The sequence below is a fragment of the Pseudarthrobacter sp. S9 genome (assembly GCF_050156545.1).
Classification (GTDB): domain Bacteria; phylum Actinomycetota; class Actinomycetes; order Actinomycetales; family Micrococcaceae; genus Arthrobacter.
Window position 1 is genome coordinate 2,038,599 of the sequence record NZ_CP189576.1, and the last position, 57,115, is coordinate 2,095,713.

Annotated in this window: 50 protein-coding genes and 5 pseudogenes (2 of these 55 only partly in view); 24 read left to right on the forward strand and 31 right to left on the reverse strand. The window is 64.5% G+C overall.

The features are described 5' to 3' along the window. The 7 genes and pseudogenes from ACQCSY_RS09690 to ACQCSY_RS09720 form a co-directional block, all read left to right on the forward strand. Positions 1–512: the 3' portion of an NtaA/DmoA family FMN-dependent monooxygenase gene (locus ACQCSY_RS09690; RefSeq protein ID WP_427135189.1), read on the forward strand. The gene continues 877 nt to the left of window position 1, outside the view; only the last 512 of its 1,389 coding nucleotides appear in the window; its start codon lies beyond the left edge, outside the window; its stop codon occupies positions 510–512. Further along, positions 509–1,024, forward strand: a complete 516-nt coding sequence (locus ACQCSY_RS09695) for a flavin reductase family protein (protein ID WP_427135191.1) — start codon at positions 509–511, stop codon at positions 1,022–1,024. Before ACQCSY_RS09690 ends, ACQCSY_RS09695 begins: the two co-directional genes overlap by 4 nt. Before the next feature lie 22 nt (positions 1,025–1,046). Continuing rightward, a pseudogene (locus ACQCSY_RS09700) lies at positions 1,047–1,936 on the forward strand (SDR family NAD(P)-dependent oxidoreductase). Positions 1,937–2,322: 386 nt separating this feature from the next. Further along, complete coding sequence (locus ACQCSY_RS09705) at positions 2,323–3,249, forward strand: LysR family transcriptional regulator (protein ID WP_427135193.1); 927 nt, start codon at positions 2,323–2,325, stop codon at positions 3,247–3,249. 112 nt (positions 3,250–3,361) lie between these two features. Continuing rightward, positions 3,362–4,459, forward strand: coding sequence for a tartrate dehydrogenase (locus ACQCSY_RS09710; RefSeq protein WP_427135195.1), 1,098 nt, complete (start codon positions 3,362–3,364; stop codon positions 4,457–4,459). Positions 4,460–4,601: 142 nt separating this feature from the next. Beyond that, entirely contained in the window at positions 4,602–6,074 is a 1,473-nt protein-coding gene (gene dctA / locus ACQCSY_RS09715) for a C4-dicarboxylate transporter DctA (protein ID WP_427135197.1), read from the forward strand. 1 nt (position 6,075) lies between these two features. Continuing rightward, entirely contained in the window at positions 6,076–7,236 is a 1,161-nt protein-coding gene (locus ACQCSY_RS09720) for a glycerate kinase (protein ID WP_427135199.1), read from the forward strand. A 258-nt stretch (positions 7,237–7,494) separates the two neighbouring features. Here ACQCSY_RS09720 and ACQCSY_RS09725 read toward each other — a convergent pair whose 3' ends face one another. Further along, entirely contained in the window at positions 7,495–8,796 is a 1,302-nt protein-coding gene (locus ACQCSY_RS09725; protein WP_427135201.1) for an ISL3 family transposase, read from the reverse strand. A gap of 177 nt (positions 8,797–8,973) precedes the next feature. Between ACQCSY_RS09725 and ACQCSY_RS09730 the strand changes: the two genes are divergently transcribed. Continuing rightward, a complete protein-coding gene (locus ACQCSY_RS09730; protein ID WP_427135203.1) occupies positions 8,974–9,675 on the forward strand; it encodes a recombinase family protein in 702 nt (233 codons plus the stop codon). 559 nt (positions 9,676–10,234) lie between these two features. Here the strand turns inward: ACQCSY_RS09730 and ACQCSY_RS09735 are convergent. Then, positions 10,235–11,263 (reverse strand): hypothetical protein, encoded by a 1,029-nt coding sequence (locus tag ACQCSY_RS09735; protein ID WP_427135205.1) that lies wholly within the window; start codon positions 11,261–11,263, stop codon positions 10,235–10,237. A 31-nt stretch (positions 11,264–11,294) separates the two neighbouring features. On the opposite strand from ACQCSY_RS09735, the gene ACQCSY_RS09740 reads away from it, so the two are divergent. Continuing rightward, positions 11,295–11,768 carry a winged helix-turn-helix transcriptional regulator gene (locus ACQCSY_RS09740; RefSeq protein WP_427135207.1) on the forward strand — a complete coding sequence of 158 codons (474 nt, stop codon included), beginning with the start codon at positions 11,295–11,297 and terminating at the stop codon, positions 11,766–11,768. A gap of 227 nt (positions 11,769–11,995) precedes the next feature. Beyond that, positions 11,996–12,484 (forward strand): IS30 family transposase, encoded by a 489-nt coding sequence (locus ACQCSY_RS09745; RefSeq protein ID WP_427135770.1) that lies wholly within the window; start codon positions 11,996–11,998, stop codon positions 12,482–12,484. Positions 12,485–12,808: 324 nt separating this feature from the next. Here ACQCSY_RS09745 and ACQCSY_RS09750 read toward each other — a convergent pair whose 3' ends face one another. Both ACQCSY_RS09750 and ACQCSY_RS09755 read right to left on the reverse strand, forming a co-directional pair. Beyond that, entirely contained in the window at positions 12,809–13,753 is a 945-nt protein-coding gene (locus ACQCSY_RS09750; RefSeq protein ID WP_427135209.1) for a carbohydrate kinase family protein, read from the reverse strand. Between the two features lie 155 nt (positions 13,754–13,908). After that, positions 13,909–15,147, reverse strand: coding sequence for a glycoside hydrolase family 32 protein (locus tag ACQCSY_RS09755; protein WP_427135211.1), 1,239 nt, complete (start codon positions 15,145–15,147; stop codon positions 13,909–13,911). Between ACQCSY_RS09755 and ACQCSY_RS09760 the strand changes: the two are divergent. After that, positions 15,137–15,373 (forward strand): annotated as a pseudogene (locus ACQCSY_RS09760) (hypothetical protein); the annotation flags it as partial. The gene ACQCSY_RS09755 and the pseudogene ACQCSY_RS09760 overlap by 11 nt on opposite strands. Before the next feature lie 139 nt (positions 15,374–15,512). Beyond that, positions 15,513–15,794 (forward strand): annotated as a pseudogene (locus ACQCSY_RS09765) (DUF3846 domain-containing protein); the annotation flags it as partial. Between the two features lie 381 nt (positions 15,795–16,175). Here the strand turns inward: ACQCSY_RS09765 and ACQCSY_RS09770 are convergent. The 3 genes from ACQCSY_RS09770 to ACQCSY_RS09780 form a co-directional block, all read right to left on the reverse strand. Further along, entirely contained in the window at positions 16,176–16,310 is a 135-nt protein-coding gene (locus ACQCSY_RS09770; protein WP_427135213.1) for a hypothetical protein, read from the reverse strand. An 85-nt stretch (positions 16,311–16,395) separates the two neighbouring features. After that, entirely contained in the window at positions 16,396–17,187 is a 792-nt protein-coding gene (locus ACQCSY_RS09775) for a TIM barrel protein (protein WP_427135215.1), read from the reverse strand. Further along, positions 17,184–18,305, reverse strand: a complete 1,122-nt coding sequence (locus ACQCSY_RS09780) for a Gfo/Idh/MocA family oxidoreductase (protein WP_427135217.1) — start codon at positions 18,303–18,305, stop codon at positions 17,184–17,186. The genes ACQCSY_RS09775 and ACQCSY_RS09780 overlap by 4 nt, the downstream gene beginning before the upstream one ends. A gap of 108 nt (positions 18,306–18,413) precedes the next feature. Between ACQCSY_RS09780 and ACQCSY_RS09785 the strand changes: the two genes are divergently transcribed. Beyond that, the gene (locus ACQCSY_RS09785) at positions 18,414–19,466 is read left to right on the forward strand and encodes a LacI family DNA-binding transcriptional regulator (RefSeq protein ID WP_427135219.1); all 1,053 of its coding nucleotides are present in this window, start codon (positions 18,414–18,416) and stop codon (positions 19,464–19,466) included. A gap of 185 nt (positions 19,467–19,651) precedes the next feature. Here ACQCSY_RS09785 and ACQCSY_RS09790 read toward each other — a convergent pair. From ACQCSY_RS09790 to ACQCSY_RS09800, 3 genes and pseudogenes are all read right to left on the reverse strand, one after another. After that, positions 19,652–19,783, reverse strand: a pseudogene (locus tag ACQCSY_RS09790) (DUF4193 family protein); the annotation flags it as partial. A 733-nt stretch (positions 19,784–20,516) separates the two neighbouring features. Continuing rightward, a complete protein-coding gene (locus tag ACQCSY_RS09795; protein WP_427135221.1) occupies positions 20,517–21,167 on the reverse strand; it encodes a hypothetical protein in 651 nt (216 codons plus the stop codon). A gap of 287 nt (positions 21,168–21,454) precedes the next feature. Next, positions 21,455–21,634 carry a hypothetical protein gene (locus ACQCSY_RS09800; RefSeq protein WP_427135223.1) on the reverse strand — a complete coding sequence of 60 codons (180 nt, stop codon included), beginning with the start codon at positions 21,632–21,634 and terminating at the stop codon, positions 21,455–21,457. Positions 21,635–22,029: 395 nt separating this feature from the next. Here ACQCSY_RS09800 and ACQCSY_RS09805 point away from each other — a divergent pair, with 395 nt between their 5' ends. From ACQCSY_RS09805 to ACQCSY_RS09815, 3 genes are all read left to right on the forward strand, one after another. Then, positions 22,030–22,224 carry a recombinase family protein gene (locus tag ACQCSY_RS09805; protein ID WP_427135225.1) on the forward strand — a complete coding sequence of 65 codons (195 nt, stop codon included), beginning with the start codon at positions 22,030–22,032 and terminating at the stop codon, positions 22,222–22,224. 690 nt (positions 22,225–22,914) lie between these two features. Next, a complete protein-coding gene (locus ACQCSY_RS09810; RefSeq protein ID WP_427135227.1) occupies positions 22,915–23,421 on the forward strand; it encodes a sigma-70 family RNA polymerase sigma factor in 507 nt (168 codons plus the stop codon). Then, positions 23,418–24,143 carry an anti-sigma factor family protein gene (locus tag ACQCSY_RS09815; protein ID WP_427135229.1) on the forward strand — a complete coding sequence of 242 codons (726 nt, stop codon included), beginning with the start codon at positions 23,418–23,420 and terminating at the stop codon, positions 24,141–24,143. The genes ACQCSY_RS09810 and ACQCSY_RS09815 overlap by 4 nt, the downstream gene beginning before the upstream one ends. A gap of 97 nt (positions 24,144–24,240) precedes the next feature. On the opposite strand, the gene ACQCSY_RS09820 is transcribed toward ACQCSY_RS09815, so the two are convergent. After that, positions 24,241–24,792, reverse strand: coding sequence for a COG4315 family predicted lipoprotein (locus tag ACQCSY_RS09820; protein WP_427135231.1), 552 nt, complete (start codon positions 24,790–24,792; stop codon positions 24,241–24,243). A gap of 1,021 nt (positions 24,793–25,813) precedes the next feature. Continuing rightward, positions 25,814–26,251 (reverse strand): hypothetical protein, encoded by a 438-nt coding sequence (locus tag ACQCSY_RS09825; RefSeq protein WP_427135233.1) that lies wholly within the window; start codon positions 26,249–26,251, stop codon positions 25,814–25,816. 1,451 nt (positions 26,252–27,702) lie between these two features. On the opposite strand from ACQCSY_RS09825, the gene ACQCSY_RS09830 reads away from it, so the two are divergent. From ACQCSY_RS09830 to ACQCSY_RS09845, 4 genes are all read left to right on the forward strand, one after another. Then, positions 27,703–28,659, forward strand: coding sequence for a proline dehydrogenase family protein (locus ACQCSY_RS09830; protein WP_427135235.1), 957 nt, complete (start codon positions 27,703–27,705; stop codon positions 28,657–28,659). A 128-nt stretch (positions 28,660–28,787) separates the two neighbouring features. Next, positions 28,788–29,237 (forward strand): ATP-binding protein, encoded by a 450-nt coding sequence (locus tag ACQCSY_RS09835; protein WP_354250874.1) that lies wholly within the window; start codon positions 28,788–28,790, stop codon positions 29,235–29,237. Positions 29,238–29,279: 42 nt separating this feature from the next. After that, positions 29,280–29,789, forward strand: coding sequence for a prevent-host-death protein (locus ACQCSY_RS09840; protein ID WP_427135237.1), 510 nt, complete (start codon positions 29,280–29,282; stop codon positions 29,787–29,789). Positions 29,790–29,792: 3 nt separating this feature from the next. Continuing rightward, the gene (locus ACQCSY_RS09845; protein WP_427135239.1) at positions 29,793–30,146 is read left to right on the forward strand and encodes a hypothetical protein; all 354 of its coding nucleotides are present in this window, start codon (positions 29,793–29,795) and stop codon (positions 30,144–30,146) included. Positions 30,147–30,448: 302 nt separating this feature from the next. Here ACQCSY_RS09845 and ACQCSY_RS09850 read toward each other — a convergent pair whose 3' ends face one another. From ACQCSY_RS09850 to ACQCSY_RS09875, 6 genes are all read right to left on the reverse strand, one after another. After that, a complete protein-coding gene (locus ACQCSY_RS09850) occupies positions 30,449–31,741 on the reverse strand; it encodes an MBL fold metallo-hydrolase (RefSeq protein WP_427135241.1) in 1,293 nt (430 codons plus the stop codon). A 2-nt stretch (positions 31,742–31,743) separates the two neighbouring features. Further along, positions 31,744–33,438: a hypothetical protein gene (locus ACQCSY_RS09855; protein ID WP_427135243.1), complete on the reverse strand. Its 1,695-nt coding sequence runs from the start codon at positions 33,436–33,438 to the stop codon at positions 31,744–31,746. Between the two features lie 245 nt (positions 33,439–33,683). Then, positions 33,684–34,790 (reverse strand): T6SS phospholipase effector Tle1-like catalytic domain-containing protein, encoded by a 1,107-nt coding sequence (locus ACQCSY_RS09860; RefSeq protein ID WP_427135245.1) that lies wholly within the window; start codon positions 34,788–34,790, stop codon positions 33,684–33,686. 746 nt (positions 34,791–35,536) lie between these two features. Next, positions 35,537–36,646: a tyrosinase family protein gene (locus tag ACQCSY_RS09865; protein ID WP_427135247.1), complete on the reverse strand. Its 1,110-nt coding sequence runs from the start codon at positions 36,644–36,646 to the stop codon at positions 35,537–35,539. A 49-nt stretch (positions 36,647–36,695) separates the two neighbouring features. Further along, positions 36,696–36,926, reverse strand: a complete 231-nt coding sequence (locus ACQCSY_RS09870; protein WP_427135249.1) for a hypothetical protein — start codon at positions 36,924–36,926, stop codon at positions 36,696–36,698. Positions 36,927–37,170: 244 nt separating this feature from the next. After that, a complete protein-coding gene (locus tag ACQCSY_RS09875; protein WP_427135251.1) occupies positions 37,171–37,530 on the reverse strand; it encodes a hypothetical protein in 360 nt (119 codons plus the stop codon). Here ACQCSY_RS09875 and ACQCSY_RS09880 point away from each other — a divergent pair. Beyond that, on the forward strand, positions 37,519–37,821 hold the full coding sequence (locus ACQCSY_RS09880) for a hypothetical protein (protein WP_427135253.1): 303 nt from the start codon (positions 37,519–37,521) through the stop codon (positions 37,819–37,821). The two genes, ACQCSY_RS09875 and ACQCSY_RS09880, sit on opposite strands and share 12 nt — an antisense overlap. 856 nt (positions 37,822–38,677) lie before the next feature. Here the strand turns inward: ACQCSY_RS09880 and ACQCSY_RS09885 are convergent. From ACQCSY_RS09885 to ACQCSY_RS09935, 11 genes and pseudogenes are all read right to left on the reverse strand, one after another. After that, on the reverse strand, positions 38,678–40,270 hold the full coding sequence (locus ACQCSY_RS09885; RefSeq protein ID WP_427135254.1) for a S53 family peptidase: 1,593 nt from the start codon (positions 40,268–40,270) through the stop codon (positions 38,678–38,680). 31 nt (positions 40,271–40,301) lie between these two features. Then, entirely contained in the window at positions 40,302–41,435 is a 1,134-nt protein-coding gene (locus tag ACQCSY_RS09890) for an alkaline phosphatase family protein (RefSeq protein ID WP_427135256.1), read from the reverse strand. A 403-nt stretch (positions 41,436–41,838) separates the two neighbouring features. Continuing rightward, positions 41,839–43,110, reverse strand: a complete 1,272-nt coding sequence (locus ACQCSY_RS09895; protein ID WP_427135258.1) for an MBL fold metallo-hydrolase — start codon at positions 43,108–43,110, stop codon at positions 41,839–41,841. Beyond that, the gene (locus tag ACQCSY_RS09900) at positions 43,107–44,864 is read right to left on the reverse strand and encodes a hypothetical protein (protein WP_427135260.1); all 1,758 of its coding nucleotides are present in this window, start codon (positions 44,862–44,864) and stop codon (positions 43,107–43,109) included. Before ACQCSY_RS09900 ends, ACQCSY_RS09895 begins: the two co-directional genes overlap by 4 nt. 158 nt (positions 44,865–45,022) lie before the next feature. Further along, on the reverse strand, positions 45,023–46,129 hold the full coding sequence (locus ACQCSY_RS09905) for a T6SS phospholipase effector Tle1-like catalytic domain-containing protein (RefSeq protein ID WP_427135262.1): 1,107 nt from the start codon (positions 46,127–46,129) through the stop codon (positions 45,023–45,025). Positions 46,130–46,278: 149 nt separating this feature from the next. Further along, positions 46,279–46,485 carry a hypothetical protein gene (locus tag ACQCSY_RS09910; protein WP_427135264.1) on the reverse strand — a complete coding sequence of 69 codons (207 nt, stop codon included), beginning with the start codon at positions 46,483–46,485 and terminating at the stop codon, positions 46,279–46,281. Between the two features lie 386 nt (positions 46,486–46,871). Next, positions 46,872–47,570, reverse strand: a pseudogene (locus ACQCSY_RS09915) (IS4 family transposase); the annotation flags it as partial. Between the two features lie 141 nt (positions 47,571–47,711). After that, positions 47,712–48,521, reverse strand: coding sequence for an ExeA family protein (locus ACQCSY_RS09920; RefSeq protein ID WP_427131094.1), 810 nt, complete (start codon positions 48,519–48,521; stop codon positions 47,712–47,714). Continuing rightward, complete coding sequence (locus tag ACQCSY_RS09925; protein WP_427131096.1) at positions 48,518–49,963, reverse strand: DDE-type integrase/transposase/recombinase; 1,446 nt, start codon at positions 49,961–49,963, stop codon at positions 48,518–48,520. The genes ACQCSY_RS09920 and ACQCSY_RS09925 overlap by 4 nt, the downstream gene beginning before the upstream one ends. A gap of 49 nt (positions 49,964–50,012) precedes the next feature. Further along, a complete protein-coding gene (locus ACQCSY_RS09930) occupies positions 50,013–50,585 on the reverse strand; it encodes a hypothetical protein (RefSeq protein ID WP_427131098.1) in 573 nt (190 codons plus the stop codon). A gap of 60 nt (positions 50,586–50,645) precedes the next feature. Next, the gene (locus tag ACQCSY_RS09935; protein ID WP_427135148.1) at positions 50,646–51,083 is read right to left on the reverse strand and encodes a hypothetical protein; all 438 of its coding nucleotides are present in this window, start codon (positions 51,081–51,083) and stop codon (positions 50,646–50,648) included. Positions 51,084–52,010: 927 nt separating this feature from the next. Between ACQCSY_RS09935 and ACQCSY_RS09940 the strand changes: the two genes are divergently transcribed. Then, positions 52,011–52,211 carry a hypothetical protein gene (locus tag ACQCSY_RS09940; RefSeq protein WP_427131100.1) on the forward strand — a complete coding sequence of 67 codons (201 nt, stop codon included), beginning with the start codon at positions 52,011–52,013 and terminating at the stop codon, positions 52,209–52,211. 103 nt (positions 52,212–52,314) lie between these two features. On the opposite strand, the gene ACQCSY_RS09945 is transcribed toward ACQCSY_RS09940, so the two are convergent. Then, a complete protein-coding gene (locus ACQCSY_RS09945; protein ID WP_427135266.1) occupies positions 52,315–53,775 on the reverse strand; it encodes a sensor histidine kinase in 1,461 nt (486 codons plus the stop codon). Further along, positions 53,772–54,470 carry a response regulator transcription factor gene (locus tag ACQCSY_RS09950; RefSeq protein ID WP_427135268.1) on the reverse strand — a complete coding sequence of 233 codons (699 nt, stop codon included), beginning with the start codon at positions 54,468–54,470 and terminating at the stop codon, positions 53,772–53,774. The genes ACQCSY_RS09945 and ACQCSY_RS09950 overlap by 4 nt, the downstream gene beginning before the upstream one ends. A 472-nt stretch (positions 54,471–54,942) precedes the next feature. On the opposite strand from ACQCSY_RS09950, the gene ACQCSY_RS09955 reads away from it, so the two are divergent. Next, positions 54,943–56,214 carry a hypothetical protein gene (locus ACQCSY_RS09955; RefSeq protein WP_427135270.1) on the forward strand — a complete coding sequence of 424 codons (1,272 nt, stop codon included), beginning with the start codon at positions 54,943–54,945 and terminating at the stop codon, positions 56,212–56,214. A 474-nt stretch (positions 56,215–56,688) separates the two neighbouring features. Next, positions 56,689–57,115 carry the 5' portion of a hypothetical protein gene (locus ACQCSY_RS09960; RefSeq protein ID WP_427135272.1) on the forward strand. Its footprint extends 311 nt past the window's final position, so only the first 427 of its 738 coding nucleotides appear in the window; it begins with the start codon at positions 56,689–56,691; its stop codon lies off the right edge, out of view.

Here is a 57,115-nt window from a genome sequence, read left to right on the forward strand (position 1 = left end):
TCACCGCCCCGGCACGCGTCCCTTACCTGGGATCGATGCTGAACCTGACCCTTGACGTCAATCAGCTCGATGAACCGCTCACGCCCGCTCAGCTGGCTGCTGCACGCCCCAGCCCCTTCGATCCGCGCTCCATGCGCGCCCTTGAAGTCGCCCGCGAGGGGTGGACGATCCGAGACATTCTCGCTCACGGCGTTATCGACTACCACCCCACCCACGTAGGCCCCGCCTCGGTCACCGCGGACCACATGCAGGAATGGTTCGAAGCGGGCGCCTGCGACGGGTTCTGGATTTCCATCGATATCAACGAAGACGGCATCGACACCTTCGTTGATGAGGTCGTCCCCCTGTTGCAGGAACGCGGGCTCTTCCACGACGACTACGAAGGCACCACCCTCCGGGATCACCTCGGTGCGCCCGCGCAGTACGGATCGACCCCCGGATCGCCGTGTCGGCACACTGACATGAGAGCTACAGGAATCCGTATGCAGCGAGAAGGATCACCCTCGACATGACGACAACCGACACTCGCAGCATCGATCCCGGGCTGTTCCGCAGCACCGTCGGTCAATACGCCTCCGGGATCACCGTCATCACCGGCCACGACGACTCGGGACCGATCGGCTTCACCTGCCAGTCGTTCTACAGCGTGTCCGTTGACCCCCCGCTCGTGTCGTTCAGCGTCATGAAGACCTCAACGACCTACCCGCGAATCCGCAACATGGGGAAGTTCGCGGTCAATGTTCTGTCCCGTGAACAGGAAGCCGTATCCAACCAATTCGCACGCAAAGGCACCGACAAATGGGCGAACGTCCAGTGGACGCCGTCAAAGGAAGGGAACCCTGTCCTTGACGGGACCCTCGCCTGGCTCGACTGCAGCACCTGGGCCGAGTACGACGCCGGCGACCACCTCATTGTCCTCGGACGAGTCCTCGAACTGGGAGCGAGCGAGAATCCCCTCCCCGATCCCCTTCTCTACTTCGAGGGGGAGTACCGAGCACTGCTCCGACCCTCGGCACACAACTAACACCCCCACGAAAGGACCACCCATGTCACGGTTGAACAGCAAAGTCGCCCTTATCACCGGAGCTGCCAGCGGAATCGGCCTGTCCACCCTCGAACTCTTCGCAGCAGAAGGGGCCAGGGTTGTCGCGACCGACATCTCCGAAGACGCCCTGAACCGCGCCGTCGAGAACATCAAAGCCCAGGCGGCGAGATCATCGCGCGCACCCTCGATGTCAGCTCCCCGGAATCCTGGCAGCGGGTCGTCGCGGACGTCGTGGCCGAGTGGGGAACGATCGACATTCTGGTCAACAACGCCGGCATCGCGATCCCGAAGGGCATCCTCGAAGCAGAGCTAGACGACTGGAACAAGTTGCTGGCGATCAACGCGACCGGCACGTGGCTCGGCTTGAAGAACGTCCTGCCCATCATGCAGAAGGCCGGCCACGGATCGATCGTGAACGTGTCATCGCTCGCAGCCATCATCTCGGGCCCCGCGGACGGCGGCGGCGCCGCATACTCGGCATCAAAAGGGCCCGTGCGATCCCTGACGAAACACGCAGCCCAGTGGTTCGCGAAAGACAGAATCCGAGTCAACTCCGTACACCCGGGCCCGATCTACACCAGCCTCATGTCCAACTACGGCATCACCGAGGAACAAGCGGCGGACCCGGTCAACGTGACGTTCCCTCCCCACATCGGAGAGTCGTCCGACATCGGCTACGGCATCCTTTACCTCGCCTCCGACGAGGCAAAATTCGTCACAGGCGAAGAACTCATCATCGACGGGGCTACGCCACCCACTAGGGCCAAAACAGAGCTGATCAGTCTGCGTCTTCGTGGGGAGGATTGGAGCTGGGATCCACGCGTGTCTTGTATCCGTCCTGGCTGTGAAACATCCTGCGGCCCACGCAGTCGTCCTGCAGGAGCCAGATGAGGGAACCGTCCAGCGAAATGGCGTCGACAGTGCCGGAGATCCGGGATTTTCCCTTGTCTGGGCTTAGGAGCACGACGTTATCGCTCGGGATGAGTTCACGCCAGTCGGCCACGATTGAACGCCGGTCTCCGTAACGGGTCGGGTGAGACCTGAGCGGCTGGGGTGTGTCCATTGGTAGGTTCCACCTGAATCCGGGAGGAAGTACAGGCAGGTCGATCACTTGCCTGCTTTCCATTACACCGGTCCCAAAGGAGGGCGTCCAAGACCTAGAAGCGATGCGTCTGATAGGCGTAGGCTATCTATGCTTCGGCGCAGCCGCTTCGTTCAGCTCGGGCGACTCTGAGCGTGCCGGAAGCTATGGGACCGGCCTCGGTAAAGGAGTCTGCTTGGATACCCGAAAGTTGAAGTATTTTCTTGCAGTTGTCGACCACGACGGCTTCAACCGTGCGGCGGAGCACCTGCTCATCGCCCAACCGTCGTTGTCCCAGACCATCGCTGGTCTGGAGAAGGAGCTTGGCGTTCCGCTATTCCACCGGATTGGCCGCCGGGCTGTCCTCAGTGAGGCGGGCAAGGAATTGGTCGGACCGGCGCGGGTGGTGATGCGCGACCTGGACGCGGCACAGTCAGCGGTGCAGGCACTCCGGGGTGTGCGCAGCGGCCGGCTGGACATCATCACCATGCCCTCGCCCGGGATCGAGCCACTAACCTCGATGATTGCAGGCTTCACGCGGCTGCATCCGTCGGTCCGGCTCAACGTCAGTGCCGCCTTCACGCCGGAAGAAGTCATCGAGTCCGTCCGCAGCGGCAGCACCGAGATCGGCCTGGCCGGATCCCCCACACCGATCCGGGTCCCGGGTGTCCAGGTTCTGGAGCTGGAGCGCCAGCCGCTGATCCTCATCGTCAACCCCCATGCCGACACCTTCAGCCCCGGGGAGGCCATCCGACGGGAGGACCTGGGCGGGCACCGGCTGATCGCGAGCCAGCGGGGATCGCTGATGCGCTGGCTGGTCGACGACGCACTGGCCCACGGCGTCAAGACCGAAATCGTCGTCGAGGTCGCGCACAGGACGTCGATCCTGCCTTTGGTGCTGGCCGGTGTCGGGCACGCAGTGATGCCGTCTTCCTGGGGGCCGTTGGCGCACAAGTCAGGGCTGCGGACTTTGCTGATCGAGCCGGTGTCCCACCTGGATGTGGCGATCCTGAGCCGGAAGGAGGACCTGACCCCTGCGGCCCGGGCATTCCTGAAGGTGGCGGAGCTGCACGTCGCCCCCGACCCGCAGACCGACACCACGCCGGTTCGTTCAATAGGCTGAGCCTATTGGCCGGATCGGATCTTGGTCTTGGACGCCCGCTGGGGGCAGGCCTTCTACTTGAAGAGGACAGGCAGTGTGACGCTGCTAACACACTCAACGAGGAGGTAGGCACATGAGCGCCACCCAGAAATTCAGCATCGCTTCCATCCCCGCCGACGGTGTCGGCAAGGAAGTCGTCTCCGCCGGCCGCCGCGTCATGGACGCCCTCGCACAGAATTCCGGCGGCAAGTTCGCTTTCGAGTGGACCGAATTCCCGTGGGGCTGCGGCTACTACGAGAAGACCGGCCAGATGATGGACCCCAAGGGCCTGGAGGCCCTGAAGAACTTTGACGCCATCTACTTCGGCGCCGTCGGCTGGGAAAACGTCCCGGACCACATCAGCCTCTGGGGCCTGCGCCTGAACATCACCCAGAACTTCGACCAGTGGGCCAACATCCGCCCGGTAAAGTTCCTCCCCGGTATCCAGTCCCCGCTGCGCAAGGCCGACAACACCGAACTCGACTGGGTCGTTGTCCGCGAAAACAGCGAAGGCGAATACGCCGGCCTCGGCGGACGGAACCTCAGCGGCCGCGGCCCCGGCAACGAGGTCGCCCTCCAGACCGCCCTGTTCACCGAAAAGGGCTGTGAACGCATCATGCGCTTCGCCTTCGACCTCGCCCGGACCCGCACCGTGAAGAAGGTCTCCTCCGTCACCAAGTCCAACGCCCAGCAGTACGGCATGGTCCTCTGGGACGAGACCTTCCAGCGCGTCGCCCTGGACTACCCGGACGTGACAACCGAAAGCGTGCTGGTCGACGCGATGAGCGCCAAGTTCATCCTGCACCCCGAAGACCTCTCCGTCGTCGTCGCCTCGAACCTGAACGCGGACATCCTTTCGGACCTCGGCTCGGCATTGGCCGGAAGCCTCGGCCTGGCAGCCAGCGCGAACCTGAACCCGGAACGCCGCTTCCCGTCCATGTTTGAACCGGTCCACGGCTCAGCCCCGGACATTGCCGGCAAGGGCATCAGCAACCCGATCGGTGCGATCGCCAGCGCCGCCCTGATGCTGGACCACTTCGGCCTGCACGAGGAAGCCCGCCAGGTCGAGGCCGCCATCGAACAGACCACCGGCGCCGGGCACCTGACCCGCGACGTCGGCGGTGAAGCCAACACCGATGACGTCACCGACGCCATCATCAAGGCCCTCACCCACACCCTGGCCGCCGTCTAACCAGAACGCGCGACCAGCCGAAAAACCGGCAGGTCAGTACAAGCCGGAGTGGGCGGCGGTGCAGCATACCGCCGCCGCCCACTCCGCCACTTTTCATTCTTCAAGCACCCCTCCAGCGACATTCCACAACGAGGTAGGAATCATGGATCACATCACCACCGCCGGCACGGCCACCCCAACCCCCAAGACACGCTGGTACAAGCAGCTGTACTTCTGGGTACTGACCGCCATCCTCATCGGCATCCTCGTCGGCTGGCTCGCCCCCACCGTCGGCATCGCCATGGAACCCATCGGCACCACCTTCGTCAACGCCATGCGGATGCTGATCGGACCGATCGTGTTCCTGACCATCGTTGGAGGCATCGCCAGCGTCGCGGACCTGAAAAAAGTCGGCATGACCGGGCTGAAGGCCCTGACCTACTTCCAAGTCGGGACGATCTTCGCGTTGCTCTTCGGCCTGGTCGCCATCAACATCTTCCGCCTCGGCGACGGCGTCAACGCGACTGCCAGCACCATCAAGACCTCCGACTCCGCGGCCAAGCTCATCGACGCCGGCGCCCACCAGGAATGGTGGCAGTTCCTGACAAATATCATCCCCACCAGCATCGTCGGGCCCTTTGTCGCGGGCGACATCCTGCAGATCATCTTCATCGCCGTGGTCTTCGGCATCGCCCTGAACGCCATGGGCAAGGTCGGCGCGCCCGTCCTGGACGGCGTGCAGCGCCTCACCGGGGTCATGTTCAAGATCCTGGGCTTCATCATGAAGGCCGCACCGATCGGCGCCTTCGGCGCGATGGCCTTCGCCGTCGGCAAATACGGCGTGTCCTCCCTGACGAGCATGGGCGGGCTCATCGCACTCTTCTACATCACCTCGATCCTCTTCGTCGTGGTGGTCCTCGGATCCGTCATGGCCTTCCTGAAGCTGAACATCTTCACGATGATCCGGCACCTTAAAGAGGAATACATGCTCATCCTGGGCACCTCGACCGCGGAACCGGCCCTGCCGGGCCTGATGCGTAAACTCGAGCACGCCGGTGTGAAGAAGGAAACCGTGGGACTCGTCGTCCCCACCGGGTATAGCTTCAACCTCGACGGCGCCGCCATCTACCTCTCCCTGGCCGCCGTCTACATCGCGCAGGCCACCAACACGAACCTGAGCATCGGCCAGCAGTTCGGCCTGATCGCCGTCATGCTGCTCACCTCCAAGGGTGCGGCCGGCGTCGCCGGCGGCGGTTTCATCGCCCTGACCGCGACGCTGGCCACCATCGGCACCATCCCGGCCGCCGGGATCATGCTCATCTTCGGCATCGACAAGTTCATGTCCGAATGCCGGGCACTGGTGAACTTCACCGGCAACGCCGTCGCCACCCTCTTCATCGCCTGGTGGGACCGCACCCTGGACGCAGACCGCGCCCGCCGCGTCTTCGCCGGCGAAACCCTCGAACCTATGCCCGCCGAGGACCCCATCCACCTCGACGACGTCACCGACATCGACGATGACCTGACCGAATACGGCCACCACACCCCCAAGAAAATCAGCCCCAAACACACGACACCCACCGACGACGCAACCCCCTCCAGTGACCGCAGCGCGGCCTACTCGAAAACCCTCTGACATGATCACGGAAACCGCTCCGAAGACCGTGCGGACCCTGATCGCACCCGACAAATTCAAAGGCAGCCTCACCGCCGGCGAAGTAGCGGACGCCCTGGCAGCAGGGCTCCGCTCCGCAACCGGAGCCGGGACCGGGACCGGGACGGTCCATTGCGAACTGCTTCCCCTCGCGGACGGCGGTGACGGCAGCGTCGACGCCGCCGTCGCCTCCGGCTTCACCCGGCGCAGCTACACCGTCGCCGGACCCACCGGCCAGCACGTTCAGGCCAGCATCGCGTTCGACGGCGTCACCGCCGTCGTCGAAGTCGCCAACACCTGCGGCCTCGGAGTCCTGCCGGACGGGAATCTGGAGCCGCTGAACGCCTCCAGCCGCGGCTTCGGAGAGGCCGTCCTGTTCGCGCTGAGCCTGAACCCTGCCAGGATCGTTCTGGCCCTGGGCGGCAGCGCCAGCACCGACGGCGGCATGGGAATGCTCACCGCCCTCGGCTACAGCTTCCGCGACGCCGACGGCCGCCAGCTCTATGGCAGCGGCAAGGCTCTGGCGCAAATCCACTCCGTCCACCGGACTACCCTCCCCGAACTGGCCGAGACGGAACTCATCGTCGCCAGCGACGTCCACAACCCCCTGCGCGGCACCAACGGCGCACCGACCGTCTTCGGACCCCAAAAAGGCGCAAATCCCGAAGACGTCAGAACCCTTGACCAGAGCTTGGAACATCTCGTGGCCAAAATGACCGAAGCCGGAGTCGAAGACGCGGCGGCCCTGGCAGAGCACGAAGGCGCGGGAAGCGCCGGGGGAATCGGCTACGCGTGCCTGCTGCTTGGCGCGAAGCAGGTCGCAGGAGCGGACTATTTCCTGGACCTGTTGGACTTCAACACCCGCAAGGACAGCTGCGACGTAGTCATCACCGGCGAAGGCAGCATCGACGAACAGACCCTCGCCGGGAAACTGCCGGCCGCCGTCGCGCGGCGGTCAGGTGCCCGGCTAATCATCGCCGTCGCCGGCCGTTCCCTCCTCCCCAAAGTACGCTGGCCGGAAATGGCACTGACCCGGGTCTACACCCTGGCCGAATACACAGACCAGGACTCATCCAAAGACCCCGAACTTTCCACCGCGCTGCTTCGCCGGATCGGCAAAGACATCGGAACAAGCCTCCTATAGCGGGGCAGGACCCGCTACAGGAAACAGAAGTGCCCGCCCAGGGGGTAGCCCGGGCGGGCACCTTTGGATTAAACCCCCGTTGCCATCACAGACCTCAAATACGATCCTTTGCTGCGAAGGCAATGGGCGAAGTGGCCGATGTTCGTCAGTTCCTAAATCGGGCACCGGACTACCGGCCGGGGATGCCCATCGGGCCGTCCCTCAACGGTAGCGGGGCGCAGAACCGCCATTTTAGGGCTCTCCTGACTCTTCCGTGGGTCAATTTCGGCCTGGGAGCACCGGTTTGTGACCGCCGAGGCTAAGCATCGCGAGGGCGATGAGTGCTTCGGGTGATTTGAAGCCGAAGGCGATGCGGGTGATCAGTCTGATCTTCGTGTTCATCGATTCGACACGCCCGTTGGAGAGCCCATGCTCGATCGCGGCGAGGATCGCTGCGCGGTGGTTGACGATGCTGCGCTGGAGCTTCACGAACGCGGGGATCCGGCACCGGCGCGCCCAGGCAACCCATTTATCGAGGGCTTCGGCGGCTTCGTCGTGGGGCAGTTTGAAGATGACTCGGAGGCCTTCCTTGAGGTAGTAGGCCAGGCCGAGGGTGGGGTCGGTCTGCACGATCCAGGCGAGCTTGACCTGCTGCTTCTCGGTCAGGTTCTCCGGGTTCTTCCAGAGCGCGTACCGGGAGTTCTTCACACCGGCTGCGCGGGCACTGTCCGGGCGGGCCGGCGCGTCTTTCGCGGGCCGGCCGCGGCCGCGCCTGGCCTCGGTGGCCCGGGCTGCCTTTCGGGCGTCGTTCCATGCGCCCCGTCGCACCTCGTCGAGGGCTTCGGTGGCCCATTTTACGACGTGGAACGGGTCGGCGCAGCGGACCGCACCCGGGCAGCGCTGGGCCACGACAACGGCGATCCAGGCGGCCCCATCGGCGGAAACATGCGTGATCCGGGCGCAGCGTTCTATCCCGAGGGCGTCGAAGAACGTGCCCAGGGTGGCCTTGTCCTGCCCAGGGGCCGCCCAGACCAGCCGGCCGCTGTCGTGGTCGACGGCGACCGTCAGATACTTGTGGCCGCGTTTGTAAGAGATCTCGTCAATACCGATCCGGACCAGTCCGGCGAACTGGTCGTGGAGCTTCTCCGTGTCGTTCCAGACCCGGGTGATGATCGCCCCGACCGTGCGCCACGCGATCCGCATCAGCTCCGTGATGGCGGTCTTGGACGTTTGCGTGGCCAGCCAGGCAACCTGCGCGTCGAAATGATGGGTGTGACCGGCCTGATGCCGGGCCCACGGCACGGCGGCGACGGTCACACCGTGGACCCGGCAGGACACCCTCGGGGCGTAGGCTTCCAACTCGACCCGGATCGCCCCGGCGTCCAGTGCCCGCCAGCGCCGTCGCCCCTGGCCCTGGTCGTATTTCGGGCAACGGCGGAGGCAGATCCCGCACTGGTTGCGCATCGAGCCGGTCGGCCTGACCGAGGCGACCAGAATCCCCGTTTTGTCGTCCAGATCGATGGCCTCGACGACCGTTTTCTCGACACCGAGCAGGGTTCGCCATAGTCTTGCATTTCGCACGTCGTTTTCCCGTCTGAAAGTTTCTGTTCCTTTGACAGTCAGAAACCTAGACAGGAAGCGGCGTGCGGTCGTTAAGGCGCTCCGGAAACACCCACGGTTACGTCAGGAGAGCCCATTTTAGGCTGCGATTTAACCGCCATTCTGAACGAACAGTCACAGAAAGGTGTTGAGAGACTCATGGCTCGATATGGATACGCACGCGTATCGACCCGGGAGCAGAACCCCGACCACCAAATCGATGCGCTCTTGGCTGCCGGTGTGTCCGGGGAGAACCTGTTCATCGAAAAGGTCTCCGGCAAGCTCTCTTCCCGGGTCCAGCTGGACGCGATGCTCGCAAAACTCGAACCCGGCGACCAGGTCGTTATCGCCCACCTCCGCCGGATCGGCAGGAGCCACCAGCATCTCCTGGACCTGGTCCGCGGATTCAACGACAAGGGCGTCGACTTCATCGTCCTCGAGCAAGGAATCGACACGACCACCCCCGGTGGAAGATTGGCCTTCCACGTTTTCGCGGCCTTGGCCGAATACGACCGGGAACTCATCGTCGAAGGAACCCTCGATGGCCTCGCCGCGGCACGAGCGCGCGGCCGTGTCGGCGGTCGCCCGCCTGCCCTCTCCCAACGCCAGCTCGACCAGGCCCAGACAATGTACGACTCAGGGAAGTACACCGTCGCAGAGATCGCCGAGACCCTAAACGTCGGACGCGCTCCACCCTCTACCGGCAACTGGGTACCTACAAGGACGGTGCCGACTGCGCCCTCGTTGTCTACCGCAACACCCGCACCCGCAAGGTCGACCCGGACACCAACCGCCGTTACGGAGAGACCCGCGCCGGTGAAAAAGCTCAGCGCGAAGCCGACCGGAAATGGTTCCCCATAGCCCCAGCCAGACGACCACGACTTAAAGCCGTCGTCTACGTCGCGGACGGCACCGTCACCCGGATCCGAGCCGTCAAGCCCGACCCAGCCCAATGGGACACCGACGACCGCGGATATGCCGATATCCCTGTCACCGCACCGCTAACCCCGCTCGAGATCACCAAACAACTTCCAACCATCGGCATCGGACTTGGGGCGCCTCGTCCCCACCAAAGAGGAAAGCTCCGCGAATACATAACCCTCTGACCAGACCAACAACGTGCTTAGCGCTATCCGCTGTTCAGTTCCTACTCGCCCCCCAATTCGGTCATTTCGCCCCGCACGAGGACCAGCTGGTCTGCGGTCCCGTCCGCCCCTCCAGAGCCGGGGCCCAGACGGGCACGATGTCGATGCTCGCAAAGCCCTTGCAGGTGACCAAAGGCATCGTCGACGCAGCCAAATCGATCCGGTAATTTCAATGAGAGAAGACATTTCCAGCGATGAGGTCTTCCTGGGACAGGGGTGGTTTTACGCCGCGTGGTGGTGAGTGGGCAAAGTCGCGCTCACCGCCGACGGATGCGCTAGACGGCTTCGGCGATTTCCGCGTTCGGCTGCGACTGGACAGCTTTGGTGCGTTTCCCGCCGACCGCCGAACGGAGCAACACCAAGCCGAAGCCTGCGGCCGCCCAGAGGGCGAGGACGAGAAGGGATGACCATGCGGCGGTCCCGTTGAAGTAGCCGTAGTCATTGACCGCTCGGAACGCTGCGCCGGGGGGAAGAACGGCTGAGATCGCTTGTCCCCACGAGGGCAGAATGTCGTAGCCGATTGTCGCCCCGCTCACGGCGTTGCCTACAGTGGTCAGCGAGAGCACTGCCAGAGCGATCCCTGCAGCTCCCAGCCAGGCACCGAGCGCCTTGGTCGTGAACGCGACCGACGCGGAGAGCAGCGTGAGAGTCAGCGCGAGCAGTAGCCACGGGGCGGTTAGAGCTCCGAGTATGGGACCGGCGATCGTTGCCGCGACAACGCCGATCAGTACAGCGAATCCGCCCATGGCATACAGGCGGTGGCGCAGCCTGATCTTGCCGGCGGCACCTGTGAGACCTTGCGCCAGGACGAATGACGACAGGGTGGCGCCAAATACGACGTAGAAGGCAGATAGCCCTCGGCTGTCGTACTGCACAAGCGGCACGAGGTCTTTCTCTTGCACGGTAAGCCCGGCGTGGTCCGCCACACCTTGAACGAGTGCGCGGGCCGCTCCGCTCTCGCTGAGGCCCTTCGCGCCGGCGTAGTCGAACTGCAATGTGGTCGGCGAGGTCAAGGCCACCATGGCAACCGCGTCGCCATTACGAACCATCTGGGTGCCTTCGTTGAGTGACTTGACCTCGGTCACCGTGACGGCATCGCCCAGACCCTTTTGAGTTGCCGTGGCGAGTTGTTCGCTCACTACGGCGAGCGGTAGGTGCAATGGCGCTGGGCTGCGCTGAATGCCGACGTAAACGGCGATGAAGGCGGCGCCAATGATGAGCCCGGTGAGGACTAGGGCTATCCACGCTTTGTGCTGCGTTCTGGGAGCTGCGTTCCCGCCCCACATTGGATCGGGAGATGACATGATCTGGACTTCCTCAACTAGAATGGTTTGAATGTCAAACTTCCACGATCTTACAGCTGACGGTTTGAAAAACAAACCAATGAAAGATTCGCTCGCCGTAGCGCTCGACGCGATCAACGACCGGTGGTCGCTCCACGTCGTTCGCGCGCTGGCTTTCGGCGCGTCGCGGTACACCGAAATATTGCGCGCCGTGGGAGCCCCAAGGGACATCCTTGCCTCACGCTTGAAGAAGCTAACGGAATCCGGTATCGTCCAAGCGCGGTCGACGGAAAACGGCGGGGGTGCCGGCTATGAACTCACCCAAAAAGGAAAGGATTTGGGCCAACTCATCCTGGTTCTGAAGCGCTGGGGCGACACATACCGGGACGAAGACGTTCCGTCGGTCGAGTTCGTCCATGATGCCTGCGGCCAAGTGTTTGTGGCTGAGGTGCGCTGTGAAGCTTGCGGAAGACCGGTCAAGCCAGGGGAGCTCTCGATACACCGCCCGGAGGAGACCTGCATGTGAACATCATTTCCAATATTGGCGGTTTCGGCCAGGGCATCGTCAAATCGGCTTGACCCGCGCATGGAACCAATGAACAGGCGGGGCCCTGTGTGGAGCGGGAGCGTCGCACCGTGCTGGTGGACGCGCAAGATCCTCGATCGACGCGACCCAGTCCATCTCGCCGGCGATGTCAGCCGGCGACAGGACATGCTCATGAGAAGGAATCAACATGATGCTCATTGCTCTGCTTGAGATGCCATTCAGTCGGCGACGGAAAACATAGACGAGGTCCTCCGCCACCTTCCCAACACCGCCGCGTTCCCCGGCAACGAGGGGACCGAAGTCCTCGCAACGAAACCGATCCGACAAAGCTCTTCCTCCTAACCCGCTGGACCTCCGACTTAACGACCTGGGACAGGGGTTCGGAGATGGCTAAGCACGCCGAAGTGACCGCAGGGCTTGGAACGCTTGTGTACTTCTGTGATCCGGCCAGCGCCTGGCAGCGGGCTTCGAACGAGAACGCCAACGGTTTGCTCCGCCAATACTTCCGGAAGGGAGCGGACCTCAGCGCGGTAGAACAAGCAGAAGTCCGTTTCGCCGCTGATGAGATCAACGGGCGGCCGCGTGCCGTCCTCGGGTGGGACAGTGCAACCGTTCGGTTTGCTTCCCTCCAAGCGGTGGCTGCGCTTCAGGACACGGCGGTTTCCGCTGCCCACAATTGGGGACAATCCTCATGAGTTATCCACCGCTGCGGCTGCCAGGGAGCTACCCCGATGGCTCCCAATTTCAGCCGTGGATAACCAGAATTGACCCCCAGCTGTGGACAGCTGGAGTGTTGGATGGGGAGTCCGTTTGGGGAACGCTGGGCGGGCGCTTTCTCGGGCGGGTCGAACGCTTCGATTCCGTGGGATCTCCCCTCAAGCTGGGCCGCGGGACGGCGGCCGCCGCAGTTTATGGATACTCATCTTCCGGCGCCATGTGTCGCTCGGCGGCTTTCGCGGCGGGATTCGTATACGGCATCGCGCGATGCGTTCTCGTTGAGATGGGTCTTGCTGGCCGCTTTAAGACGCTGGCTGCTGTTCCAGAAGATGGGTCCGGAGCTCCTCTAAGGTCGGCGGATTTGCCCCCGGGCGCCGCACGGTGATGGCGGCGGCCATGGAGGCGGTGCGTCCCAGCTGCTCCAGGACAGCGGGCGCGAGGCCATCGGTCCCGCGGGTGAGGAGTCCCAGGATGAGGGCTGCCATGTAGGCGTCGCCGGCTCCTATCGTGTCGGCGACCCCGGATGTCACTGATGGGATGTTCAGCCGTGTCGCGGCTGTGGCGAGCAGTGAACCCTGTGAGCCTTTGGTGATGACTGCCAGACCGGCGCCCAGCCCCAGGAGGTGCGCGGCGGTGGCATCCAAATCCTTCCGGGGGTAGAGCCACCGTGCGTCCTCATCGCTGAGTTTGACGACGTCCGTCAGGTGAACCAGATCTTCGAAGATGGACGTTGCCTCGGCGTGGCTGCCGAGCAATGCGGGCCTGATATTGGGGTCATAGGTGATCGTGCATTCGTGGCGGCATTGCTGCAGGAGTGATTTGACCGCGTCGGCGCCCGGCGCGAGAAAAGTGGCGATCGAACCGGTGTGAAGGATCTTCGGAACGTAGGCGGGAGCGACCGGGGCAAGGTCCCAGGAAATGTCGAAGTCGTAGCTGGCGGACCCGTCCGTGGCGAGCGTTGCTGTCGCCGACGCTGTTCTGCGAAGGGAGTATGAGCCGGGCAGGAGCGTCACGCCGGCGCTGAGCAGGTGCCTGTCGATGGCGGCGCCGCGTTCGTCGTCGCCAATTGCGGTTAACAGCCCGGTGTTGATGCCGAGCCGGCCAAGCCCATAAGCGACGTTGGCGGGTGAGCCGCCCGGGTGTTCACTCGTACCCGCAGGCGTGGTGACGATGTCGATGAGGGCTTCGCCGACAACGATGACGTCCGGGAACGGCCGGGCCGGTAGGGCGGCCTCGAGGTGGTGCATGTGCTGTCTTTCTTCAGGTGGTGTGCTGCCGGGCTCACGGGTCATGATGCGGCATTCAGGCTGTGGCGGCGGCGATGCTGGGGGATTTTGCTGTGGCCTTGAGAACCGTGAGGTCTGCGGGCGGCACCTGCCGCTTGCCCGCAACGACGGGACCGTTACGCGTATTGAGTGACATTCAGGTTTTTTATGGTTGCTGTGCCTCCCACGGCGTATAGCGAGACGTTGGTGCTGGTGGCGGCTGGGAAGATCAATTCGGTCAGGGTGACTTGGCCTCCCTGGGCGAAAACCTCGACGGAGCAGCGGTCCACATAAACGGTGAGCTCGTAGGAACCGTCTGTCGTCCGGATCGGGGCAGTGTCGATGGAGGCGAAGGATCCGTGGAAATCTGTTTGCCCGGACTCCCTGCGGTCAACGACGATGAGCCCTTCCGTGGGCCGGATCCCGATGCGGGTTCCCCGCGCTCCGTCGCCGCGGACAACAAGACCGAATTCCTTGGCTGTTCCAGGCGTGAGGGTGAGCTTGATGCGTTGGACGCTGCCGGCTGCACCGTCCAGGAGGTGCTGATCGTCGGATATTTCGACTGCCGCAAGACTGAATGACGGGGTCTGCCCAGCGTGTGAGGCCAGATCCCCCGCGGCCTGCTGGGCCAGCTGCCAGCTCCCATCCACGCTCTGCAGGGACACTTCACGGACCAGGGACATTGGACTGCGCCACGGGGAGGTGGGTATCTCGTTGGCGTACTGCCAGTTGTTCATCCACGCGATCATGAGCCGCCGGCCGTCGGGAACGTCGCTGAAGGAAACGGCGGCGTAGTAGTCCCGGCCCCAGTCGAGCCACTGGTACTCGCCGAGTCTGTCCGGGTCCTGCAGGCCTTCGGTGACCGTGGTGGTTGAGGTGAACGTGGTCCCGTCGAAGTCTCCCACGAAGTACTGCCCGGCCGACCCGCCGTTGGGACCCCCGGGATTGAGGTTTACTGTCAGGACCCATTTCAGATTTCCCGGGTCACCATCGACAGGCAGCGGGAAGAGGTCCGGGCACTCCCACACGCCGCCGGTCGCGTTCTCCGGGCCGAAGCTGCTCAACAGCTCCCAGTCCTTGAGGTCGTGGGACTTATAGAAGACGACTTCGAAATCCTGGGCTTCCACGGCCACCATCACCCAGTAGCTCCCGGCGTCTGACTCGTAGCGGAAGACCTTTGGATCGCGGAAGTCGGCTGACCCCCGGTTCAATACGGGATTGCCGTGGTGCTTGGTCCAGGTGTAGCCGCCGTCCAGGCTGTAGGCCAGGGACTGCGCCTGGATGCCGTGGTATGCGGAGGCCATCTTGTAGGCGCTGGTGTAGACAGCGACCAGCGGCGCCGCGGAATCCGTGCCGAACCCGCTGGTGTTGGCCACGCGGACCGCTGACAGCATCGGGAACCTGTTCGGAGTCGCCACGTACTGCGAGGGAGACGTGAGCTGCACGTTCTACCGGACCAAGGCCCGGCAGTGGGAAGCGATCACCGAACAGGCGTTCTTCTCGTGGAAGAACGGACAGGCCCACGGCCCGGACGACCTGCCGGAAGCCGCGGCCGAACTTCCGTCCCGCTACCGCCAGCCGTATACGGTCAACGTCGCCTAACTAGCGTCACAGCCGGTGCCCCGCCAAACAGCGGCCGGGGCACCGGCCCCCACCGCACCACTTGAGAGGACAACACCTGATGAGCACCTGCACGGCCCTGATCATCCCCGCCGACGGACACTAGCCGGCTCGGGTCGAAACCATCGACGCAGGGTTGGAGAATCTGCAAACCCTCGTGGCCGGAAACATCGAAGCCGTGAGCGGCGATGACTGGCACTTCTACCTGAACGAGGAAGGCAAAATCCTGAACCTTGCCCCTAATCGCCGTGCCGCGCTCCTGGTGTTTGAAGACACCGGAGTCCTGACCGATGTGTACTGCGGGAATGTGGTGTTCCTGGGCGAGTCGGACGAGGCCGACGTGCCCGAGGAATTGATCGACTTCGCACAGCAGTTGTTCGGACTGCACCAGCCGGTCAGCTGACACCTGAGGCGGTGGCCGGTCCCGGCGGGTCGGTCACCGCTGGCGGTCCGCCGTCGTGGCCGGCTGCCGCTTGTGGTTGCCGGCGGCGGACCGCCAACCGCCCAGGGTTTTGGGCGGGAACCCGGAGTGGCGCGGCCAGCCACGCGCTGGATAATAGTAGAGAGATCCGGGGTGCTGGTGAATGGTTCGCAGAGCTCACCCAAATACGGGCGTCCGCTGGCGCGGCCGGCTGTTGGGTCCAGGGTGCGCTCCGAAGCCGAAAACGAACGGACCAAGGCGGTAGCCGCACGCACCGATGAGTCCGTCGCCCGGGCAGCCGTCGCCGGGGCGAAGATGGACGACCGGGCAGCAAGCGCAGCACAAAGAGAACCGGCCTACGGCTCACCTGAAAGGCGCCAGCACCTCGCCGAGAGCTTCGAAGGCAAAGGCGACCGCGAAGCCGTCGGCGCCAGACTTCCCGTGGGCAAGGAGCAGGGCGATCAGCAGCGCCCGTCCCCCGTGGTCCAGGTCGGTCACCCACACCAAAATGTCCCCTCTAAAAGCGCGCCAAATACCTCTGCGATTCACAGCACTGGCACTTGTTCGGTGGGGTGGAGCCGGGTCAGCTTTCGAAGGCCGTGCGGAAGGCGGTGAGGGCGGTGTCCCCTGCCTCCGGACCCTGGCCGCCGGAAGCGCCGGCCTCGAGGCCGATGACGCCGGTGTAGCCGGCATCCCTCAGCGCCGTCGCAACGGCGCGGTAGTTGATCTCCCCGGTGCCGGGTTCGAACCGGCCGGGAACGTCGGCGACCTGGATCTCTCCGGTCCAGGGCAGGGCGGCCCTGACGAGTTCGATCAGGTTTCCTTCCCCGATTTGGGCATGGTAGAGATCCAGCATCATCTTCACGTGGGGGTGGTCAAGGACCGAGACCAGCGCCAGGGTGTCCTTGGCCCGGGCCAGCGGAATGCCCGGGTGGTCAAGAATTGTGTTGAGGTTCTCCAGGGCAAACGTCACGCCGTGCTTCTCGCCCAGGGCGGCAAGGCGTTCAAGCGTGCGAAGACCGGTCAGCCACATCTGGCCGGTGGACCGGTGGACCGGACGGACGGCCAGGCCGCCCTTCCCGAGCTCGGCGGGGTGGACCACCATCCGCTCGACGCCGAGTTCCAGTGCTGCGGGTATCAGCTTTTCCGCCGAGGCCAGGACCTCGGCGGCGCTGTCCGGGTCGATGAGGCTGCCGCCGAAGTAGCCAGTCATTGAGGAGAAGCGGGCGCCCGTGGCAGCGAGGGCGGAGATGTCCCGTTCCCGGGTGTCCCAGAGCTCCACGTCGAAGCCCTGCTCGTGGATCCGGTGCACGCGGTCGATCAGGGGCAGTTCGCCGTAGACCATCTCGGCGCACACGGCCAGGCGGAAGCTCATGCGCTCTCACCCGCCTGGTGGAGTTCGGGCTCGGCGGCCCGCAGTTCGGCGATGGACGCAATATCCACCGGGGCCCCGGTTTCGGCCGAGCGCATCGCCGCCAAAGCCACGGCCAGGGCATTCCGGGCATCCGTGCCACCGGGGGCCGGGGTGCCGGGGGCCTGGAGGCCGTCGCGGCGTGCTTTCACGGCGTCGACGAAGTGAGCCAGTTCCATCGTGTAGGCGTCATGGAAAAGATCCACATTCAGCCGCACGGTGGCGGCGCCGATGCCGGCCGCGGTGTAGCTCGTCGCGCTGGAGGCCTGAGGTCCGCCCGCGGTAACCATGCCCGCGGATCCGAACACCTCACCGCGCACGTCGTAGCCGTACAGGGCATTGAAGTTCGCTTCGGCCACCGCGATGGCGCCGTTGCTGTACGTGATGGTGACGACTGCTGTGTCAAGCAGTCCGCCGGCCTTTGCCTCCGGGGCGACCAGTGCGTCGGCGACCGCATGGACGCGGACGGGAACGGTGCCGGGGTTCAGCCAGTTCAAGGTGTCGAAATCGTGGATGAGGGTTTCCAGAAAGATCGTGCCCGGCGGAATCCGCTCCGGGTTGGCGATTCCTGCCTTGCTGCCCGGGTCGCGGGTCAGGGACCGCAACAGCTGCGGGGTTCCGACGGCACCCTCGTCGATGAGCTTCCGTGCTGCGGCGAAATCGGCCGCGTAGCGCCGATTGAACCCGAACTGGACAATCACCCCGGCAGCGTCAGCCGCGCCAAGGGCCTCGTCGAGTTCCTCCACGGTGCGGCCGCCCGGCTTCTCGCAGAACACGTCCTTGCCCGCCTGCGCCGCGGCCGCGATCAGCCCGGAGTGGAACCGTGCCGGTGCCGCGATGAGGACCGCATCGATGTCCGGATCGTTGATCACGTCGGCAGCGTCTGCGCTGATCCTGGTGACGCCCAACCGGCTTGCCAGGGCCTCCACAGCAGGCAGTGCCGGATCAGCGATGGCTTCAAGACAGGCGTGGGGAGTCCGGTGGGCCACGGACTCCGCGTGGAAACTTCCAATCCAACCCGCGCCGATCAAAGCGATACGGACTGGCCGGTCTTCGCTGACCGGATGCTGAAGGTAACTCATGATGACTCCTGAAATCGAGGGTCTAGATCGTTCTAGTAGCCTTATGTTTGCATGTGATGCACGTCATTGTCTAGATCGTTCTATAGACTTATGGCAACGAGGAGGGACATGACAGAACAGCAGCGCCGCCCGACCCTCATGGATGTGGCCGAGGCAGCCGGCGTCTCACGGGCCCTGGTCTCGATCGTGATGCGCGGCGCGCCGGGCGCCGCGGAACCCACCAGGCAGAAAGTCCTGGAAGCTGCCCGCGAACTCGGCTACAGGCCGGACTCCCGGGCGAGGCTGCTGCGCAGCAGCAGGACCAAGCTGCTTGGCCTGAGTTTCTCCAGCTCCCAGCCCTTCCACGCAGAAATAGTCGACGCTGCCTACGCCGCAGCCGCGGCCAGGGGATACGAAATAGCTCTGAGCGCCGTGGCCAACGGCCGGCCTGAGACGCGTGCTATTGAGTCCCTGTTGGATTTCGGATCCGAAGCGCTCATCCTGATCTCTCCGACCCTCAGCAACCAGGACCTGGCCGGATACGCGCGCCAGGTGCCCATAGTCAGCCTTCTCCGGGATGACGTCGATGCGCACGTGGATTCCGTAAGCAGTGACAACCACGCCGGGATCCGGATGGCCGTTGACCACCTCACCGGTCTGGGTCACCGCCGCATCGTCCATGTCGACGGCGGAACAGCCGTCGCCGCGAACGAGCGCAGGGCAGCCTTCCGAACCGAGATGCTCCGCCATGGCCTGGAGCCCGTCATTGTGCCCGGCGGCCCACATGAAGAAGACGGAGTGAGAGCCGGCCAATTCCTAAAGGCCGATATTCCCTCTGCTGTTATCGCTTTCAACGACAGGTCAGCCCTCGGCCTGATGGAGAGCCTTCGGGCGTCCGGGCTGCAGGTCCCTTCGGATGTATCCGTCCTCGGCTACGACGATAGCCAGTTCGCCCGGCTCAGCTACGTACAGCTGTCATCCATCAGCCAGGATGCCCCGCTCCTTGCCGCTGCTGCTGTTGAGCGCGCCGTGGACCGTATAGAAGGAACCCAATCGCCAACCCATGTCGTCAGAACACCGCACCTGGTAGTCCGCAGGACCACAGCCCCGCCCCGGTCCCGGGACGCTGCCGAAGTGCCCGCCAAGCCGCAAGCCGCAGCACCCGGTGAAGGCCCGGCATAGGCGACACCAAACCGCCAACTCATCCTGCGATTTAACCGCCAACTCTGGCTAACAATCCCAGCTTGACCTCCATCTGGGTTTACCCTTACTCGTCACCTGGGGACACGAATAGGAGCACCGGGCCTACCTGACACACACCGTCCGACGTTTCGGCGAGTACGTGCTCGATCTCGCTCCTCCCGCCCGAGCGCGTCGGCCTCGTCCAGCTCACGGACGACGCTGCGGGCATCCGGGGCGTTTGCAGACTGCAGCGCCCCCAGGGAGCGGTCCTGGGATTCCTTGACGTCGTAACGGACTTCGTCGTAATCGGTTGCCACTTCGGTGATTCTCATTTCTGACGTTCTTCTCTGACGGGACTGCAACATACACCAATGCGCCGGTATTCCCCTGTCAGGAGAACCCGGGGGTGGGGTTTGAAGGCCGGAGCTAGCCGACGGCCCTGACCGGGGATCCCGTCCAGTCGTGCAGACGCCTTCGGACAGTGCGTGCAGACGACTTCTGAAAGTGACAGCGTTCGCGGCTGTGAATGGTCGTTCAGAATGGCGGTTAAATCGCACCTTAGGTTGGCGGTTCTGCGGCTCCGTTCGAGGAACCATGGAGGGGGCCCGTTGGGCTTCCCCCGACCGCCCGTCCACTGCCATCTCAGCAAAAGATCCTTAGTGCGTATCCGGTTAGCTCAGGTTGTGTCAGCGACACTCAAAAGAGAGCCCCAAACAGACCTGTTCGTCGCCGAACCCTTCCTGGTACTCCAAAATAGTCCGCGATTAGCTCAAGTCCGAGCGTGCACCCAGCCAACCTGAGCAGACCGGATACCCACTAGATCCTTTATCAGGACGACACGGCCCAGTGCTCCTATTCGTGTCCTCAGGTGACAAGTAAGGGCGGACTCGGAGTCGCTACCGATGGTTTCCGTTCCAATGTTCCCCATGGGCCGGGATGTCCTCGAATCCGAGGCCGAGAGCGTCCGCGGTGCGAAGGTAGATTTCAGGGTCACAGCCGATGCGCGGGGTTCCGCCTCGTTGGAGCGTCACCGCTCCGGTGCTGCGCTGCTCAGCTGCGCACCGCCCGAAGGCCGAGCACGATGAGCCAAGCGAGCATGCTCAGGTTGAATGGTCCGGCCAGGAAGCTCAGGCCAGCGAAGATCCCGGACGATGCGGCAGCGAATCCGAGCACTCCGGTGAACACGCCCCAATAGCCGAACCATAGTGGTGCGCCCAAGTCGCGCAGGAACCCCATCCCTGCCGTAAGCGCGCCGAGCCCCAACACGCCGAAGGCGAGCACCGACGCGGATGAGGCCACGGCCCAAAGTGCATCGCCGGCGGCACTGTCCGACCCGCCCGAAGCGGCCATCGGCCGGATGATGCCGTCGTAGAGGCCGATCACGAGCAGGTTCTCCACGAGATGGATCGTGGCCGCCAGCGCCAGCTCCCCTGCGCCGACGGTGACCAGTGTCGAGCGGTGTCCATACCGAGCCATCAGCCACCAGGAGAATCCGGCGAGGATGACCATTGCAAGAATGAGGACCCAAGCTCCCGCGATGGCGCGATCGATGCTCACTACCCGTTCGGCCAGATCCGCCGCGGAGTGGTGGGCTTCGGGCATGTCCGCACCGGTGAACCAGAGAGCGAGGCCGACAACAGCCGCGGCAGCGAAGCCGATTGCGGTGAGGCCGCCCCAGCGCGCGAACCCGGCGGAGGTCATGGCCCCATGCTACGGCAGGCCCGCTGATATGAGTTGAGGTAGTCCTCTTCACAAACGTCTCCGGAGGTGTCAGAAGGGATCCATCAGGTTCCATTGAGGATCAGGCGTTGACGCGCCGGTCCTCCGGATCTGAGCAAAAACATCCACCCTCGACTCCATCACTGCCTTCCACCATCGGAAAAACACTCTGACGGAATCAACGGTGGGGTGGGCTCAGGTGAAACTGCGATTAATGCTCCGGCGAGTCGCGAGGTGGGCTCAAGTCAGACTGCCAAAGTGGTACCCACTCAAACTGCCATAATCACGCGATCGTGCTCGAATTCCTTCGGCATCCCCTTCTTGAAGTGGCGGCCGCCGAACGGCTCATCCTTCAGGTCCTCCGGGATGTACGTGACCAGCAGGTCCGCCCTCGGGACGGGTCTTCGACCACACACGCCCTCTGAAAGGAAGTAGCGTAGGCGGTTCACCTTCCCCCGCTAAACGGCCAGGCTGATTCGGCCACGCAGCCGTGGCCCAGTGGATGGCCCCGGGTGTGACCGTTCATTCAATATGGCGGCATGTCGCAGCCCAAATGGCGTTTCTGCGGGGCCGTTCGAGTGGCCATCGCGGTGGCGGCCCGTTGGGCTTTCCCGGCCGGTAGTCAGTTGCCGATTTAGGAACTGACGGACACTGGCCCCTTAGCTTGTTACAGCCTCATCAAAGGATCCTTTATCAAGATGGCACGGCCGGCACGGCGGGGGTTGGTCGAAGCCCTGCATTCCCGGCGGTTCCCGGGGTCCTGCCTTGTCTCAGTAATGTGTCTCACTTACGCTATTCTCAACAAAAGGGAACTTAGCCTTTGATGAGCTTAAGAGGGAGTGGCATGGGGAGTATCGGATATGCGAGGGTCAGCACTGTGGACCAGAACGCGGATCTGCAGCATGCGGCGCTGAGAGTCGCGGGCTGCAACCGGATCTTGCGCGTATTGGGGATCGCTGCCTCTCGGGAAACCTCCGGCGGCCGGATGCTTCCGGCCGGGTTTCGGGTAGGCCTGACGGATGGAGCTTTCGATGAGTGAGCGTAAGACGGTGACCAGGATGCTGGCCCTTGAATATTCGCGTGCCGCACGCAGGCGCGAGTCGCACATCCTGGACGAGCTCACTGCCGTGACAGGATGACACCGAGACTGTGCAAGGACGGCGTCACAGTGAAAAGAAGAACGCGAACCCAACCTACAAGAGGGGGTGCGGCTTCCACCCGCTGGCCGCGTTCATCGACCACGACGCCGACGGCACCGGGGAACCCCGGCGGGATCTGGCCCGCACGGTCGGGTTCGGCGTCACCCCGGCCATGGAGACGGTGCTGCCGCTGGTCCCGGCCAAGGGCCGGGACGGGCGTATAACAGTGACGGGTTTGAACGCCACGGGGCCTGGGTCGCGGACATTAGCGGCATGCTGGATCTCACGTCCTGGCCGGCAGGGTTGCGGGTGATCATCCGCAAGGAGATACCCCCACCCCGGGGCCCGGGGCGCAGCTGCGGATCACCGACATTGACGGGATGCGTTACACCGCGTTATGCGTTAAACCGCGTTCGCAACCAACCAGGCAGGCGGCCAGTGGGGCTCGATTGCTGATCCGCGCGCGGAGTCAGCCACCCCTTTGCTGTGGGCCGGGAGACCCTCCCAACCGTAGGAACGGGGCGGGTCTGCCACCGGTTCCGGATGAACCGATATCCGGCCGGCGTCGTCCTATATCTAAGGAGGCAGAAATGTCCGATCAGGAGGCCGAGTTACTGCGTTCGCTGCACGAGACCTACGGCCCCGCGTTGCGGCGATTCGTTACCAGACTTACCGGTGACCGCACGCTTGCGGAGGATGTCGTGCAGGAGACCTTGATCCGCGCATGGCAACATCCGGCGGTTCTGGAGCGCACGGAGGCGGCGGTGCGGGCGTGGCTCTACACGGTTGCCCGCAATCTGGTTATCGATGACCGGCGCAGCGCCCGGCGGCGCCATGAAACCGGAGCCGAGCGGCTACCGGAGATTCCAGCGGCGGATCGGATCGACAGGATCTTGGATGCGTGGCTGGTATCGGATGCTTTGGCCGGATTGTCCGCCGAGCACAGAGCCGTAATCGTCCACTCGTACTATCAACGAGAGACAACGGCCGAAATCGCGCAAAGCCTTCAGTTGGCGGAGGGAACGGTGAAGTCCCGGTTGCACTATGCGCTGAGGGCTCTGCGGCTGGCTCTGCAGGAAGGAGGAGTGACTCCATGAGCCAGAACGGAATGGATGAGTACCGCCGCTGGGATGCTGCATATGTGCTGGGATCCCTGCTTCCCTCTGAGCGCCATGAGTTCGAGGAGCACCTGTCCGGATGCGCCGGATGCAGGGCCGCCGTGACCGAACTTGCCGGGCTGCCGTCACTGCTGGCCGCTCTTTCACCCGAGGAGGCACAAGCCCTCGGGCGGAACGACGGCGTCACGTCCCCGCCCGGGCTGCTCCCCGGGCTGGCGGAAAAGGTCCGGCGGCGGCGGCGGCGGACGCGTCTGGCCGTTGCCGGACTTGTGCTGGGCGCCGCAGCGGCGTCCGGGGCGGTGACCGTGGCGGTCACGGCCCCCGCGCCGCCGGCCGTGCAGACGCAGGCCTCATCAGCAACGGCCCTGAACTTCACCCCTGTAGTTGCCAGCGCGCTGGCTGCGAAGGGATCCCTCACCGGGCAGCCGTGGGGAACGCGGATCGACTGGGAGTGCACGTACACGCTTTCCCCGACCGAGTACCCCTCACAGGCAGGACCCGGCGACACCCGCACCCCGGAGGAGTACAGTCTGATGGTTGTCGACTCCCAAGGCGTCACGACACAAGTGGCGAGCTGGACGGCGACCCCCGGGACGGTGGCCACGCCGACGGCGACCACCGGCATCCGGGCCGCCGACATCCGCCGCGTCGAAATCCGTGCCGTTGGCAGCGGAAGGACACTGCTCAGCGCCCGGCCATGACTGCCTGGCTGTAACGCGCGCTGCGCGAAGGCGCCCCCGACCGTCCCCCCAGGCCAGGGGCGCCACGGGGAGCCGAGGTGTCTACTCCTTCAGGGGCTCAGTACCCGGAGGGTGCCCCTGCAACCTTGTCACCGGCGGGGGTAACGGCCCACCAGACTCCGCCGACGCCCTGACCCTGGACATCGCCGGCCGCCGTGTCCTTGCCGTACGTGTACACCGGCAGACCGTTGACGGTCACCTGCAAGGAACCGTCATCGCGTGTGATGGTCCCGACCTTGCCCGTTACCCCGGCCGCCGCAGGCGTCGATGACGTGGCCTTGACCGCCGGCCACAACGCGGCGCAGCCGGCATTGCAGGTGCTCTTGCCCGTGTTCGCCGTGTCCTTATCGAAATGGTAGACACTCATGCCCCGGCCATCCACCACGATGGTCCCCAGTGAGGTGCTGCCGGTTTTCAGTACCGGCGCGGCGGCCGGGGCTGGCGTCGTCGAACCGGTGGTTGCCCCCGCGCCGGCGGACGAAGAAGCGGCCGGCGATGACGCCGCCGGCTGGGACGACCCGGTGGCCGGCGTCGAAGACGGCCCGCACCCCGTCAGGGCGGCCAGGCCCACGGCGCCGAACAGGACCACACAGCCGATGCCTTTTTTCATGATCGATTCCTAACTTCTCGTCCACGCGGTCGCATTTACCGGCCACACCAATCACACGATGCCGGAACCGGGACGGTTCACCGGTCCGGGAAATTACCTCCCGGACCCGCGACCGTCCCGCGCGGTGTCGTCCGAACCCGCGCGTCGAAGAACCCCATTGCCGGGCCAGGGCCAGGGTGTGCAGTTCGTTGACTATCCGCACGAGCGTTCCGGGACTCGCGCCGTCCAACGCTGGAAACCCCTGCAGAGCCCGATTTAACGGAAATTGGCCGGACGACATCACGGCGTTCCTGCTGTGCCGAACAGGCCGACTTCATGTCCAATCAATGGCGGGCTGCGTCTGCAGCCTCGATCTCGGCCATGAGCACCCGAACGCTTCCCATGTGGATTAAGGCTCGGCATGCTCACGGCGGTTCTGAAGCTGCTGAACCGGTCACCATGTTCTTTCACAGCGGGGGTTGGCGCTCAGCAGTAGTCTCACCCGGTCGTACTCATCCCGCTCTGGGTGTGGACTATCGCGGTGGGGGTGCTCTTGGTGCGCGCGGTCCGAAAACATGCCACGCACGCCGACGTGACGCACTCAGCCGGAGGCCGACACAGGAGGAGGACCCCGGTTCGGTAGCGATTGGTTCGGCCAAAGCCCTGAACGGCGGCCCGCTGGGCGGGGCTCAACGCCTGGATCGGTGCCCTGCGCTGCCCCAGCGGTATCGGCTGGTGAGAGGGACCCGATGTGGGCGCTGCCGGCGGTGGTGGCCGGCCCCGGGCGCCCCGGAATTCCCCGGACAGCAGGGAGCCTTTCGTCCTGGATGAGTGAGTCCTCCGTCAATTCTGAACAGCGAGGCAATCCACGATGAATCGATCGGATTTTGTTACGTTTACATTCGGCAGCGCGGAGTGGGCGTCATCGCAACTCGGGGCCCCGACGGCGAACCGCGGGCTGCCTAGTAGCAGATGTCGGGCAGCGACCCCCTCGAAGGCCAGAAATAGAAGGCGAACGACGGGCCGTGTTCACTGGGGTCGCCTACTCTGCCAGATATGAGTCCACTGCCTGCTCCAATAGGGAGCTGTAAAGGTCCCAGGATTCGGTGGGAGAGGCCACGACCAGAACACTGCCGCCACGGGTGCCTTCAACAAGGCAGGCTATTTCGTGGTACCGGTGCGCGCCGATACGGGTCACATAGCTATCGGCCACGCACGAACCTGTGCCCCCACGGAAAACCATTCCAGTTCGGCTGGACATCCGGGTCGCGGATGCGGCATTCTCGCCCGTTAGGTGGTCGAGGCGGAACTCGGGCCAATTGGCCAGCGACTCTTCGCCCTGCTGGGGTGTGGAGTTGAGGTAGATGTGGAGGTCACCGTTCGGCGCGGTGATGGCCGCGGATACGCTGCCGGGGTCGCCTTGCACCGGAGTCGCATCGGGTGGGATGGACAGCACCGCCGTTCCATCTGAAAGTTCCATGGTTTTCCACCCGGCTGGGGGGGGGGCGGCAGCTTGGAACCAAGCAAACGGTGTTGCTTCAGACGGAGCAGCAGGCGGCATCTGGTTCTGCCCCGGAGAACTGCAACCACTCGTGAGCACCACCGCGGTGGCCCCCAGCAGCCCGACGAACAGCTTTGCCCTTCGGCGATCCGGCGGACCTCCTGAAAACCTTGCCTTCGAGCTGACCAAGCGCTGACGCGACAAGCCGATGACCGGATCTTTGGAAATGTCAGTTCTGATGCCCGGACATTCCGGCTGGCCGTGCGGTTGGAGCGCCGCCTCCATGCTACTTGTTGCCGTCACCGTCGTCCGGGCCTCCGTTGTTGTCGGCATCATGGTCGTTGCCAAAAGGGGCCGGAGCGGGGAGCGGGACCACCGGTGGTGGGGCCGGAGCGGGGAGCGGGACCACCGGTGGTGGGGCCGGAGCGGGAGGAGGAACCACCGGTGGCGGAGTGGGTTCCGGGGTCGTCGTCGGGACCTTGGGCGATGGTGACGGGGTCCCCGTGGCGGGGACTGTTGTGACCGTGGATGGACCAGGTGCTGGAGTGGCGGGATGTCCGCCGAAGCAGGCTCCCAGCAATAGGGTGGTGCCCAGCGCCGCGGCGGCAAACACCGGGCGAGGATTCTTCATCGTGCCCTCCTCAGGGAAGGCCCGACATGGAACGTCGGGCTTGTACCTAAAGACGATCCCGGGAGCCTGCTGGTTCAACTCCGGGCTCGATCCCTGCCTGCCAGCGGATCCCCGGAATGAACCAGTGTTTTCAACGGGTGCGGGCCGGTGTTTACGAAGGTCGATGTGCGCCGTCCTGCTGGAACCCAGTTGGGTGAAGTATTCGTGCCTGTAGCCCAGGTTGGCCGGGCGGCGCAGTTCCTGCCCCGTCGGTCTTCGCGACTGAGCCCGGCGTGACCACCCGCTGGGCAAAATCGACCACGACCAGCTTTCCGGGTGGTGTGGGTTCCAGACGGATCCGCCCTTTCCGGTTCCGGCCGAGACTTTCGGCGGTTCCGATACGGGCGGTCTCGATGACCGCGATGGTGTGGCCGGCGCGCCCCAAGGCGGCGGTCAGACCGGCGATGACCGCCACATGGACCTCCACGCCCCCGCCCAGCGCGGGGAGTCGTTGGTTCCGGCGGTGGCGACGCAGAGGGAGACGGGTTCGCTTTCGAGCTGTTCACTGCTCGTTGGGGCAGCGACTGCGTCTCCTCCGGATCTTCCGGGGAATGTCCGGGCGTGTTCGGGCAGGATCAGGATCTGCCGACGCGGAGGGCTGTCAGTAATACCAGCACGACGGTGATGACAGCGGACAGGCCATGCCCATAGACGACCGGCTTACGGGCGGCCCTGGTACGCTGCATTCTCGCGCGAGGGAAGCCAGCCCCCTTGCCGCGTCATTTTGTTGCTCCGGCCTTCTTCCCCTTATCTTCGGGTTATGGAATTGAGCGAAGACACGTTGGCCCGGGCCGCAGACACGTTGCGCGCGTGGGCGCACGACGAGGGGTTGAAGGCACGAGTGCTCGCGAATCCCACCGGAGCACATCTCGCCGCGCGACTGGCAAAGCGGTACATAGCAGGCGAGGACGCCACCGCTGCCTTGGATTTGCTCCAGGTGAATACTGCTCGCGGACACCGCGGGAGCATAGAGCTCGTCGGTGAGTCTGTGCGTCAGGCAAACATCGCCGACGAGCAAACCGAGGAGTTCATCGAGTTGGCCCGCCGCATCGGCGCCGCTCCTGAGACTGCCACGATCTCCTTCGACCTCTCCCACGTCGGTTCTGTCGTCTCCGCTGATCTCGGCTTGCGCAATGGCTTGGCTATCGCGCAGGCCGCCCGGAAGGCAGGGACGTCGATCATGATCTCGGCAGAGGGCTCGGACCGGACGGACCTGGTGCTCTCGATCTACGAGCAGATGGCTAACGAATTCCCGGAGACCGGGATCACCCTCCAAGCCAGACTGCACCGCACACCCGCGGACCTGGACCGAGTGATCCAACGACCCGGCCCGATCCGCGTTGTAAAAGGCGCATTCCTGGAATCGGAGTCGGTCGCCTTCTCCCGTGATTCCGGACCCATGACAGCCGCATACATCGAAGCATCGGTGAAGCTGGTCCGGTCGGGGCACCGTGTGAATCTTGCCACCCACGATCCTCAACTAGTTTCACGTCTGCAAGATGAGTTGGGTGATGAGCTACGGGAAGAGCACGTGGAGTTCGAGATGCTCCAGGACCTCGGCACCGAACTGCTCGACTCGCTTCGACGGCAGGGCTTCGCGACACGCGAATACATCGTCTATGGTCCGGAATGGTGGCTCTACGTCATCAACCGCATCGCGGAGCACCCCGAACGTGTCCTCGAGGCGATTGCGGACATCGGTGTCGTTGAGTTCTGAAGATCGCGAGGCCCTGGTGGCCTAGAGAAGTCCTTCATGTGCCCGGTGAGGGATCCCTCACCGGGCAGACGGGTAGGTGCCCGGGCATGCCTGCTCATACGATCTTAGATATGAGTCGAGTCGTATTTATGTGCGGGCCAGCAGGAGCGGGCAAGTCCACTGTCGCTCGTCGGTTGGAGGGTGAAGGCATGGTCCGACTTTCTTTCGACGAAGCCGCATGGAACATGGGACTACGTACCATGCCCTTGGATGCGGAGACTCAGCGCTTGATCGAGGCAGCATTCAGGGACCGTACGGTCGCCCTCATCAAAGAAGACGCAGACGTTGTCCTCGACTTTTCCTTCTGGTCGCGAAGAATGCGTGAGAACTACCGCGATCTCCTAAGACCGCTAGGCGTTGAGCCGGAAACCATCTACTTGGCAACGCCTCGATCTGTAGCCCTCGCGCGTATTCGTGCCAGAACGATAGAGCACGCGGACGACTTCCACTTAAGCGAAGAACTGGCCGCCGAATACTTCGATCACTTCGAGGTCCCGACACGGGAGGAAGGACCGTTAACCGTCATCTCCGGCGCTTAGCGCCCATAGACTTCAGAACACGTTCTGAGTTAGTGTTGGTATATGAGCGCAGCAACAAAATCACGAAAGACCTTCCAGTCTTCCAAAACCCCAGTGACATCCCAGCCCTTCAAGACCCGGACGTCGTTCCAGTCTTCTGAACTGAGCCGCTCCTCCGCTGATGTCTTTGCAGCAGCGGCAGACCACCCTGTCCGGGTAACCCGCCGTGACGGCGAGTCCCTCGTGCTGATGTCCGAGAGCGCAGATGCGGCACGCATTTCACTGCTGGAACTGGCAGCCCAGCTCGTTGCAGTCTCAACAAGCACGGAGGGAACGCTTGCAGCCCGTATGAGCGACCGCTTCCCGTGGATGCTTGCCCTGAGCCCAGCTGACCAGGAGACTTGTGCCGATGATGTCCTGGCGGCAGCGAGGGCGTCCTTTGCCACCAATCAGCCCCATCTGGCCATTGCAGAACTGACCTCATGGCGTGAGACTGCCACGGCCATCGCAGCCGGCCTCGGCAAGGAACCTGTGGAGTGGCTCGACGACTCGGAAGCCGTCGAGCGTCCGTAGAGCATGGCGAAGAGTGAGAAGAGCGAAAAGGTTGAGCGGCCGACGAAGAAGAGTGAGTACGAACTTCGGTTTGCCTCTGTCCAGGCGCGGCGTGGCTGGACAGATCTGAAAGCCACGATCAGGAATCCCCTGGTCGATGCCTGGGATTTTCTGACGCACACCCCTGAGCAGATAACACACTTCAACTACCCTCTACGCGGTGAGCTGGGTCTTGTGAAGCGTGGCGGGGCCTCCCATGAGCGGTGGCAGCACAAGCCCACACTCAAGGGTGATGCCCGCATCTGGTTCTACGTCGTGGATCAAGTGGTCTTTCTTGAGCAGGTCCATACAAGCCATCCCAACGAGACCAAGAGTTGAGTGATCACGCATCCGTGAACAGCACGGCCAGCTCTGACCACGGGACGAGGCTGCCGACTCAATAACGGGCCCTTCACTATTAGTTTGTGAGGCTGGAAATCTTGTCGCCTGACACTCAGCATGGCGGCGGGCCCCGGGGTCAGGGAAGAACCGTCCGGGGCTGCACCGCTGGCGGCGTGGGGCGGATCACTTTTCGACACATACGGCATTGATTGTTGCGTGACCATCGCTGTCGGATGCCGCCACGGACGGCCCCTCGTCGTGCGACAGGATCGCCGGTCGTTTGAGCGGTCTGTTGTCATTCAAATCGCGGGGAAAGTGATTTCGCTCCAGAGGTTGCCGGGTCCGACGTGGACTCGGGCGTCGGCGACGGGTGTATCAGCCCTGACGATGTGGGTATTCAGTCCGGTCAAAGCGGTCAGTAGAGTCTCGTTGGGGATGTCGCCCCACTGCTCGACTTTCCCGTACGGGAGCATTGCGTAGGTTCCGTGATTGCCGATGGCGTTGGTGACGTAATCGCGTGGTGTGGCGTTGTGGGAGCCGTGGTGGCCGATCTTATAGAAGGCAGGCTCTGACACGAGGGCGCGGGCTGCGGGGTCTTGAAGGATGTGGTCCCAGGCGCCTTGTTGTGAGTCGCCCACGAAGACGAGTCTGGTGCCATCGACGTCGAGAACGAAGAAGATGCTGGTGTTGTTGACGGAGCGCTCGAGGATGGATGCTGCTGCCAGAAGTTCGCTGGTGTCATCGACGAGGGTCGGGAGGTTGAGGGTTGCCAGAGTGCTGACGAGTTCGATTCCGATGTCATGACTGACTTCGTCGGGAGTGACAGTGTAGATCTCGTCGAAGATGGGCTTGGCCGGCGTCTGGTCGCCAGCGGATTCGCTCGCGGGTTCGGCGTCTAAAGCCTGTTGCATGGCGAGCCAGCGGGCGGACGTGGGAGGGTTCATCCGTTTGAGCTGGTCAGGGTCACGTGAGGGTCCGAGGACATGCACGTTGACCTCTGGCAGTGATGTTCGGATGACGTTGGGCCGGGCGAACTTGTCCGGGAGGTAGCGGATCTTCGGGACGTTGAGGAAGTGTTTGTTGTTGCGTCCGAGCAGACGGTCCATGGCGTCCTCGTTGCCGAGCGAGTTCAGGGCCAGTGTGTGGGCGAGCCCGAGAGCGAGGGTTCGCGTTTCGTCGTTGAGCGCAGCGGGCGCACGACCGATCAGGGTGTTCAAGCTTTTTGCTGCGCGGGCGAGCCCGTTCTTAAGCGTTTTGGCGTCGTCGTCGGAATCGTCTTCGACGAACGACACCCAGACTTCACCGACGTGGACCTTGTCCCAGTCGTCGTAGGCGAATCCGGTGATGTGGTCGGCGTGGTGGTGTGTTGCCACGACCACGTCGAGGGTGGGTGGTGTTCCTGGTGCGGCCGCCTCGGTGAGGTCGGAGACGATCGCACGGACGACGTCGAGGAGCGGCCGCGCCTTGCCCTGGCTGTGGACGCCGCAGTCCACGAGCATCCGCCAGGCCTGATCGTCCTGCGTGACGGTAATCAGGAAGGCGTCGCCGAAGCCGACGTCATACATGCGGACGGTGACGGAGGATGCGGGCATGGTCAGGCTCCGTCCTGGTCGGCGTGCAGGCGGGCGAAGGAGAGTCGGAGTGTGGCGGGTTCGAGGGTCCATGCCGAGAGGGCGTCCCTGTCTTCGACGTCGCCCATCCAGTCGCGGATCGATGCCAACCGCTCGGTGCCGGCCTTGTCGAACCCGAGTGCGCACTCCTTGAGGTCCCCCGACAGGCCGTCGAGTTTTGTGCGGTCCGAGAGTGGCAACGGTTTGGTGACGAGGAATTCGACCCGGCCATCCACGCGGGCGATGACGGTTGTGCCGGCGCGGATCGCTGCGCGCTGACTTCGCCGGATCTGCGCGCCGGTGTCGTCGGTTCGCTGATCTTCCAGGTCGTCTCGACGTTGGGCGAATTGGATGGCGATGATCGGTCGGGGTTGCCCGTCGGAGGCCTGGAGGTAGGCGGCCCGGGCGCTGACCATTTCGATCTTCCCGGCGGCTTTGTCCAGGCCAAGTTCGTAGGCGTGTTCCTCGCCCCAGTCACGAATGCGTGCCAGATAGGGTTTGTTCTTCGATTGCGCATTCAACTGGGCATGCGCGGCCTGGCCAGGGGCCGCCGGGCCCGGGACTGCTTCCCCGGAGGGAGGAGTGGTGCCATGGTCGTCGGCGAAGGAGACGGTGCTGCCGGTGTCAAGGTCGAGGGTTGCTTCAAGGATCAGCGGTGCCAGGTCGACGGCATTGATTCCACCGCTCAGGTTCAGGTCCAGTGGCGGTTTGGACCAGACCAGGGCCTCGTCGGCGAGGGAGGTCACTCCTGCCGGGTAGATGCCGCGTCGACGCAGTGCCTCGACAAGAATTGCTCTGAGGTGTGCGACATCATCGGGGTAGAGTCCTTGGTCGGCGGTGACGATCGCCCGGACAACATCGCCGAAGGTCACGTCGACGACGGGGAGGTATTCGAACGCCCGGACCACCATTCCCAGGAACCGGTCGGCGTTCATCGCCGCCGCGGCGGTGACGCGTTTGACCAGGTCTGTCGGAAGCGCCCCCGGCGGGAGGACACCGGTGCCTGCACTGGCGATTCGTCGGAGATCGGCGATCTGGGACGTGTAGGTGTCAAGGAACGCGTCGAAGACGGCGGCGACGAAGCATGCACCGCGATCGTGTGGTTCAACCGCTTTCAGGAACGCGTCCGGGGTACGGGGGGATCCGATCGCGGACCTCAGTGCTGCGCCGCGGCCGGTGGACTCGCCGAACTCGGCTGCGAGATCCAGGAGTGCCGACCCCTTCTCGAGTGTCCCTTCTGATTTCTCTACGGCATCGGAGACGACTTCGGGGAAGCCGAAGTGGTTGAACAGCGCAACGAGGTCGGCGAATGCTTCATGCCATGCCAGCACGTCAGGGTGAGTAGGTTCGGAAAAGTACTTGCGCATACGGTGCACGATGGCGTGGGTGATTTCATGGGCGACCACATCAACGGACAGGCAAGTGAACTTCATCTGCCCCGGCAGGTTGGCACCAGGGTCCCTCGAATCGGCACGGAAGTAGCCGAGGAGGACGGCTCGCCGATCCTTGTCGAAGTAGGCGTTGCGTCCCTCGAACGCATGCGGGACGATGCGGAGTTTGTCGTCGCCACGCCAGCGGAAGCGGAAGCCGCCGAACCGCTCGACTCGTTCGATCACACTCATCGCCACGGCGTAGACGACTTGCTGGTGGGTTCTGGGGTCGCTTTCCGAGGGCTGCATACCCCGTTGAGCGAGGATTGCGGCGCCGTTCAGGTCAACCGGCAAATACCAGAGGCCACGAGCCGCGTCATAATCGACGACTTTCAAGAGCCGACCGGCCGGCCCGGGTCTAAGGTTCGTTTCGAAGGGGATGTCGATGGTGAGAAACCTGCCCGACAGACGGGTCGACATCGGATCGAACGCGTACGCACGAAGCAGCCGCCGGGCCGGCAAGGCGGGTTTGGGCCGGTCCCTCTTCGCGGCCGTCACTGCTCAGCTCCAGGCGAGGCCGGTACCGTTGGTTGCCCGACCCAGTCCGGATCGACCCAGACTACGTTGGCCGGTGCTTTAAACGTTGAATCGGCCAAAGCGCGGGTGTTCACGCTGGCGTGGACGAAGGCTCCGGCGGGGACCTTTCTGTTGCGCGTGCCGAGGAACACCCATGCCCAGCCGGGGCGGTGCAGCTCCGAGGTCGCGTCAGCAGGTGTGACCGCGCAGGCAGCCCCGACGGCACGGGATCGAACCAGCAAACCCTCGGCGATACCACCCTCGATGATCCACTTCAGGGCGATGGTCGACAGCCGGGGGGCAGGAGTCTTCTTCCCCGGACGGGTTACCTGGCCGGCGGGTGGTTTGTCGACGAAGGTTCCTCCGACGTCGCTGTGCACGCCGGCGAACCAAACCTCTTCCAAGGATCCGTCCGTGCGGGCGTCGACCAGGGACTCCTTGAAGGGGGCCCGCTTCTCATGGATCGACACCGCGTGGCGGATCCGCACGGCGTTGGGGAGTTCGCGGGTGAACGGCCAGCGGATCTCCCAGCGGAGGAACCCGGCGGCCTTGACCGTGTCCCATACGCCCAGATACTTCACCGGCACCGTCGAAGTGCCGTCGACGTGCCGCGCGAACACTTCTGACGTGAGGTGGACTTCCTTCTGGTCCATCTTGTCTTCTCCGCCCCGGCGGGCATAGGTGGCGACCACATACGGAACGAGGTTCTCGGAGCCCGGACGCATCACACCGATGGCACGAAGGATCCCCACGAGGGCGCGGGCCGTGTACGCGCCACGGCTGAACCCGAAGATGTATACCTGATCGCCGGGCGCCCAGTTCTGCATCAGCCACGTGTAGGCCTCCCCCAGGTTCTGCCGCAGACCCCACCCGAATGCGAGGCCGCCGAGCCTCGAGAGTGACCTGGCGAGAGGAGTCCACGCGCCGGCGGACGCGAACGTGCCGACCCCAGGGTCGTAGTAGGCGATCTGCTTGGTGGGATCGGAATGATCGAGCAGCTCGTACAGCAGGAGGACGTTGGTGTTCTCCTTGGCCCGTAGCTGCGCACCGGTCCCATCCAGACACACCACCAGATTCCGGGACATCTGACACCTCCCCGTCGGGCACCTGCCTCACCTGAAGCCGATCATCCCCCTGGTGGGCGGGCAAGGGAAGAGGAATCTACGAAACGGGGCCAGCACTGAACCTTGCCAAACGCGGCACCAACTACCGCAATGCCACCTGCGACAACACCCGCGCTCGAACAGCCGCAGAATCCACAAGAAACTGGTCGGGCAAACAAGTCCTAGCGCAACAGCCGAGCGGCGTAAGCGCGGAAATGACTCGTAGTGCGTAGACGGTTAGCTCAGGTAAATTGAGGCAATGGACCCACCCGGCTTTCCGCGGACGATTTTGGGAGTACCAGGAGGGGTTCGGCGACGAACAGGTCTGTTTGGGGCTCTCTTTTTGAGTGCCGCTGACACAACCTGAGCTAACCGGATACGCACTTGACTCGTTTTGGGGACTTGGATGTGCCGCCCGGCACGGATCCGGGGCGCTGAAACAGCGCACGGCGTTGCTCCGTGCCAGGGCCGGTAGAAGCGCAAGGCTCTCGGCATCTGCCTGGCATGAGGTCGTTTCACAGCAGGCTGGCCAGAGTCCCTTCGGCCCCGGCAGTGGCAGTCTCGGGGTTCACGGTGCTGATCGAACTCCGCTCTGGACTCCGGGCGAACCCTCAGTGCGGAAAAGCGCGTGGCATCTGCGGTTGCAGGCAGGGCGAGCCGGCACTTGGCTCCCATCGGGAAATGGCGCGAAGCGGTGGACGGAATACCTCTGCACAGCTAAGGAGCGGTCAGGGGATGGGGACGTCGTAGGCGTAGATGCTGGTCACATCAAGCAAGGCGCGCGGGGTGGTTGGCTCGGGGACGAACGGGGCCACCAACGGGTCGTCGATCCGGTGGCCGAGTAGAGTCGCCGGGGCGTTCATATCGGGCTGGTATTGTCGTCCGTTGACCGCCATCCAGCCTTCCCAGATGCGGTCGACATTGCAGTGATGCAAAAAGAAGACGGGGTCATTCGGGGACGAAGCCGGACCCATGTCACCGCCGACCCAGCGGTGAACTTGGTTATGTAGCCCCGGTCCCGTGAAGCCTTCGAGCCAGTTGCGGAATCCGGGCGAGCTTGCATTGAATGGCGGCAAATCGTACGTTGCCAATTGCGGTTCAAGAAGCGTGTTGAATGCCTGCAGAACGTCGACGACAGTTGGCAGTGTCGGAGACCCAAAGGGGTTGGGTAGTCCGAACCTTCGATTGAGTCCCCGCTCGGGAACGAGCTGTCGAAGCGCGCCGTTGCTGTCAGTTATGATCCGGACCCGGAAGCTTGTTGGATCATGAGGATCGAAGAAGAAGGCGCCGCCCGGGATCGGAGTTCCTTCACCCCCCAGGGCATCCGGGGTGTTCTCCCATAGGCGTGAGGCCGTCGGATTCGGTACGCCGCCCGGGAAGGGTGGCGATCCGTCGAGCGACCAGTCCCAATAGGGCAGGCCGAAGTCGGGTTTACCGAGGACCCGCTGGAGGTGAAACTCGAGCCACGCGAGCATTATCCTGTGCCAGGGCAGGAATACCGGGCCGCGGTGCGCGCCGTTGCGGATGTTCGGGTCCCCTCCCGGCGGAACTGGCGTGCTCATGGCAAAGACGTGCCAGATCACAAACAAGTCGTAGGTACGGACGGGGTTGGCAGGGCCAGGGATACCGAACTGGGCGGTGGTCAACGTCGTGTTCTCATGCTTGAGCAGCTTGATTCCGCGGACGTAGTCAGCCCTGGAATCAACGTCGTTGAGGACGTTACGCCGGACGACGGCCATTTCAGATGCCTCCGTTTTGGTTTTCGCCATGCTGGGAATGCCCGTCGTGGACAGTCTCCTGGCCGTGGCCGGCGTGGTGACCGGCAGGCGGGAAGTCATCGGGGAAGTAGTCGATCAGCGCTCGAACCATGTCAACGATCGAAGCGAACTAGTAAGCGGGCAGGGCGTGGCAGTGGGCGGAGCCATCGTTGGACAGCCCGATATGGACGCCGAGGGGTTGATCGTCGACTGTGATCTCGTACCGTGTCGTAATGACGATATGGTGTTCGCGGAAGTCATCTTCGCGGACAATCTGGGCCGGCCCATGGCGGACCATTTCAGGCTGGGGGAGGCTGGCAAGGTATTGGCCAAGGAGCGTAGGGTCAGCGTGCGCTGCCAATATTTTTGGATCCACTGTGATCTCCGATCTTTCGCGGCGGACGAATCATTTCCTCTTCAGGAGTTCGTTGCCATGTTTTGCAGTTCATTCGATGCGGCAGCTGATGTGCCGGCATCTTCGGAGCGGCCACAGACGACGCAGCCCGCTCCGCTGGCCTGGGATCGTTGCCGGCCCCGAACCCGGCGGCGAGGTTTCCCCCGGGCGAGACCCGGCCGGCTTAGGGCCAGCTGAGCGGGGACCAGACTCAGCGCCGGGCCTTCTTCGCCAGTTGCTCAATCTCCTTGAAAACCGCTCCAGTGACAACCGTCCGGGCCTGGTCACCCAGCGTCTCCTCGGCCTGGCTGACCATCGCCAGCCGGGCCAGCATGCCGATCACCGGGCTGCGCGGAGGAACCTTGATGACTTTTCCCCCGACGATAATGATGCCGCCACCGTCGACGGCGACGCCGCCAACGACATCCGTCGCCGGACCAGCCACGATCGGCTTCGCCACCTGGTGATGGACCCGGATACGGGCCTTGTTGCCGGGGATGTCGAAACTGAGGACCGAGATCCCCGAAGCGTTGCGGGGTTCGATGCCATGTGCCCGTCGGTGCTGGGTCATCTGACCGGCGCAGTCACCCCGCTGCAGTCTGTCGCGGACCGGCTGGCCAGCGCGCCGTGCGTCACGTACGAGGATCAGATGATGGCCTTGATGGGCATCCTGCTCGGCAGCGCAGCTGTTGTGCTCATCGCCGGGTTGGTCGCCGGGTCAAAGGCCCGGCGGCTCCGTCCGGTGCCTCCGCCGGCGACGGGCATAACACAAGCCGTCGCGGAGCCGACGCACTTTCCCCTGTCGACCGGTGACCAGGACGCCGTCGCCGCACCCCGGGGGCCACGGACCCCGGGGAACTGAGATGCGGGTTCTTCGGACCGCCGGCTGCGCGGCTGCGGCCCTGATACTCGCGGCCGCTTGGAGGCCTCGCCGGCCATGGCGGATGACTGCGGAGTTGTCCTGGTCGCACAGGTGGGCACCTGCCAGAGCCCTGCCGCCCAACCGTCACCGGGCCCCACGCATCACGCATCGCCCACCCCGGGGACGTCTCCGGCCGCCGCACCGCCGGTGGTTCCCGTTGCCCCGGCGGGCTCCCGGACAGCAGTGGCCGTTCCGGCCGGCAGCCCGCAGACAAGTACCCGCCCAGCTGCCGGCACCGTTCCCGTCGAGGTGACAACAGCGGCAGCAACCGCAGGCACGAGCCCCACCCCGGTTCCCACCGGAGAACGGCGCCTGACGCAAACGAGGCCAGCCCGCCCCCGGCCACCGCGAGCGGACCGGCTCTGGCCGGTGCCTGGCTGTTGGTCCTGGGCGGTCTGCTTGTTGCCGGTTTGGCGGTGCCCGGCCTCAAGCGACCTCAGCGGGCCCTTGGGCGGACCTGATGCGGGATCCAGGAAAGGCAGGAAGCTCTGCCGCGTCGCCGACGGCGGTATCCGCCTCGCCCCTCGAACCCGGGCCTTACGCGAGTTTGCCCGGCATGGAGTCGTACTGGCTCAACTGGCTCGTCGTAGACCTCGAGCTTCCGCCGCTGCAGCACCATGACGCCGGGGAAAACGCGTCTGCTACAGCCCACCTTTACGGTGCGCCTGTCCGAGCTGACCGGGATCTCCGATGTGCACGAGCTCTTCCCCGCCATGAGGTCGTCCCCGGGGAAGAAAGCGCGGTCAGCGTCCGCCTGGGTGTGGAAATCGCCGCTAGCCGATGCCCGGCTGCAGGATTAGAGGCCGGATTTGATCGCCGCCAGCAGGGCCGTCCCGTCGGGGCTGCCGAGCCCGGTGCACGGATCCCAACCGGTCGCCGCCTGGTACGTGCCGTTGTTTCCCGTGGTGACGTCGTGGAACCCGGCCGGCAGGTTGTAGAGCAGGGGCTGGATCTGGCCGAACCGCCGGCCGGTCGCCTGGGCGAATAAGGCGATCAGTGCTGCCCAGAGGGGTGCGACGGCGCTCGTGCCGCCGATGACCATGTCCTTGCCGTCAACCCTGACCTTGTACCCGGTTTGCGGGTCGGCGACGGCGCTGACGTCCGGAACGCCGCGGCCATGGCCCCCGGGTTTGGGCTTCGGAGCCGGCTTGTGGTGTCTGGCGTGGGCGGGCAGGCCGCTCTGCCAGGCCGGGGCAGGGAACGTGTCGCTGTAGCCGCCACCCGTGGCTGAGTTCGGTCCGTCATTCCAGACGGTTTCCGATCTGATCTTCCCGGTGGACGGGTCGGCGTCGAGACGGGTGCCCCCGCAGGCCAGTACGTGCGGGCTGGAGGCCGGAAAATCCGCGTGGTCTTTACCGTCCGTTGCACCGTCGGCGCTGCCGTTGTCCCCAGCCGCTGCCGTGACCGTCACACCCAGGGCCGTGGCGTCGGCCAGGGCCTGATCAAACGCGGTCCGTGCCTGAGCGGTCCACGCGTCCTCATTCTGACCCCAGCTGATGCTGATCGAGGCCGGTGCCGGGGAGGCATGGGAGGCGTTGATGATCGCGTCGAGGAACCCTGCGTCAGTGTTCGGAGCGAAGTAGACGAGAATGTCCGCCTTCGGTGCCAGAGCGCCAACCACTTCGATGTCGAGCAGCACTTCCCCATCCGCCCCTGTCGGGTCCTGCCCGGGCTGGTTGGCGGCGCCGTCAACCCCCACGGCGGTGACCGTTGGCCCGGTGATCCCCAGGCCTCCGAAATATGTGTCAAGGTCTGCCTGGCCGAAGCCGCCACCGAGTTCGATAATGGCCACGACCTGGCCGCTGCCGTCCGCTCCGGCCGGGAAGTTGTAGATCCTGGCCAGTTCCGGCGGGGTGTAGCTGGTGCCGGCTGCGGCCAGCGGGATCGCATGGAACTGCGCGCGTGCCTGGGGGCGGTCATCCAGGCCCAGGACGGCCGTGACGATTCCGTCCAGCTCTGCCGGTATCTGCAGGCCTCCGGTCCGGTGCCGGTGGGTGATGTCGTGACCGTGTGGCCCGCTGCTGGTCACTTCCTCCAGTCTGGTGCCGAAGATCCGACTCAGCTCTTCGACAGTTCCCGCCAGCCGCAACCGGCGCGAGGCCGGGTCCGCTTCGATGATGTCCGCTCCGAGCCGCGTGAACGTATCGGTGGCAAGGCGCAGGTCCCCGCTGGAGGCTCCGTGGCGTGCCGCGAGCTCGTCGCGGGAGATCGGTTCGGCGGGCGTCTCCGTCAGCGGTTCCTTTCGTCGCAGGATCACGGTCACCTCAATCCTGCGGGAAGGATCGACGGGCCCGTGCGTGGCCTGGATTCTTGCCGCCGCCGGGCGTTCCGAGCCGGCGAGCGGGACACTGCCGTCGGCGGGGTTCGGTGTGGTGTTCTGTTCAGACATGAAAGTGCTCCGTTCGTGGGACGGTCATCGTTCAGGGCTTCGTTGTTGTCAGGGGAACGTCGTTCGGCGGCGGAAGTGTGCCGCCGCCACGCAGGACCACCGGTGCGACCGGACTTGATGTCGGCGCGGGAGGTGCCGGCAACGGGTGGGGTTTGCCGGCCGGCTGCGGCGGAGCAGGGAGGGTGATTCGTGACCCGTAGACGGGCGGTGCAGGGTTGTGCAGGGCGGGATCAATCAGGTCGACCAGCCCGGGGTCGTTGTCGACGCGGTCCACACCCAGCTTGGGCAGCCCGAGGAGCTGCATCACGGTCTTCGGGATGCCGGCGTGGTTGGACCAGCGACTGTCGATGCCCGGATTGACCGGGCCGCCGAACATGATCAGCGGGACCCGCGGACCGTACGCGAGTTGCACCCCGTCCGGGGTGTGTTCGACGTTGGGGGTAGCGACGTGGTCATCCCACCCGCCCCAGTCGTCCCAGGTGAGCAGGAACACCGTCTCGTCCCAGCCGCCGGATCTGACCACGGCGTCCACGGATTCCCAGATCTTGTTCATCCCGATCGTAACGTCGGCGGTTGGGTGTTCGTCTTCGGGAGAATTGTGCCACAGGTAGGTCAGCGGCGGCAGTTTCCCGGCGGCGGCGTCCGCGACGAAGTGCGCGTTGGGAATCAGATTGGGGGAGCCGTTGAGTTGTTTGTAGAACCCGACCGGGTAGTTGCTGTTGCCGGTGTAGCAGGCCCAGCCGATTCCCGCGTCGGCTGCCAGGCCCGGGACCGAGGGCATGTCCCACAGCGGCGGCGGCAGGGTCCGGGACGGGTTGCGTAACGTCGGTGACTGGCCGCCGACGATCAGCAGATGGTTCGGGGTGGAGTTGGTGCCCAAGCCGCTGCAATGGTTTTCAAGGAACGCCCCGGTCAGGGCCAGGTAGGCGTAGAACGGGATCGCCGTCGTGGTGTCGAACTGGGTGCGGGTGGCCTTGTGCTGACCGGTGAGCCAGCGGTAGTAAGCGTGCCGGTCGTGGGGCTGATCCGACGCGGGCGGGTTGGCCTGGATAGGCCAGTCCGGTGCGACGTTGGCACCGTACGGCGCCAGGGCCCTGAAGTAATTGTCGGTGGTGTGGTTTTCCTGGACCATCACCACAACGCGCTTAACTCGGCTGTTCGCCATGACATCCCCGCTTCCTCGGCCGGGTCACCCGGGCGCTTAATCGGACACCAACGACACTATGCCGAAAACTGCCCCTTGCGTCCTGACGGTGCCCGCCTTTTAAGAAAGTGTTCACGTCCGAGTGGTGCCGGAGCAGCAGCAGCCTGCACTAGCAGCCCCCGTCGACAGATCTATGGTGTGTGGAATCCGCGGGGCTTGAATGTAAAGAGACCGGCACTTCGGAATTTTTCAAGTCGGGCGGTACCAACGGGAGTTAGGCGGCTAGTTTTTCGGTGATTTCCTTGGGTTGATTGATCCATGCCGGCCCGGGTAGAGCCAATATTTTGGGGTCGGTTCGCCCGGACCGCCGTCGGCCGTTCCTTCTAACCATTAGATGCCCCTGATACCCGGCAGGTACCGAGTTTCATGGTGCGGTGAAGGTGATCTCGCTCCAGAGGTTGTCGGGTCCGACCTGAACCCGGGCGTCGGCGACCGGTGCGTCAGCCCTGACGATGTGGGTGTTCGTGGCGGTGAATGCGTCCAGCAGAGTCCTGTTGGGGATGTCGCCCCACTTCCAGACTTTTCCGTACGGGAGCATCGCGTAGGTTCCTTGCTTGCCGATGGCGTTGGTGACGTATTCGCGTGGTGTGGCGTTGTGGGAGCCGTGGTGGCCGATTTTATAGAAGGCAGGGTCTGACACGAGGGCCCGGGCTACAGGGTTTTGAAGGATATGGTCCCAGGCTCCTTGCTGTGAGTCACCCACGAAGACGAGCCTGGTGCCATCGACGTCCAACACGAAGAAGATGCTGGTGTTGTTGACGGAGCGCTCGAGGATGGATGCCGCTGCCAGGATCTCGCTCGCGTCGTCGAGGAGCGTCGGGAGTTTGAGGGGTTTCAGAGTTTTGGCGGGTTCGCTGATGTAGTCATTCACTTCGTCGGGCGTGACACTGTACATCTCGTCGAAGAGGGGTTCGGCTGGCGGCTGGCCTCCAGGAGTTTCGCCCGAAGATTCGGCATCCGCCGCCTGTTGTATCGCGAGCCATCGAGCCGACTTGGGAGGGTTCATCCGTTTAAGCTGATCGGGGTCACGCGACGGGCCGAGGACATGCACGGTGACGCCGGGTATTGATGTCCGGATGTCGTTGAGCAGGGCAAACTTGTCCGGGAGGTAGCGGACCTTCGGGACGTTGAGGAATTGTTTGCCGTGGCGCCCAAGCAGGCGGTCCATGGCGTCCTCGTTGCCGAGCGAGTTTAGGGCCAGTTCGTGGGCGAGCCTGAGAGCCACTTTTCGTGCAGGACCGGTTAGAGTTATCAAGCTTCTTGCTGCGCGGACGAGCCCGTTCTTGAGCATTCTCGCATCGTCGTCGTAATCGTCTTCGACGAACGACACCCAGACTTCGCCGACGTGGACTTTTTCCCAGTCCGCGTAGGAGAATCCGGCGATGTGGTCGGCGTGATGGTGGGTTGCCACGACCACATCGAGCGTCGGTCGTGTATCTGGTCCGGCCGCCACGGTGAGGTCGGTGATGATCGCGCCTACAACGTCGAGGAGGGGCCGTGCCTTGCCCTGGTTGTGGACGCCGCAGTCGACCAGCATCCGCCAGGCCCGATCGTCCTGTTTGACGGTTATTAAGAAGGCGTCGCCGAAGCCGACGTCATACATGCGGACTGTGACGGTGGGTGCAGGCATCGTCATGCTTCGTCCTGCTCGGCGTGCAAGCGGGCAAAGGAAAGGCGGTGCGTTGCGGGTTCAACGGTCCACGCCGAGAGGGGATCCAGGTCTTCAACGTCGCCCATCCAGTCACGGATCGAGGCCAATCGTTCGGTGCCAGCCTTGTGGAACTTGAGGGCACACTCCCGGAGTTCCTGCGGCAGGACGTCGAGTTTCTTGAGGTCCGAGAGTGGCAACGGTTTGGTGACGAGGAATTCGACCCGGCCGTCGACGCGGGCTATGACTGTTGTGCCGGCGCGGATCGCTGCGCGTTGATTTCGCGGGATCTGCTTGCCAGTCTTGTTGGCTCGCCGATCTTCCAGATCGTCGCGACGTTGGGCGAACTGGATGGAGACGATCGGCCGGGGCTGCCCGTCCGAGGCCCGGAGGTAGACGACCCGGGCGCTGGTGACCTCGATCTTCCCTACGGCTTTGTCCAAGCCAAGTTCGTAGGCGTGTGTCGCGGCCCAGCGTTGAATGTGTTGCAGATTGCGTTCGCCCTTCGACGGCGTCTTCATCTGGGCGCCCGGTACCTGTCCAAGGACCGGCCCTCCGGGGGCAGATTCCCCGGGAGGAGGAGCAGGGTCCGTGCTGCCGGTGTCAAGGTCGAGGGTTGCTTCCAGGATCAGGTATGACAAATCAAGGGCATTCGTCCCGCGGCACAAGTTCAATGCTATTGGCGGTTTGGGCCAGAAGAGGGCCACGTCAGCGAGGGAGGTTACTCCCGGCGGGTAGATGCCGCGCCGACGGAAGGCCTCGACAAGAATTGCCCTCAGGTTCGAGACATCATCAGGGTACAACCCCTGGTCAGCGGTGACGATCGCCCGGACGACATCACCGAAGGTCACGTCCACGACGGGGAGGTATTCGAACGCCCGGACCACCATTTCCAAAAACCGGTCGGCATTCATGGCCGCAGCGGTGGTGACGCGTTTGACCAGGTCTGGTGGGAGCGCCCCCGGCGGGAGGACGCCGGTTCCGGCACTGGCGATTCGGCGGAGATCAGCGATCTGGGACTTGTAGGTGTCAAGGAACGCGTCGAAGACGGCGGCGACGAAGCATGCACCGCGATCGTGCGGTTCCACCGCTTTCAGGAACGCGTCCGGGGTACGGGGGGATCCGATCGCGGACCTCAGCGCTGCGCCACGGCCGGTGGACTCGCCGAACTCGGCTGCGAGATCCAGGAGTGCCGACCCCTTCTCGAGTGTCCCTTCCGATTTCTCTACGGCATCGGAGACGACTTCGGGGAAGCCGAAGTGGTTGAACAGCGCAACGAGGTCAGCAATTGCCTCGTGCCATGCCAGCACGTCAGGGTGAGTAGGTTCGGAAAAGTACTTGCGCATACGGTGCACGATGGCGTGGGTTATTTCATGGGCGACCACGTCAACGGACAGGCAAGTGAACATCATTTGCCCGGGCAGATTTGCACCAGGGTCCCGCAAATCGGCACGGAAGTAGCCGAAGAGGACGGCTCCCCGATCCTTGTCAAAGTATGCGTTGCGTCCCTCGAACGCATGCGGGACGATGACTAGTTTGTCGGAACGCCAGCGGAAGCGGCGGCCGCGGAATCGTTCGAATCGTTCGATCACACTCATCGCCACGGCGTAGACGACTTGCTGGTGGGTTCTGGGGTCGCTTTCCGAGGGCTGCATACCCCGCTGCGCGAGGACTGCGGCGTCGTTCAGGTCAACCGGCAAATACCAGCAGTCACGAGCCACGTCATAATCGACGACCCGCACGAGCCGACCGTCTGGCCCGCGTTTAAGGTCTGTTTCGAACGGGACGTCGACAGTGAGAAACCTGCCCGACAGACGGGTCGACATCGGATCGAACGCATACGCACGAAGCAGCCGCCGGGCCGGTCGCGTGGGGTCTGGTCGGTCCCTCTTCGCGGAAGTCACGGGCCGGATCGTTCCTGCGCAGGTACCTGTGGGCGCCCGACCCAGCCTGGATCGACCCAGACTACGTTGTCCGGTGCCTTGAACGTTGGATCGGTCAAGGCCCGGGTCTTCACGCTTGTGTGGACAAAGGCGCCGGCGGGGATCTTTCTGTTGCGCCTACCGAGGAACACCCATGCCCAGCCGCGCCGGTGCAGCTGTGCGGTCGCATCAGCGGCGGTGACCGCGCAGGCAGCCCCGACGGCACGGGATCGGACCAGTAAGCCCTCGGCAATGCCACCTTCGATGATCCACTTCAAGGCGATGGTCGAAAGCCGGGGAGCAGGAGTCTTACTGCCCGGACGGGTCACCTGCCCGGCGGATGGCTTGTCAAGAAAGGTTCCGCCGACATCGCTGTGCACACCGGCGAACCAAACCTCTTCCAGGGATCCGTCGCGGCGGGCCTGGACCAGATACTCCTTGAAGGGGGCCCGTTGCTCATGGATCGACACTGCGTGGCGGATTCGCAAGGCGTTTGGGAGTTTGCGGGTATACGACCAGCGGATCTCCCAGCGGAGGAACCCTGCGGCCTTGACGGTATCCCATACGCCCAAGTACTTCACCGGCACCGTCGACGTGCCGTCGACGTGCTGCGCGAACACTTCTGACGTGAGGTGGATTTCCTTCTGGTCCATCTTGTCTTCTCCGCCCCGGCGGGCATAGGTGGCGACCACATAGGGAACGAGGTTCTCGGAGCCTGGACGCAACACCCCGATGGCGCGAAGGATGCCCACGAGGGCGCGGGCGGTGTAGGCGCCACGACTGAACCCGAAAATGAAAACCTGATCGCCTGCTGCCCAGTTCTGCATCAGCCAGGTGTAGGCCTCCCCCAAGTTCTGTCTCAGACCCCACCCGAAGGCGGCGCCGCCCAGCCGCGAGATTGATCTGGCGAGAGGAGTCCACGCGCCGGCAGAGGCGAACGTGCCGACCCCGGGATCATAGTAGGCGATCTGTTTAGCGGGATCGGAATGATCGAGGAGGCTGTACAGCAAGGCGACGTTAGTGTTGCCCTTGGCGCGCAACTGGCCGCCGGTCCCATCCAGACACACCACTAGATTCCGGGACATCTGACACCTCCCCCATCGGGCACCTGCAGCATCTGAAGCCGATCATCCCCCGAGAGAGCAGCCAAGGGAAGAGAAATCTACGAAATGAGGTCCAGCACTGAACTTCTCCACAGGCGGCACCGGCTACCCGAATGCGACCTGCGCTCGAACTAGAAGCGTCCACAGATAACTGACGGGGTGCCCTCGAAGACTTCGCAGCGAAGGGGATTGCCTCCCTGACGTTGTCCGCGTCGATCCGCATCAGGGCGTGAACCGCGCGCCTCCAGCCACGCTTCGTCATCGTCGAGCAGTCCGCGCAGCAGGTCGACCTCGGCTGGGCCGATCCCGTCGTATGTGCGCTCCGTGTCGCGCGTCACGTTGAGATCCAGAACCCCCGGCGATGGGCGTCAACTTAACGCAAAGCAACCGTAGCCTGACATGAGATCCGGCCCCTTCCTAACGTCAGTCTGGGGTATACCCGTGATTGACGTCAGGACCGTGGCGGGCAGCCATGTCAGATTAGGGTCGCTAGTTTCTTGACACTCGGGGGTAGGGGTTTAGGATCAATACCGTTCATTTAAGAGTCTGGATCCGGATGTGTGGGCTGTGCTCCGGTTGCGGCCATTCGCTGTGACGGGCGCGTTTGGCTGCCCATTTGAGGATTTTGCGTTTGACGACGCGGGGGTTGGAGCGTTTCCGGCGGGCCGGGTTCAGGCGCCGGAGGAGTTGGCGGACGGCATGCTGCCAGGCCGCGGCGGCGGTGTCAGGGTGCCGAGGGGGAAAAGGCGCCCTGCGCTGTGGAGCGGCGGGCGATGCGCAGGGCGGCGGTGAAGGAGATGCGGTCGGGGTCGTGCCCGCCGCGGGCGGCGGTGTCTGCCATGAGCGTGCGGATGGCGTAGTGGCAGCACAGGTGCCCCCAGATTTCCTGGTTGACCAGGTCCGGGGACTTGGAGCGCAGCACGGCCCGCGGTCCGCGCTGGTGGGTCTTGAGCTCGTCGAAAACGCTCTCGATCTCCCAGCGCTGGGCGTAGGCGGCCGCGAGATCTGCCGCGCCCGCTTCGGCCGGGTCCAGGATCGTGGTCAGCAGCCGGTATTCCTCGGGGTTTTCCCGCCCGTCCTCGATCGTGTAGTCGATCACGCGCACGGTCAGCGGCTCGGTCTTCGCCCGGTCCGTGCCGGAGGTCGGTCTGCTCGTGGCCAGCCAGGACCCGTCGGGCAGGGTTTCCAGATACCGGGGGCGCAGGTTCGTCTTCACGCGCCAGAGCAGGTCCGCGCCCGTGCCGGCGGCCTGGCCCCAGAGCCGGAAGCCGTAGAAGCCGCGGTCGGCCAGGACCAGCATGCCCGGTTTCAGCCGCCCCGCGAGTTCCCGGGCCAGCTCGATCTCGGAGACAGCGCAGGGCCCGGTTTCGGCATCGATGACCGCGTGGGTGCCGCACTCGGCCAGTGCCACCAGCCGGGCCTGGTGTTACCGGTCGCGTTATTTGACGATGGGGCCGTCACGGTCCGTGGCGGCGGACGGGCATGAAAGCGCCCCGCCGGATGGTGACCGGCGGGGCGTTGATCGCCGTGCTGACGCGGCGGTGGTCATTGGTGACGGCGTGTTTTACTCGCTGTTCTCCGTGATCGCGGACTGGGCCGCGGAGAGGTCCACGATGGCCTTGCCCGCCGCGTAGGTCGCGATCAGGGCGGACACTGCGAGGTTGTTCACTGCCCGGGGGTAGCCGCGCGAGCCCTGGTGGATCGCGGCGACCGCGTCATCGGAGAACAGGGTGTCGGATCTGCCCGCGTATTTGAGGTGGTGGCGGATGTAGGCTGCGGTCTCGGTCAGATCCATTCCGGTGATCGCGAACCGGGTGGAAACCCGCTGGTCCAGGGCGGCCAGGACCGCGAGTTTGAGCCGCCGGCGCAGCGTGGGCTGGCCGATGAGCAGCAGCGCGAAGTGGGAGCCGGTATCTAGTCCGCTGTTCGTGAGCATTCGCAGCGCTTCCAGGTCGGTGTTCGCCAGCAGGTGGGCCTCGTCGATCACGACCACGGGCAGGCGGGCGCGTTCGTCCAGTTCCCCGGCGAGCAGGGACGCGGTCTGATGCGCCAGCACCCCGGAATAAAAGGCGGGCTGTCCGCCCAGGGCGGTGACGATCTGGGACTGGATCCCGCGCATCCCGACCGTGGGGTCCGCAACGTAGATCACCTGGTGCCGGGACGCCTCAAGCTGGGCCAGGGCCGCGCGCACGGCCACGGTCTTGCCGGCGCCGACTTCCCCGGTGATCACCCCCGTCTGGCGCTGGTCCACGCACCACTGGATCCGGGCGACCGCCTCGCGGTGCCCGGGGTGCGGGTGCAGCGCCTGCACCGGTATGGAGCGGCCGAAGGGCATGGCCGTGAAACCATAGTGCGTTTGCAGGTTCTCGATCACAGGGTCCCTCCCGCGGCCATGGCCGGGGCGCCGGTGGCAGCCATTTTCTCGAAGCTGATCGGGGCGCCTGTCATCGCGGTTTTGTGGCGGGTTTCGACCAGGCGCAGGTAATCGATGCCCGAGGCCGCGTTCTTCGCGCCGGTGTCGGCGTCTTTGGTGGCGTTGACGGCCTTGGGGTGGACATGGCGGCGGATCTCGAGCAGGACCGCTTCCCCTGCCGGGACGCCGCCGGCGGCGGTCACGGCGACCGGGCCGGTGAGATCGAACGGGTCATAGACCAGCTCGATGCGGGCACCGGCCAGGGACGGGTCGACCTGGTAGGTGTTGCCCTGCAGGGACACCGTCGCGGTTTTGGTGACCTTGCGGGTCGCGGACCAGCGGAACGCTTCGGCGATCACGTCCGGGTCCCGGCGGTCCGGGCGCCGGTTTTCCCAGCCGGCGTCCCACCGGGCCAACGGCGTCTGACCGGTGGTGGAGTGCACGGCGCGGTGGTAGACCATCTGCACCCAGGAGGTGAACAAGGCGTTCAGCTCCTCCAGCGAGGTGACCGCGCTGCCGGCAGGATCTTCCCCGGTGCCCGGAACGGGCGTCTGGACCGGGGCGTCGATCACGGTGATCTCGGAGAGGAACTGGGAGGTCACCGTATTGAACAGGCGTTCGATCTTGCCCCTGCCCTGGGGCCGGTAGGGCCTGGAATGGATCAGTTTCATGCCCAGCCTCGCGCAGATCCTGGCCAGGGACGCGTCGACAAAAGCACTGCCATTGTCCACGTAGACCGCGTCGGGGATTCCGTGGGTCTGCAGGGCCGGCCGCAGCGCCGCCGAGAGCCTCACGGCGTCTTCGGCGAACGCCCAGCGGGCCGCGGTGACCAACCGGGAATGATCATCCAGGAACGCGAAGAGGTAGGTTTTCCGGCCGCAGATCCGGGGCCCGTGCAGCCCGTCACCCACCCAGATTTCATTCGGGGCCGTCGCTTCGAACCGGCCCGTGGCCTGCGCCTGCGTGCCGGTGGGGATATCCAGGGTGCGGAAATGGCGCAGCAGCGTCGACTCCGACGGGGCGTCCCCGAGGGTCTCTGCCATGATCCGGCGGACCTGGGCCGCGGTGCGGTGCGGACGCTCAAGCTTCAGCGTCGCGGCCAGGGACAGCACGGTCGCCGGGGTCACCGGGCCGGCGGCCCTTTCCCGCGGCTTGAGCCCGTCGAACCCCTCACGCTGCCAGGCACCGATCCACCGGTCCAGGGTTTCGCGCGAGTAGCGCACGGGCTGCCCGTCCGGGCCGGTATGCTCGGCGGCGGCCAGGGCCCGGACCATGGGCCCGCGCTGGCGGCAGGTCAGGGTTTTGTCCGCGGCGCCGCGGATCAGCTGGTAGCGGAACAGGGCGGTCTTCTCCGCCCGGTCCTTCCGGGCCAGGGGCCCGCGCTTCGGTTTGGCGTCTGTCATGGGGACGCTGTCCTTTCAAAAGGCTCAGAATGCGATGGCCCCGGCCAGGTCAGCCGGAGCTTCCTTCACCCTTGCCGTCCCCGGCGGCCGGGGTAAGGGCCAATTCGTGTTGCCACCGTCCGGTGCTGAAGAAGAACGGGCCGGACGCGGCGAGCCCGGTGCTCTGCCACGGCAGCGCGGCGACGGCGAACCGGTCCGCGAGCACCGACGCGTATGCGGTGACCGCGGCCAGCGCCGCCCCTGCCGGGGTCCGGGCCGGGGCGGGCCAGAGCCCGGCAGGATCGGCCCCGTCGCGGTGGGCCAGTGCGGTGAAGGCGCGCAGGATCGGGCCGGCGGAGGCCGCGAAAGAGCGCAGCCAGCCGCGCACCGTGGACGCGGGCCGGCCCAGCCGGGCCGCGATCCTCCGGTGCCCGTGGCCCGCGGCGGTTTTGGCCTCGACGGCGGCGGCGATCACCGCCGCCTCATCGGCCCTTCGGGCCGCCAGTTCCACGCCCAGGAGCACATGGGTGCCCGAGCACCCGGCGCAGCGTCCGCGGCGCGGACGGTGGTTTTGCAGGTCCTGACCCATGCCGGTGCCATGGCGGATCCGGCGCTCCCGCGCCCACCCCCACGGGCGCAGCACACCCCGGCATCCCGGGCAGGCCAGACGTCCGGTCAGAAGATCCGACCCCGAGGAATCATGTCAAGATGCCCGCCTGGGCTGGTTCGTGGAATCATCTGATTTTGCCCGGGTAGCCGGCCGGGGTTTGGCGGCCTGTTTGGCGGTGGTCAGGGTCAGGAGCTCTGCGGAAAGGGCCTGGACCTGACGCTGGATCGCGGCCGGGTTCAAGGGTTTGTTCTCCCGCTTCAACCGGGCCTTCACATCCCGGGCGACGGTGCCGGTGTCTGCCAGGACGCGCTGGAACGGGGTCGCGGGAAGGTCGTATTTCTTGCTGATCTTCGCGCCGGTGCGGACCTTCGCGACGAGTTTCTGCTGGGGTCCGAAATGGTTGGTGAGCAGTCTCTGCAGGTCCCAGATCCGGTTCAGCAGCTCCAGCTCGCGGGCAGTGTCGTACCGGTGGTAGCCGACCGTCTGGCGCACGATGTGCCAGTTCTTCTGCTCCACGTGCGCCCCCGTCATTCTTGTTCCCGGACCGGGACCGCGTGAACGTCAGTTTCTCCTGCTCGCACCACCGGAACAGCTCCCAATTAATGAACTCCGAGCCGTTGTCCGAGTCGATGCCCAGGATCGGAAAGGGAAACGCCGCGGTGGCGTCCCTGATGGCTTCGAAGACCCATTTCTGCGCCTTGTTCTTCACGGACCGGGTTTCGGTCCAGCCGGTCGCGATGTCAGTGATATCAAGGGTGAAACAGAACTCACCGGCACTGTTCCCGCCCTCGTGGCCGACCAGATCAATCTCGACGAAACCGGGCACCGCGTCATCCCATTCAGCCCAGGTCCGCATCTGGATGGAGTCCTTCAGCAACGTACCGGGCTTGGTATGGGACCGGCCCCGCGGATCCAGTTTCACCCGGTCCGCCCGGAGCCGGCGGTCAATCGTCGCCGGCGCGATCCGCAGCAGCAGTGCGGCCGTGCCGGCATCAATCTGAAGTTCCTTGAACCGTCGCAGGCGCGGCACCAGATCCGGCAGCGCGGCCGCGAGCAGCCGCCCGCACGGGGTGCCCTGGACCGCCCAGCAGAACCGCAGAGCCTCGATCACTTGCTCCCCGTAGAGCGGCGGCCGGGGCGCCCTGGGCCGGGCAACCTTCAGCACCAGTGCCATCCGCAGCGCCTTGCGGGCATGGTCGCGGTGCCAGCCCGTCGTCGCGCACAGCTCATCCAGAACCTGCTTCTTCGCCGCCCGGCCCGAACGGACGTAGCGGGTTGCGATGGTCTTCGTGACAGCCCTGCGTTCACTCATCGAAAGCTCCATGGCTCACAATGCCGAAGCGGCGGACACCGGCCCGGCGGACACGCCGCTACGCGGGCATTCTCAAATGATTCTTCGAATACGGCTACGCGGGCATCTTTGATGAGTCAACGCGCCGACTCGACAGAGAAAGCATCATGATTTACCGTGAGCATCAGCGCGCCCTTTACGCGTCAGAACGGCCCGGCGTGGACCTTCGAAACCTCACGCCGGGCCGTTCGTCCTATCCGGTCATCGTCAGCCTGACGCCGCCAACGGCACTAAATCAAGACACCCCGGGGAAAACCTGCATCGTCACCGGCAAAGACGCCCCCACCGCCAAACCCTGCGACGCATAACACTGGCACACGAAGAGTCGGTAGTCTCACCACCAGCTGGGCAATGTCGCCGTGTTTCGTCGGCGAGCCGCACTGTGGCCGAGGAACAACGCGGATTCCGGATTTAACTGCCGTTCCCCGTCCTCGAGAGACTGTTGCTATCCAAGGCAGGTGCAGGTGCATTATTCGGCCCCGCCTCTAAGTTCTCTCGAAGAGGGTCGGGGCGTTCCTGGGTTACGGGGATCGTCAGTCGCACGATAAGGCCGGAGTCGGCTGCGTTCTCGAGTGTGACGGTGCCGTTGACTGAGGCTGCGGCGGCGGCGACGATTGCTAAACCCAAACCGGAGCCGTTCGCGGTGCCGCGCACTTTGTCTTCTTGCGAGAATCGGTCGAATGCGTGGGGAAGGAACTCCGGATCCATGCCAGGCCCGTTGTCGGTGACGAAGGTGATGAGGTGGGGGGGATCCAGCCTTATGGTGGCGGTAATCTGTCCTTTCCCGTCGAGGGCGCGGACGGCGTTCGACAGCAGGTTGTCGAGCACCCGACCGTAGAGAAGTGCAGGCATCGCGATCGGGGCGGCGTGGTCGGCGTGGTCGGGCATGATCAGGTCAATCTCCACGTCATCGCTCATTGCGCGGAGCCGCGCTCGGTCGATTGCGTCGCCGGCCTCGTCGACGAGGGCGCCGACGGTGGTTGGTGTTGGCGGGCGTCCAGCATCTAGGCGGGATAGTTCGAGCAGACTCTCTACGAGTTCCGTGAGGCGGGTGGTTGCCCGTTCGGCGGCGAGGATGTCGGAGTCGATGCTGCTGCGGTCGCCGGTGCGGAGCAGCTCTAGTTGCGCCTGCAGAACGGCCAGTGGTGTGCGGAGTTCGTGGCTGGCGTCCGAGACCAACTGTCGTTCTCGGGAGGCCGAGGCTCGGAGGTCGTCGATGAGACGGTTGAGGGTCGTCGCGAGGTCGGTGATTTCATCTTTCGCTGGGCCCACGGGCAGCAGCTCTTCGGTGCCGGAGGCGACGATCGCTTCCGCGCTTCGGCGCAGCTGGGTGACTGGGCGGAGAGCGGCCCCTATCAGACGCCAAGAGACTGCGCCGAACAAAAGGGTGAGGGCGCCGAGGCCGAGGGTGAGGCCGGCCGTGAGGTCGGTGAGGACCAGAGCGGATTCATCCTGGTTGCGGGCAGAGATGATGGTCCAATTTCCGGCGCCGGTCTCGACGGTTTCGACGGCGACCAGGTAGGTGGCGCCACCCGCGACCAGCTGCTGCGGGCCGGTGCCGGCGAGGTCGATGAGGGCCATATTCGAGGTGATCGAGGCCGGCAGTGTCGAAGTCTGGGTGGCTCCGGCGGGATCGATGACAGCGACGAGCTGACCTTCGCCGGGATTATCGCCGGGTTCGTTCGGCTCCTGCTGGATGGCCGTCTCGAACGGGGTGGCGTCGTTTTGGAGCACTTCGAACGCTGCGTTCTGCATGATCATATCGACCTGCTGCCGCACGACGAGGGAGACGCCACCGAAGAAAACGGCGGCCAGCAACAGCGTGCCCATCGTGATCCGGGCGCGGATGGAGAGTCTGTTGAGGGCTTTCATCGGTCGCGCGCAAGCTCGAAGCCGACCCCTCGTAGGGTGCGCAGGCTCACCCCGGTCGGGAGGCGTTCGAGTTTGCGGCGGAGGTAGCTGATGTACTGGTCGACGATATTCGGATTGGTGTGCTGAACTGTCCCCCAGATCTCCAGCAGGATCGCCTCACGTTGCACCGTCTCGTCGACGTTTTGGGCCAGAAATCGCAGCAGCGCGAATTCCTTCGGGCTTAGCGGAACCACCTTCTCGCCCGCTCGCACTACATGGTCGTGACTGTCGATCATCAGCCCTCCAACCTCGATCCGAGGACTGATAGCCAGACTCTCCCGGCGACGGAGCGCCCGGAGTCGGGCGGCGAGTTCGCTGAACGCGAAAGGTTTGGTGAGATAGTCGTCGGCACCCGCGTCCAGGCCCCTCACGCGGTCGCTGACGTCGTCTCGGGCCGTGAGCATCAGGATGATGAGGGCACCGGAGGCATCGCGTAGCCGCCGGCAGAGTTCGAAGCCGGACATCCCCGGCAGCATCACATCGAGCACCGCGATGCCGTAGTTCTCTGCCTGCGCCGTGATCAGGGCCGTCGTGCCGTCTTCGATCCAGTCTGTTTCGTAGCCCTCGTTGGTGAGGCCGCGGGCGAGGAGAGGGCCGAGCTCGGTGTCGTTTTCGACGACCAGAACGCGGACGGGACGGTCGGATAGTGCAGCCATGGAGCAATTCTCGCCGTGGTGGCGCTTTCTGAACAAATCTTTATGGATCACGCCCCGGTTCGCAGTCCGTCGACGTGCGCGTTCAGTAGCGTCGAACCCCGGCGCTCAGGGGTGCCGAGAAACGGAGCTGCGCGAAGAGGAATCTGGCTGTCGAAGACGATCATCGGATCGTCGACAACCTCCGCCGTGCGTGGACCGAGTCAGGGTATCCTGCCGATGCACGGATGTCAGCCCCGGATGCCCTGTTCGCCTTAGACGGACATCTATGACCTGGCCATCCTCGATCTGATGCTCCCCGGCATGGTCTGCATCAGCACCGGCCTGGTGAGTGTCGCCCTCGTCGTCGCCATCGCTCTGCGTTGCGCTTCTCAGCCGCCGGCAACGGCCTCCACGCGCGTTCATGTGAGAATTCTCAGACCGAGCTGCTTCCTTTCGCAGTTCCGCTGAAGCGTCGACTGGAAACGTGCAGTTCATGAGCACACGAGAGATGACATCCCCGCCCTCAACCAAGCGGCTGCTGAGCAAAGTCCCCGAGATCACGATCTGGTTCTGGATCATCAAGATCCTCTGCACCACGGTCGGAGAGAGTTTCGCCGACTTCATTAACGTGGACCTCGGAGTCGGCCTCGTCACAACTGCAATCATCTTCACCGTCGTCACTGCCGTTGTGCTCGCCGTTCAGATGCGTCTCCGGCGCTATCTCCCGGGCGCGTACTGGCTCACCGTCGTCGTGATGAGTATCACCGGAACCCTTTACACCGACCTCCTCATCGACCAGGCCGGCGTACCCCTCTGGATCAGCGCCAGCGTGTTCTCGGCAGGGCTCGCCGCTGTCTTCACCATCTGGTTCATCAAAGAACGAACCCTCTCCATCCACAGCATTGTTACCGGGCCCCGCGAAGCCTTCTACTGGCTCGCCGTTCTGGTGACCTTCGCTCTCGGCACGGCCCTGGGTGACTGGACCCTCGAGCTCACCGGATGGGGACCTGGCATCTCGATCCTGCTGCCCCTGGTCCTCATCGGCGGCGTCACCGCCGTCTGGCGATTCGGCGCCAACCCCGTACTCGCCTTCTGGATCGCCTACATCCTCACCCGCCCCCTCGGCGCGAACATCGGCGACTGGCTCGGCCTCACAGCCGCCGAGGGCGGCCTGGGCCTTGGCACCCTTCTGACGAGCATCATCTTCCTCGCCGCGATCTTCTCCACCGTCGTGTATCTCTCGATCAGCAAAGCCGACGTCGTCGAACGCGCATCCGACAAGACAGCCCCAGCAGTGCCCACCGCACGCCGGCGAACCACGCTGGGCATCCTGGCCGCTGTCGCGGCCGCTACCATCGCGCTCCTCGCCTACACGAACAGCCTCCCGCACACGAGCGCTCTCGCCGCCGAAGGCCCCGCAGCGAGCTGCACTGCCGGCTCCGCCGCACTGACCCGGTCTGAGGCCCAAGCGGCAGCGCAAGCAAACTTCCCCGCCTCAAACATCGCCGAGTTCCGAACCATCACCTCCGACACCCTCGCACTCGTCAAAAAGGGCGACCAGCCCGCTGCGGCGGCCCGGGTCACCGACCTCGAGACCGCCTGGGACGAGAACCAACATGCGCTGAACGCTGCGGACTGCTCCGCGTGGACCTTCATCGATAAGCAGATCGATCCCGTCCTGACCGCTGTTCGCTCGCGCACTCCCAATCTGGCGACAGAACAGACAGTCTTGAAGCACCTCCTCACAACTCTCGGAGGTGCCTAACCAGCCCGCGCAATGACTTCACTTAGCGAGAACCAAACCTTGGTAAAGGGCCGAAAAATCGCTGCGCAGAGTCAGGCACGGATGGATGCGTTGCCTCCAGGTGATGACAGGTGCTTATTGCCTTGCAGCCGATTAGGTGGGGGATGCGGCCTGCGCAGGCCGATCAGGAAGACCGTCAACGACGGCCCGCACGGTGCGTTGTATTGCGAAAGGGACGGCGGGCGACGCCTGGATGATTCAAGCCTGTTGCGACGTGGAAGGTACCCGTTCCGACGGCGACCGGGCAGCTCCCGCGTAAGGAAGCCCGTTCTTCCCCGCCAGGGCGGCTTGCAGTGTCATGTTCAGGTAACGGTAGGGACTATGGGGCACAATCGCGGAATGACAGATTCCAGACAGCAGGACATTTTACGGAACGGCACCGCGTCAGCCGTCCTGGAGGTACGGGGACCGGCCCGGGGAGGGGCGTCCGCACGTTTGGACGGTACCAAGGTCCCGGAAATCACGGCCTGGTTCTGGGCGGCCAAGGTGCTCACGACCGGGATGGGCGAAACCACTTCTGACTTCATGGTCCATCAGATCGACCCGGCGGTGGCGCTGGGCCTCGGCGGGTGCGGGCTGGTTGCATCGCTTGTTCTGCAGTTCGGTGTGCGTCGTTACATTCCATGGGTTTACTGGCTGGCCGTGGTCATGGTCAGTATCTTCGGAACCATGGCTGCCGACGCGGTGCATGTCGTGCTCGGCGTCCCGTATCTGGTGTCCGGGGTGTTCTTCCTCGTCGCACTCTCAGTCGTTTTTCTCCTCTGGTACAGGTCTGAGAAGACGCTTTCGATCCATAGCGTAGACACGCGGCGTCGCGAGGCCTACTACTGGGCCGCCGTCCTGGCCACGTTCGCCCTTGGCA

Coding starts and splice junctions, on each gene's coding strand:
- ACQCSY_RS09695 (WP_427135191.1), top strand. CDS start 509: ATGACGACAACCGACACTCGCAGCATCGATCCCGGGCTGTTCCGCAGC.
- ACQCSY_RS09710 (WP_427135195.1), top strand. CDS start 3,362: ATGAGCGCCACCCAGAAATTCAGCATCGCTTCCATCCCCGCCGACGGT.
- dctA (WP_427135197.1), top strand. CDS start 4,602: ATGGATCACATCACCACCGCCGGCACGGCCACCCCAACCCCCAAGACA.
- ACQCSY_RS09720 (WP_427135199.1), top strand. CDS start 6,076: ATGATCACGGAAACCGCTCCGAAGACCGTGCGGACCCTGATCGCACCC.
- ACQCSY_RS09730 (WP_427135203.1), top strand. CDS start 8,974: ATGGCTCGATATGGATACGCACGCGTATCGACCCGGGAGCAGAACCCC.
- ACQCSY_RS09735 (WP_427135205.1), bottom strand. CDS start 11,263: ATGTCATCTCCCGATCCAATGTGGGGCGGGAACGCAGCTCCCAGAACG.
- ACQCSY_RS09740 (WP_427135207.1), top strand. CDS start 11,295: ATGTCAAACTTCCACGATCTTACAGCTGACGGTTTGAAAAACAAACCA.
- ACQCSY_RS09750 (WP_427135209.1), bottom strand. CDS start 13,753: ATGCACCACCTCGAGGCCGCCCTACCGGCCCGGCCGTTCCCGGACGTC.
- ACQCSY_RS09775 (WP_427135215.1), bottom strand. CDS start 17,187: ATGAGCTTCCGCCTGGCCGTGTGCGCCGAGATGGTCTACGGCGAACTG.
- ACQCSY_RS09780 (WP_427135217.1), bottom strand. CDS start 18,305: ATGAGTTACCTTCAGCATCCGGTCAGCGAAGACCGGCCAGTCCGTATC.
- ACQCSY_RS09785 (WP_427135219.1), top strand. CDS start 18,414: ATGACAGAACAGCAGCGCCGCCCGACCCTCATGGATGTGGCCGAGGCA.
- ACQCSY_RS09795 (WP_427135221.1), bottom strand. CDS start 21,167: ATGACCTCCGCCGGGTTCGCGCGCTGGGGCGGCCTCACCGCAATCGGC.
- ACQCSY_RS09805 (WP_427135225.1), top strand. CDS start 22,030: ATGGGGAGTATCGGATATGCGAGGGTCAGCACTGTGGACCAGAACGCG.
- ACQCSY_RS09810 (WP_427135227.1), top strand. CDS start 22,915: ATGTCCGATCAGGAGGCCGAGTTACTGCGTTCGCTGCACGAGACCTAC.
- ACQCSY_RS09815 (WP_427135229.1), top strand. CDS start 23,418: ATGAGCCAGAACGGAATGGATGAGTACCGCCGCTGGGATGCTGCATAT.
- ACQCSY_RS09820 (WP_427135231.1), bottom strand. CDS start 24,792: ATGAAAAAAGGCATCGGCTGTGTGGTCCTGTTCGGCGCCGTGGGCCTG.
- ACQCSY_RS09825 (WP_427135233.1), bottom strand. CDS start 26,251: ATGGAACTTTCAGATGGAACGGCGGTGCTGTCCATCCCACCCGATGCG.
- ACQCSY_RS09830 (WP_427135235.1), top strand. CDS start 27,703: ATGGAATTGAGCGAAGACACGTTGGCCCGGGCCGCAGACACGTTGCGC.
- ACQCSY_RS09835 (WP_354250874.1), top strand. CDS start 28,788: ATGTGCGGGCCAGCAGGAGCGGGCAAGTCCACTGTCGCTCGTCGGTTG.
- ACQCSY_RS09840 (WP_427135237.1), top strand. CDS start 29,280: ATGAGCGCAGCAACAAAATCACGAAAGACCTTCCAGTCTTCCAAAACC.
- ACQCSY_RS09845 (WP_427135239.1), top strand. CDS start 29,793: ATGGCGAAGAGTGAGAAGAGCGAAAAGGTTGAGCGGCCGACGAAGAAG.
- ACQCSY_RS09850 (WP_427135241.1), bottom strand. CDS start 31,741: ATGCCCGCATCCTCCGTCACCGTCCGCATGTATGACGTCGGCTTCGGC.
- ACQCSY_RS09855 (WP_427135243.1), bottom strand. CDS start 33,438: ATGCAGCCCTCGGAAAGCGACCCCAGAACCCACCAGCAAGTCGTCTAC.
- ACQCSY_RS09860 (WP_427135245.1), bottom strand. CDS start 34,790: ATGTCCCGGAATCTGGTGGTGTGTCTGGATGGGACCGGTGCGCAGCTA.
- ACQCSY_RS09865 (WP_427135247.1), bottom strand. CDS start 36,646: ATGACTTCCCGCCTGCCGGTCACCACGCCGGCCACGGCCAGGAGACTG.
- ACQCSY_RS09875 (WP_427135251.1), bottom strand. CDS start 37,530: ATGACCCAGCACCGACGGGCACATGGCATCGAACCCCGCAACGCTTCG.
- ACQCSY_RS09885 (WP_427135254.1), bottom strand. CDS start 40,270: ATGTCTGAACAGAACACCACACCGAACCCCGCCGACGGCAGTGTCCCG.
- ACQCSY_RS09890 (WP_427135256.1), bottom strand. CDS start 41,435: ATGGCGAACAGCCGAGTTAAGCGCGTTGTGGTGATGGTCCAGGAAAAC.
- ACQCSY_RS09895 (WP_427135258.1), bottom strand. CDS start 43,110: ATGACGATGCCTGCACCCACCGTCACAGTCCGCATGTATGACGTCGGC.
- ACQCSY_RS09905 (WP_427135262.1), bottom strand. CDS start 46,129: ATGTCCCGGAATCTAGTGGTGTGTCTGGATGGGACCGGCGGCCAGTTG.
- ACQCSY_RS09925 (WP_427131096.1), bottom strand. CDS start 49,963: ATGACAGACGCCAAACCGAAGCGCGGGCCCCTGGCCCGGAAGGACCGG.
- ACQCSY_RS09935 (WP_427135148.1), bottom strand. CDS start 51,083: ATGACGGGGGCGCACGTGGAGCAGAAGAACTGGCACATCGTGCGCCAG.
- ACQCSY_RS09940 (WP_427131100.1), top strand. CDS start 52,011: ATGATTTACCGTGAGCATCAGCGCGCCCTTTACGCGTCAGAACGGCCC.
- ACQCSY_RS09945 (WP_427135266.1), bottom strand. CDS start 53,775: ATGAAAGCCCTCAACAGACTCTCCATCCGCGCCCGGATCACGATGGGC.
- ACQCSY_RS09950 (WP_427135268.1), bottom strand. CDS start 54,470: ATGGCTGCACTATCCGACCGTCCCGTCCGCGTTCTGGTCGTCGAAAAC.
- ACQCSY_RS09955 (WP_427135270.1), top strand. CDS start 54,943: ATGAGCACACGAGAGATGACATCCCCGCCCTCAACCAAGCGGCTGCTG.